Source organism: Micromonospora sp. NPDC048935 (assembly GCF_043197875.1).
In the GTDB taxonomy this organism is placed as follows: Bacteria; Actinomycetota; Actinomycetes; order Mycobacteriales; family Micromonosporaceae; genus Micromonospora.
The window spans coordinates 786,283-832,578 of record NZ_JBICTZ010000001.1 but is presented as its reverse complement, the minus strand read 5'-3'; the positions used below and the strand labels follow the sequence as shown (position 1 = coordinate 832,578).

At 70.5% G+C, this 46,296-nt stretch carries 44 protein-coding genes; 22 read left to right on the top strand and 22 right to left on the bottom strand.

The annotated features are described in order from the left end of the window. Positions 1-152 precede the first annotated feature (152 nt). Positions 153-1,307: an RNA polymerase sigma factor gene (locus ACGFIW_RS04285; protein ID WP_393311248.1), complete on the top strand. Its 1,155-nt coding sequence runs from the start codon at positions 153-155 to the stop codon at positions 1,305-1,307. Between the two features lie 32 nt (positions 1,308-1,339). Here the strand turns inward: ACGFIW_RS04285 and ACGFIW_RS04280 are convergent, their stop codons facing one another. Further along, complete coding sequence (locus ACGFIW_RS04280; protein ID WP_393310856.1) at positions 1,340-1,768, bottom strand: hypothetical protein; 429 nt, start codon at positions 1,766-1,768, stop codon at positions 1,340-1,342. A 420-nt stretch (positions 1,769-2,188) separates the two neighbouring features. Here ACGFIW_RS04280 and ACGFIW_RS04275 point away from each other — a divergent pair, with 420 nt between their 5' ends. After that, positions 2,189-3,487 (top strand): cellulose binding domain-containing protein, encoded by a 1,299-nt coding sequence (locus tag ACGFIW_RS04275; protein ID WP_393310855.1) that lies wholly within the window; start codon positions 2,189-2,191, stop codon positions 3,485-3,487. Between the two features lie 97 nt (positions 3,488-3,584). On the opposite strand, the gene ACGFIW_RS04270 is transcribed toward ACGFIW_RS04275, so the two are convergent. Next, positions 3,585-4,322: a TetR/AcrR family transcriptional regulator C-terminal domain-containing protein gene (locus tag ACGFIW_RS04270; RefSeq protein ID WP_393310854.1), complete on the bottom strand. Its 738-nt coding sequence runs from the start codon at positions 4,320-4,322 to the stop codon at positions 3,585-3,587. A 95-nt stretch (positions 4,323-4,417) separates the two neighbouring features. Here ACGFIW_RS04270 and ACGFIW_RS04265 point away from each other — a divergent pair, with 95 nt between their 5' ends. The 5 genes from ACGFIW_RS04265 (at position 4,418) to ACGFIW_RS04245 (ending at position 8,102) form a co-directional block, all read left to right on the top strand. After that, the gene (locus tag ACGFIW_RS04265; protein WP_393310853.1) at positions 4,418-4,648 is read left to right on the top strand and encodes a hypothetical protein; all 231 of its coding nucleotides are present in this window, start codon (positions 4,418-4,420) and stop codon (positions 4,646-4,648) included. Between the two features lie 169 nt (positions 4,649-4,817). After that, complete coding sequence (locus ACGFIW_RS04260; RefSeq protein ID WP_393310852.1) at positions 4,818-5,084, top strand: hypothetical protein; 267 nt, start codon at positions 4,818-4,820, stop codon at positions 5,082-5,084. Next, positions 5,081-6,052, top strand: a complete 972-nt coding sequence (locus ACGFIW_RS04255; RefSeq protein WP_393310851.1) for a PaaX family transcriptional regulator C-terminal domain-containing protein — start codon at positions 5,081-5,083, stop codon at positions 6,050-6,052. Before ACGFIW_RS04260 ends, ACGFIW_RS04255 begins: the two co-directional genes overlap by 4 nt. Positions 6,053-6,261: 209 nt before the next feature. Next, positions 6,262-7,485 carry a cellulose binding domain-containing protein gene (locus tag ACGFIW_RS04250; RefSeq protein ID WP_393310850.1) on the top strand — a complete coding sequence of 408 codons (1,224 nt, stop codon included), beginning with the start codon at positions 6,262-6,264 and terminating at the stop codon, positions 7,483-7,485. 173 nt (positions 7,486-7,658) lie between these two features. Then, complete coding sequence (locus tag ACGFIW_RS04245; protein WP_393310849.1) at positions 7,659-8,102, top strand: cupin domain-containing protein; 444 nt, start codon at positions 7,659-7,661, stop codon at positions 8,100-8,102. A 103-nt stretch (positions 8,103-8,205) separates the two neighbouring features. Here the strand turns inward: ACGFIW_RS04245 and ACGFIW_RS04240 are convergent, their stop codons facing one another. Beyond that, positions 8,206-9,432 carry a cellulose-binding domain-containing protein gene (locus ACGFIW_RS04240; protein ID WP_393310848.1) on the bottom strand — a complete coding sequence of 409 codons (1,227 nt, stop codon included), beginning with the start codon at positions 9,430-9,432 and terminating at the stop codon, positions 8,206-8,208. 420 nt (positions 9,433-9,852) lie between these two features. Here ACGFIW_RS04240 and ACGFIW_RS04235 point away from each other — a divergent pair, with 420 nt between their 5' ends. The 4 genes from ACGFIW_RS04235 (at position 9,853) to ACGFIW_RS04220 (ending at position 12,896) form a co-directional block, all read left to right on the top strand. Further along, positions 9,853-10,734: a fructosamine kinase family protein gene (locus ACGFIW_RS04235; RefSeq protein WP_393310847.1), complete on the top strand. Its 882-nt coding sequence runs from the start codon at positions 9,853-9,855 to the stop codon at positions 10,732-10,734. Between the two features lie 7 nt (positions 10,735-10,741). Beyond that, on the top strand, positions 10,742-11,989 hold the full coding sequence (locus ACGFIW_RS04230; RefSeq protein WP_393310846.1) for an MFS transporter: 1,248 nt from the start codon (positions 10,742-10,744) through the stop codon (positions 11,987-11,989). A 16-nt stretch (positions 11,990-12,005) separates the two neighbouring features. Next, entirely contained in the window at positions 12,006-12,257 is a 252-nt protein-coding gene (locus tag ACGFIW_RS04225) for a transcriptional regulator (protein ID WP_393310845.1), read from the top strand. 96 nt (positions 12,258-12,353) lie between these two features. Next, positions 12,354-12,896, top strand: a complete 543-nt coding sequence (locus ACGFIW_RS04220; protein WP_393310844.1) for a hypothetical protein — start codon at positions 12,354-12,356, stop codon at positions 12,894-12,896. Between the two features lie 96 nt (positions 12,897-12,992). On the opposite strand, the gene ACGFIW_RS04215 is transcribed toward ACGFIW_RS04220, so the two are convergent. After that, positions 12,993-14,261, bottom strand: a complete 1,269-nt coding sequence (locus tag ACGFIW_RS04215; RefSeq protein ID WP_393310843.1) for a hypothetical protein — start codon at positions 14,259-14,261, stop codon at positions 12,993-12,995. Then, complete coding sequence (locus ACGFIW_RS04210) at positions 14,258-14,779, bottom strand: SigE family RNA polymerase sigma factor (protein ID WP_393310842.1); 522 nt, start codon at positions 14,777-14,779, stop codon at positions 14,258-14,260. Before ACGFIW_RS04210 ends, ACGFIW_RS04215 begins: the two co-directional genes overlap by 4 nt. Positions 14,780-14,978: 199 nt before the next feature. Here ACGFIW_RS04210 and ACGFIW_RS04205 point away from each other — a divergent pair, with 199 nt between their 5' ends. Continuing rightward, positions 14,979-15,503, top strand: a complete 525-nt coding sequence (locus tag ACGFIW_RS04205) for a hypothetical protein (protein ID WP_393310841.1) — start codon at positions 14,979-14,981, stop codon at positions 15,501-15,503. Between the two features lie 31 nt (positions 15,504-15,534). On the opposite strand, the gene ACGFIW_RS04200 is transcribed toward ACGFIW_RS04205, so the two are convergent. From ACGFIW_RS04200 to ACGFIW_RS04190, 3 genes are all read right to left on the bottom strand, one after another. After that, a complete protein-coding gene (locus ACGFIW_RS04200) occupies positions 15,535-17,034 on the bottom strand; it encodes an FAD-dependent oxidoreductase (RefSeq protein ID WP_393310840.1) in 1,500 nt (499 codons plus the stop codon). Between the two features lie 107 nt (positions 17,035-17,141). Then, complete coding sequence (locus tag ACGFIW_RS04195) at positions 17,142-17,762, bottom strand: TetR family transcriptional regulator (RefSeq protein WP_393310839.1); 621 nt, start codon at positions 17,760-17,762, stop codon at positions 17,142-17,144. Between the two features lie 194 nt (positions 17,763-17,956). Beyond that, complete coding sequence (locus tag ACGFIW_RS04190; RefSeq protein WP_393310838.1) at positions 17,957-18,880, bottom strand: oxidoreductase; 924 nt, start codon at positions 18,878-18,880, stop codon at positions 17,957-17,959. Between the two features lie 55 nt (positions 18,881-18,935). On the opposite strand from ACGFIW_RS04190, the gene ACGFIW_RS04185 reads away from it, so the two are divergent. Then, positions 18,936-19,367: a MerR family transcriptional regulator gene (locus ACGFIW_RS04185; RefSeq protein WP_393310837.1), complete on the top strand. Its 432-nt coding sequence runs from the start codon at positions 18,936-18,938 to the stop codon at positions 19,365-19,367. Between the two features lie 30 nt (positions 19,368-19,397). Here ACGFIW_RS04185 and ACGFIW_RS04180 read toward each other — a convergent pair whose 3' ends face one another. Beyond that, a complete protein-coding gene (locus tag ACGFIW_RS04180; RefSeq protein ID WP_393310836.1) occupies positions 19,398-19,946 on the bottom strand; it encodes a hypothetical protein in 549 nt (182 codons plus the stop codon). A 430-nt stretch (positions 19,947-20,376) separates the two neighbouring features. Between ACGFIW_RS04180 and ACGFIW_RS04175 the strand changes: the two genes are divergently transcribed. After that, on the top strand, positions 20,377-22,845 hold the full coding sequence (locus ACGFIW_RS04175) for an NACHT domain-containing protein (RefSeq protein WP_393310835.1): 2,469 nt from the start codon (positions 20,377-20,379) through the stop codon (positions 22,843-22,845). Further along, positions 22,836-23,027 (top strand): hypothetical protein, encoded by a 192-nt coding sequence (locus ACGFIW_RS04170; protein WP_393310834.1) that lies wholly within the window; start codon positions 22,836-22,838, stop codon positions 23,025-23,027. Before ACGFIW_RS04175 ends, ACGFIW_RS04170 begins: the two co-directional genes overlap by 10 nt. A 44-nt stretch (positions 23,028-23,071) precedes the next feature. Here ACGFIW_RS04170 and ACGFIW_RS04165 read toward each other — a convergent pair whose 3' ends face one another. From ACGFIW_RS04165 to ACGFIW_RS04150, 4 genes are read right to left on the bottom strand one after another with little or no spacing between them, the layout of a single operon-like run. Beyond that, on the bottom strand, positions 23,072-23,992 hold the full coding sequence (locus ACGFIW_RS04165; protein WP_393310833.1) for a hypothetical protein: 921 nt from the start codon (positions 23,990-23,992) through the stop codon (positions 23,072-23,074). After that, positions 23,989-25,089, bottom strand: coding sequence for a hypothetical protein (locus tag ACGFIW_RS04160; protein WP_393310832.1), 1,101 nt, complete (start codon positions 25,087-25,089; stop codon positions 23,989-23,991). The genes ACGFIW_RS04165 and ACGFIW_RS04160 overlap by 4 nt, the downstream gene beginning before the upstream one ends. Further along, the gene (locus ACGFIW_RS04155; RefSeq protein WP_393310831.1) at positions 25,086-25,532 is read right to left on the bottom strand and encodes a DUF4188 domain-containing protein; all 447 of its coding nucleotides are present in this window, start codon (positions 25,530-25,532) and stop codon (positions 25,086-25,088) included. The genes ACGFIW_RS04160 and ACGFIW_RS04155 overlap by 4 nt, the downstream gene beginning before the upstream one ends. Next, positions 25,529-27,070, bottom strand: coding sequence for a phenylacetate--CoA ligase family protein (locus tag ACGFIW_RS04150; RefSeq protein WP_393310830.1), 1,542 nt, complete (start codon positions 27,068-27,070; stop codon positions 25,529-25,531). The genes ACGFIW_RS04155 and ACGFIW_RS04150 overlap by 4 nt, the downstream gene beginning before the upstream one ends. Positions 27,071-27,422: 352 nt before the next feature. Between ACGFIW_RS04150 and ACGFIW_RS04145 the strand changes: the two genes are divergently transcribed. Then, positions 27,423-27,623: a hypothetical protein gene (locus tag ACGFIW_RS04145; RefSeq protein ID WP_393310829.1), complete on the top strand. Its 201-nt coding sequence runs from the start codon at positions 27,423-27,425 to the stop codon at positions 27,621-27,623. A gap of 93 nt (positions 27,624-27,716) precedes the next feature. Here the strand turns inward: ACGFIW_RS04145 and ACGFIW_RS04140 are convergent, their stop codons facing one another. Together ACGFIW_RS04140 and ACGFIW_RS04135 are read right to left on the bottom strand one after the other, a co-directional pair. Further along, entirely contained in the window at positions 27,717-28,844 is a 1,128-nt protein-coding gene (locus ACGFIW_RS04140) for an arabinogalactan endo-beta-1,4-galactanase (protein WP_393310828.1), read from the bottom strand. 24 nt (positions 28,845-28,868) lie between these two features. After that, a complete protein-coding gene (locus ACGFIW_RS04135) occupies positions 28,869-30,050 on the bottom strand; it encodes a cellulose binding domain-containing protein (RefSeq protein WP_393310827.1) in 1,182 nt (393 codons plus the stop codon). A gap of 216 nt (positions 30,051-30,266) precedes the next feature. Between ACGFIW_RS04135 and ACGFIW_RS04130 the strand changes: the two genes are divergently transcribed. Both ACGFIW_RS04130 and ACGFIW_RS04125 read left to right on the top strand, forming a co-directional pair. Further along, positions 30,267-32,027 carry a DUF1996 domain-containing protein gene (locus ACGFIW_RS04130; RefSeq protein ID WP_393310826.1) on the top strand — a complete coding sequence of 587 codons (1,761 nt, stop codon included), beginning with the start codon at positions 30,267-30,269 and terminating at the stop codon, positions 32,025-32,027. A 280-nt stretch (positions 32,028-32,307) separates the two neighbouring features. Continuing rightward, positions 32,308-33,135 carry an SAM-dependent methyltransferase gene (locus tag ACGFIW_RS04125; RefSeq protein ID WP_393310825.1) on the top strand — a complete coding sequence of 276 codons (828 nt, stop codon included), beginning with the start codon at positions 32,308-32,310 and terminating at the stop codon, positions 33,133-33,135. Positions 33,136-33,282: 147 nt separating this feature from the next. Here the strand turns inward: ACGFIW_RS04125 and ACGFIW_RS04120 are convergent, their stop codons facing one another. From ACGFIW_RS04120 to ACGFIW_RS04110, 3 genes are all read right to left on the bottom strand, one after another. Next, on the bottom strand, positions 33,283-34,011 hold the full coding sequence (locus ACGFIW_RS04120) for an alpha/beta hydrolase (RefSeq protein ID WP_393310824.1): 729 nt from the start codon (positions 34,009-34,011) through the stop codon (positions 33,283-33,285). Positions 34,012-34,281: 270 nt separating this feature from the next. Beyond that, positions 34,282-35,703: a dihydrolipoyl dehydrogenase family protein gene (locus ACGFIW_RS04115; protein WP_393310823.1), complete on the bottom strand. Its 1,422-nt coding sequence runs from the start codon at positions 35,701-35,703 to the stop codon at positions 34,282-34,284. 1 nt (position 35,704) lies between these two features. Beyond that, entirely contained in the window at positions 35,705-36,166 is a 462-nt protein-coding gene (locus ACGFIW_RS04110) for a hypothetical protein (RefSeq protein ID WP_393310822.1), read from the bottom strand. 439 nt (positions 36,167-36,605) lie between these two features. Here ACGFIW_RS04110 and ACGFIW_RS04105 point away from each other — a divergent pair, with 439 nt between their 5' ends. Next, positions 36,606-37,214 (top strand): TetR/AcrR family transcriptional regulator, encoded by a 609-nt coding sequence (locus ACGFIW_RS04105; protein WP_393310821.1) that lies wholly within the window; start codon positions 36,606-36,608, stop codon positions 37,212-37,214. A gap of 225 nt (positions 37,215-37,439) precedes the next feature. Here ACGFIW_RS04105 and ACGFIW_RS04100 read toward each other — a convergent pair whose 3' ends face one another. After that, on the bottom strand, positions 37,440-38,675 hold the full coding sequence (locus ACGFIW_RS04100; RefSeq protein WP_393310820.1) for a low temperature requirement protein A: 1,236 nt from the start codon (positions 38,673-38,675) through the stop codon (positions 37,440-37,442). A 257-nt stretch (positions 38,676-38,932) separates the two neighbouring features. Here ACGFIW_RS04100 and ACGFIW_RS04095 point away from each other — a divergent pair, with 257 nt between their 5' ends. Continuing rightward, on the top strand, positions 38,933-39,388 hold the full coding sequence (locus tag ACGFIW_RS04095) for an NUDIX domain-containing protein (protein ID WP_393310819.1): 456 nt from the start codon (positions 38,933-38,935) through the stop codon (positions 39,386-39,388). 62 nt (positions 39,389-39,450) lie between these two features. On the opposite strand, the gene ACGFIW_RS04090 is transcribed toward ACGFIW_RS04095, so the two are convergent. The 3 genes from ACGFIW_RS04090 to ACGFIW_RS04080 form a co-directional block, all read right to left on the bottom strand. Beyond that, the gene (locus ACGFIW_RS04090) at positions 39,451-39,678 is read right to left on the bottom strand and encodes a ferredoxin (protein WP_393310818.1); all 228 of its coding nucleotides are present in this window, start codon (positions 39,676-39,678) and stop codon (positions 39,451-39,453) included. Beyond that, the gene (locus ACGFIW_RS04085; protein WP_393310817.1) at positions 39,675-40,904 is read right to left on the bottom strand and encodes a cytochrome P450; all 1,230 of its coding nucleotides are present in this window, start codon (positions 40,902-40,904) and stop codon (positions 39,675-39,677) included. Before ACGFIW_RS04085 ends, ACGFIW_RS04090 begins: the two co-directional genes overlap by 4 nt. Positions 40,905-41,231: 327 nt before the next feature. Beyond that, the gene (locus ACGFIW_RS04080; protein WP_393310816.1) at positions 41,232-42,689 is read right to left on the bottom strand and encodes an endo-1,4-beta-xylanase; all 1,458 of its coding nucleotides are present in this window, start codon (positions 42,687-42,689) and stop codon (positions 41,232-41,234) included. Positions 42,690-43,089: 400 nt separating this feature from the next. Between ACGFIW_RS04080 and ACGFIW_RS04075 the strand changes: the two genes are divergently transcribed. Together ACGFIW_RS04075 and ACGFIW_RS04070 are read left to right on the top strand one after the other, a co-directional pair. After that, positions 43,090-43,665, top strand: coding sequence for an NADAR family protein (locus tag ACGFIW_RS04075; RefSeq protein WP_393310815.1), 576 nt, complete (start codon positions 43,090-43,092; stop codon positions 43,663-43,665). Between the two features lie 194 nt (positions 43,666-43,859). Then, positions 43,860-46,130, top strand: coding sequence for a glycoside hydrolase family 44 protein (locus ACGFIW_RS04070; RefSeq protein WP_393310814.1), 2,271 nt, complete (start codon positions 43,860-43,862; stop codon positions 46,128-46,130). Positions 46,131-46,296: the final 166 nt, after the last annotated feature.

The following is a 46,296-nucleotide window of genomic DNA, read 5'->3' as shown; positions in this document are numbered from 1 at the left end:
CCCCGGGGGGCAGGGCTGCCGGGGGGGGGCGGGCCACCCGGGGGTGGGGAGATCCGGCGGGGGGGCGACCAGGTAGGAACGACCCGGGGGGGGGGGGGGGCCCCCCGCCCCCCCCCCGCGACTGGGCCCAGGTCTTCAGCACCACCGCCCAGCTGACCCGCGACCTCGATCTCGCCGAGGAGTGCACCCAGGACGCGTTCGCGCAGGCCCTGGAGACCTGGGCCGAGAGTGGCATTCCCGACCGGCCGGGGGCCTGGCTCACCACCATCGCTCGCAACCGGGCCCGGGATGTCCTGCGCCGTGAGTCGGTGTTCCGCCGCAAGATGCCACTGCTCGTCGCCGACGAGACGGTGCCGGGCCCCGATGATGGCCTGGTCGACGACCGGCTGCGCCTCATCTTCACCTGCGTGCACCCCGCGCTGTCCCGGCCGGCGCGGGTCGCGCTGACCCTGCGCCTGGTGTGCGGGCTGTCCACCCCGGAGGTGGCGCGTGCGTTCCTGGTGCCGCCGAGCACCATGGCCGCCCGGATCACCCGGGCCAAGAGGAAGATCGCCGCGGCCCGCATCCCGTACCGGGTACCGGGCCCGGACCAGCTCGGTGAGCGGGTCGACGCCGTACTCGATGTCGTCCATCTCATCTTCACCACCGGCCACACCGCACCGCTGGGCGCGCACCTGGTGCGGCAGGACCTGGTGGACTGCGCGATCGGTCTGGCCCGCATGCTGCACCTGCTCATGCCGACCGACGCGGAGATCAGCGCCCTGCTGGCACTGCTGCTGCTCACCACGGCACGCCAGGACACCCGCATGTCCGCCGACGGGCGGCTGGTGCTGCTGTCCGAGCAGGACCGCACCCGCTGGGACCGGCAGCTCATCGGCGAGGGCCTGTCCCTGTTGACCGAGTCGCTGCGCCGACGGCCACCGACCCGGTACGCCCTGGAGGCCGCGATAGCCGCCGTACACGCCGAGGCGCCAACCTGGCAGGACACCGACTGGAACCAGATCGTCGGGCTCTACGACACCCTGCTCCGGATGTGGCCGTCGCCAGTGGTCGGCCTCAACCGCGCCGTCGCGATCGGGCTGCGCGACGGCCCCGCGGCCGGCCTCGACGCGCTCACGCCGATGCTCGCCGATCCGGCCCTGGCCACCTACGGATATCTCAGCGCCTCGCGCGCCGACTTCCTCCGCCAGTTGCAGCAGTGGCCCCAGGCCGTGACGGCCTACGAGGAGGCGCTGACCCTCACCGACAACGACGTGGAGCGCGCCTTCCTCGTGCAGCGGCTGGCGGACGTGCGGCGGCAGCTCTGATCGTCCGCACCACCTCGGGCCGGCAGGCGGTCTCAGGCATCCTGCTCTTCCCGCACCGCCGCGCCTCGGCCCGGCACGGTGGCGATCGCGGCCATCCCCAGCAGCAGCGCCGGGAGGACGAACCAGAGACCGACGCCCAGGCCCAGGAGGAGTGCCCACAGCAGCAGCACCACCGCCGAGACCGTCGTGGTGATGCCGACCGCACGGTGGGTCAGGTCGGCGACGAGGGGACACACGGCCGCGACCACCGGCACACCCAGCAGATAGCTGATCGCGCCGCCACTGTCCTCGATGGTGAAGGGCAGCAGCGCGATGACGATCCAGGCGGTGGCCGCGATCGCGAGGAGTCTCAGCAGCAGACCAACGGACCCGGATGCCGCACCGCGCCTGCGTATTCTCACGAGCGCTGTCGCGACGATGAAGAGTGCGACAAGGCCGCCGACCAGGGTAGCCACGTTCATTGCGACTCCTCGCTCCATGGCCTTCTGCGGCCTGCTTGCGGGTGTGCCCTCGAACGGTTGAGCACGACATCGATGACATGCTATCTTTCGGCGCGGGAGCGCAGGGCACGCTTCCCATCACCCCAGCCGATCGACATCGGCACGCCGAGGGCGACGCCCTCCGGCCGCCCCTGCCGGTCGGTGACCAGTCCGGGCCGCTCCGCCGATGCCAGGCGACCGCGGGCGGTTGCCGGACCACCTCGGTCCGGCCGCATACCCCAGCTTCCCACGCCCGTCGCGGCGGACACCAGGCAGCGACGGTACGGCCTCGCACGCCACACCGGCCGGCAACCGTCATCCACCTCCCCGGTGTCACCACGGGCGCGGCCGGCGGTCGCCGGAACCGGTCCCGCACCACCACCAGTGGCAAGGAGTCAAGCAATGGCGAAGCATAGACAGCGCTTCTCGTTCATCGCGGGCGCGGCGGTTCTCCTCGCGGCGGCCGCCGGTGGCGTGCTGAACGCCGGCTTTCGCGGAGAAGCGGTGGCCGCGACGAACGGCACCCTCGCGGCCACCGCCGGCTGCGGCAAGGCCCCCACGCTCACCAACGGCACACGCACCATCCAGAGCAGCGGCCAGAGTCGCACCTACATCCTGCGGATCCCGGACGGGTACGACAGAAACAAGCCCTACCGGCTGATCTTCGGATTCCACTGGCTGAACGGCTCGGCCAACAACGTCGCCTCGGCCGGCTACTACGGGCTCGCGCCGCTGTCGAACAACACCACGATCTTCGTCGCGCCCCAGGGCATCAACGCCGGCTGGGCCAACACCAACGGTCGGGACCTGACCCTCTTCGACGACATCTCCCGGCAGGTCGAGAACGATCTCTGCGTTGACACGACCCAACGCTTCGCCCTGGGCTGGAGCTACGGCGGCGCGATGAGCTACGCCGTGGCCTGTGCCCGGCCAACAGTCATCCGCGCGGTCGCCGTCCTGTCCGGCGCCAACCTCAGCGGCTGCAACGGTGGCACCCAACCCGTTCCCTACTTCGGCATCCACGGCATCTACGACAGCGTGCTGAACATCTCGCAGGGCCGGGCGCTGCGCGACACGTTCGTCAGGAACAACGGGTGCACCGCACAGAGCCCCCGCGAACCGAGCCGGGGCAGCGGCACCCACATCACCACCACCTACACGGGCTGCCGAGCCGGCTATCCCGTGCAGTGGGCCGCGTTCGACGGAGACCACACCCCGAGCCCGGTCGACGGGTCCGGCCCGAACGACTCCAGGACCTGGACCTCGGGCGAGATCTGGAGATTCTTCAGCCAGTTCCAATCCACCACTCCCCCCACCACCCCTCCGCCGACCACGCCCCCACCGACCACGCCGCCCCCGACCACGCCGCCGCCGACCACGCCGCCGCCGACCGGGGAGCCGGGAAGCTGCGCCGCCACCTACCGCATGGTCAACAACTGGCCCGGCGGCTTCCAGGGTGAGCTCACGGTCACCAACAACACCGCCGCCACCGTCAACGGCTGGACCGTCGGTCTGACCCTGGCCAGTGGCCAGGCCATCAGCAGCCTCTGGGGCGGCATCAACACGGGCACCACCGGCAGCGTCACCGTTCGAAACGCCGCCTACAACGGCACGCTGGCCCCGAACGCGTCGACCACCTTCGGGTTCACCGCCACCGGCGACAGCGCCACCCCGCCCACCACCACCTGCACCAGTCCCTGAGCAGAGGGCGAAACCGAAAGGCCCGGAGCCAGTCCGCTCCGGGCCTTTCGGCTCGCCTGGCGACCCCGCCCCCACGGTCACGCCAACGGCGCGCCGGTCATTGCGGCAGCCCGGTCCGTGCCGCTGCCCGGAGGATGCCGTCGAGGCCCTCCTCGAACAGCAGGTCGTCGTCCCATCGGGTGTCGTCGAGATGGCCGGAGGCGTCGAGGGTCGGGTAGGCGGCGGCCCTCGCGGCGATGTGGTCGCGGGCCGCGGCCCGCGCGTGCGGGTCCGCGCTCTGGTGCCACGTGGCTTCGGTGAGCGCGGACCCGATGACGTAGTTGGCCAGCATTCGCGTGGCCACCGCGAGGGGAAGTCCGTGGCAGCCGCCGCGCACCAGCGCCGACTGGAGGAATTCGGTACGGGCGAGGACGTTGGGCCCGAGCATCGGACGGCCGACCAGGTTCGGCGCCCAGGGATGGCGCAGCATGCTGGCGCGCCAGGCTCGGGCGAGCAGGCGGGCGTCCTCCAGCCAGTCGTCGCTCACGTCCGGGATGGGCACGTCGCCGAAGATCTCGTCGACGGCCAGGTCCAGAACGTCGTCCTTGGTCTTCACGTGCCAGTACAGGGCGGTAGCCGTCACGTCGAGCCGCTGGGCGAGGCCGCGCATGGTCAGACCCTCGACGCCCCGCTCGTCCAGCAGCGTCACCGCCGCGTCCACGATGCGCCCGAGGGTCAGCGGCGCCCGTCGTCGCGTGCGCGGTGACTCCCCGCGTAGCCATACCGGCGACGACGTGCGGCTGTCTCGTCGCCCGGCCGTGGGCATCGACGGTAGGCCCGGCTCTGCGGTGGTCATGATGCCACCCTAGTCCACTGGACAGGCGACTTAACATCGGTAAGCTAGCTGAACAAGCGAAGGTTGGCCGTTCCGGTCGGCAGGGAGGTCGGCGAATGCCGCTGCTACGTGTGCACCTCGACAGCGACCGGATCACCGCCCGTCGCGTTCTCCAGCTGCACCAGGAGGGCAGGACCCATCACGAGTCGCGGGAGGCGGCGCGCGCGGAGGTGTGGCGCCAGGGCCGCACCCCGGCCGGCGACCCGACCTTCGTCGGCATCACGAACGGCCGCCGGCACGTGCAACTGCTCTACGACGTGGAGGTCTACGCCGACACGGCCCATTGAGCGCCCGCCGACACGGCTCTAGACCGTCACGCGCGAACCCGGTGATCCAGATCCAGTCGTTGTACGGGTCGGTCTCACCAACCGACACCACCCGCACGACCAGCGCCCGATCCCCCGAGACCGGCCTTCATGCCAGCCACCCGCGGAACCTGCGATACACGGTCGACGGGTGCCCCGGCTGCTGGCGGTGATTCCGGCCGGGATGGTGGCGCTCACACTTGTCGCCTACGGCGTGCTCAGCGCCGCGGTGGTCGTCGACCGACTCGTCACGGGCGAGCTGCGGTGGTCGGAGGTGTGGGACGGCTGGGCGGTCACCGCCACACTGCTCGTCTTCCTCAGCTGGGGTGTGGCGCTGGGCGTCACGACCGCCGGCTACGCCCTCACCGCCCGCCCGACGACGACGCGCACCCCGTGGTGGGGCAACCTGAGGAGGTGAGTGCCCACGAGCCCGCCGACGACGTCCGAATCCCCCGAGCCCAGATCGGGTCCAGCCCGCAACATCTGCTGACCACGGTGCTGGGCGAGTATCTCGACTCCGCGGATGCCCAACTGCCGTCCACGGCGGTCATCGCGATCCTGCGGGAGTTCAGCGTCAGCGAGTCCAGTGCCCGTGCGGCGCTGTCCCGGCTGGTGAAGCGCGGCCTCATCGCGGCGCGGGGTAACCGGCGGCCACCGGTCTACCACCTCACGGCCGCGGCGATCGCCAGGCATCGCTCCCGGATGCGGCACTTCCTGACCTTCGGCGCGCACCCGCCGCACTGGACCGGTGACTGGGTGATGGCCTCCTTCTCGGTTCCGAGCGCCGGCCAGGCGTCCCGGCACGCCGTGCGCAGGGCGTTGAGCGCGCTGAGGTTCGTGGGCCTGTACGACAGCGTGTGGATCCGGCCCGGATCTGATGCCGCACCGGTGCGGGAGGCGCTGCGCGAGCTGCTGCACGAGGTCGACGGTGCGCGGTGGTCGGTCCTGCACGTCCGGTTCGACGACGAGTCCGGACCGCACGGCCCGGCGTCCGCGTACGACCTGGAAACCCTCGCGTCGGCGTACTCGGATTTCATCGAGCGGTACGCCGGGTTGCGGGTGGCGGCCCGCAACGGGGAGGTGGCCCCGGCCCGGGCGCTTGTCGCCCGGACGTCCGCCATGGACTCCTGGCGGCGGTTCGCGGACCTCGACCCGGATCTGCCCCAGCACCTGCTGCCGACGCCCTGGCCACGCCCGGAGGCCAGGGAGATCTTCCTGGACATCCACCGCACGCTCGGCTCCCTCGCGCAGGCGCGTCTCGTCGAGGTGGCGACGCCGCACTGGCCGGACGCCTCGTCGTGGATCACCCACTTCCAGGCTTCGAGGGATCCCTCGCGACCGGAACCGACAGGTGGCACAGGTGGCGGCCCACCCCACGCGGGCTGACGACACCGCGAAGACATTGACACTCTTCGTTACGACAGTGATAGTAACTGCATACCGCTCCCCTCGGACCGCCTGCGGGAAACCGCGGCCGGGTGGTCGACCCGCCCACGTCGACCTGGCCCGTGACCAGCGCTGACGACCATGGTCGAGGCGCGCCTGCCCAACCGCCGCCGCAGGGAGCGCCGTCGCGACTTCCGCTGGAGGGGTACATGAGAATGAGATCCAAGATCTGTGTGGGCTTGGCGGCCGCCGCCGTCGTCCCCATCACATCCGCGCTCATGGCGCTCGGCGCGACACCCGCTGATGCCGCGGTCGGCGGTTCCGGCCCCTATCCAGCGGACTACGAAACCTCGGCCAGCCTGGCCAACCACACCATCTTCCGGCCGCAGACACTCCCGTCCGAACGCCTCCCCATCGTCGTCTGGGGCAACGGCGGCTGCTCGGCCAACGGCCTCTCCCAGGGCAACTTCCTCCGCGAGATCGCCTCACACGGCTTCCTCGCCATCGCCAACGGGGCCCCGAACGGATCCGGCTCCACCACCTCCCAGATGCTCACCCAGTCCATCGACTGGGCGGTCGCGGAGAACTCCCGACCGGGCAGCAAGTACTTCAACAGGATCGACACCACGAAGGTCGCCGTCGCGGGCTTCTCCTGCGGAGGTCTGGAGGCCTACGCCGTCTCGAACGACCCGCGCGTCACCACGACCGGCATCTTCAGCAGCGGCCTGTTGAACGATGCCGACGACTACCAACTCCGGCGACTGACCAAGCCGATCGCCTACTTCGTCGGCGGGCCCAGCGACATCGCCTACCCGAACGCCATCGACGACTGGGGCAAGCTGCCGGCCGGGCTGCCCGCCTTCATGGGCAACCTGAACGTCGGCCACGGCGGCACGTACGACCAGCCCAACGGCGGCGAGTTCGGCCGGGTGGCAGTGCTCTACCTCAAGTGGCGGCTGAAGGGCGACACCACCGCCGGCGGCACCTTCGTCGGCCCCGACTGCGGCCTGTGCCGCACCCAGTGGAGCGTCCAACAGAAAAACCTGACGCTCGACGACGGCACGCCACCCACCACACCGCCGCCCACCACGCCCCCGTCCACCACGCCGCCACCCACCACACCCCCACCCAGCGGCACCCCCGCGTGCACCGCCGTCTATTCCGTGCAGGACCAGTGGAACGGCGGGTTCGTCGCCACCGTCACCGTCACCGCGGGGACGACCGCGCTCACCGGCTGGCGGGTCACCCTCAACCTGCCCAGCGGAGCGTCGGTCAGCTCGCTGTGGAACGGCGTCGCCAGCGGTACCAGTGGCACCATCACCGTCGCGAACCAGAGCTACAACGGCCGACTGGGCACGGGTCAGAGCACCAGCTTCGGCTTCCAGGGCACCGGAAGCGGCAGCGGCACCACCGCCACCTGCGCCGGGAGCTGAAGCCCACCCGATCCGAATCCCGGCCCGGATCAGGGCCTGTAGCTGCTTGTCCAGGTGGGCCGGGGCAGCTCGTAGAACGCGGCGAGGGTGCCCGTTGGCACCGGAACGTCGGGCCAACTCAGGGTTGTCCTTTGCTCTGCACCCGCGGGTGCGACGGCTACTGTCTGCGACCGGTGCCTATTGGGGTGCAGAGCAAAGGACAATCAGCGATCGTCGAAGGAGTCGACAATGACACTGGTACGCGCGGCCCAGGCCGAGGTTCTCGACAGCGACCCGGCACCGACGGCGCGCCACCACACCTGCACACGCACTCCGGCGAGCTGTTCTTCGTGCTCGACGGCGCCCTGGAGATGCTCGTCGGCGACGAGTTGCACACCCTGCACCGGGGAGACACGCTCTTCGTCCCGCCGAACACCCCGCACGCCTTCGCCCCCGCCGACGGACAGGACGCCGACTTCCTGGTGGTGATCACCCCCGGGAAGCCCCGGTTCGACTACTACCGACTCCTGGACAGGGTGCACCGGGGCGACGCCACCTGGCAGGACGTCGGCGAGACCCAGGACCGCTACGACAACCACTACGTGGACAGCGCGCTGTGGGCAGGCCGCCGCGGCTGACCCGAGCCGTGTGGGTGGTTCGTCGCCCCCGGAGCGGCGAAGAGAGGGTGCGGAGATCGGTCGTGGCGACGATCCCCGCACCCTCCTCTCCGATGGCGAGGGGTCAGCAGCCGATCCGGCTGGACCCCATCGCGACGTCGTCGTACCAGAGGGTGTCGGCCCCGCCGCCGTAGCTCTCCCAGCCCAGCTTGAGGTCGGTGAGCTGCGGCCGCCAGGTGCGGTTGTACCACTGGCCGTCGATGTCGTGCGTCGGTACGCCGTCCGCGGTCAGGCCGGCGATGGCGCTGCCGTCCAGCCAGGTACGGAGTTGACCGGCCGAGCCGTCCACCATGAACTCCAGGCAGGTCCACCGGTTGGTGGGTAGCGGAACGCTCTGCGCCACCCCGGCCGGGCTCTGCTCGGGCAGGGTCGCGTCGTCAGAGGCGCGATTCCACTGCAGGGCGCCGTTCTGACCGCCGATCCGCAGGTCCTTGTTGCCGTCGGCGGCGTCGGTCATCGCCATCATCGTGGTGTGCTCGGTGGGCTGGGCGGTGGTGTGGCGGACCCAGATCCGGCCGTACCTGACGCTGCCCACGCTGCCGAGATTCTTGGTGGAGCGGATGAAGACGTGGTTGCAGTAGCCGGCCGCGCCGTTGATCCGGACCGCCCGGCTGCCGCTGTGCGTGGTGGTCGTGTCGATGGTGGCCGTACCGGCGCCGGAACAGTCCGGGCTCACCACGGTCCAGTCGCCGGACGGCGTCGAACCGGTCTGGCTCTCGAAGCCGTCGCAGAGCACCGCCCCGGCGCACCCGACCGGCGGCGGCGTGGTCGGCGGCGGCGTCGTGGGCGGGGGCGTGGTCGGCGGAGGTGTCGTCGGCGGCGGGGTGGTCGGCGGGGGCGTCGTCGGCGACGCGGTGGTGGGGGTCGGCCCGACGCCATTGCACGGTACGCCGTTCAGGCTGAACCCGGTCGGCGCGCCGCCGCTGGACCCGGACGTGCCCTGCACACCGAACTCGGTGGCGCCGCCGGCCGGGATGCTGCCGTTGTACGACATGTTGCGGGCGGTCACCGTCGCGCCGGACTGGCTGACTGTGGCGTTCCAGCCGTTCGTGACGCGTTCGTCTCCGGCGTACGTCCAGGTGACAGTCCAACTGGAGACGGCGGTGTCGCCCGGGGAGACCTTGATGTTGGCGGTGAATCCGCTGGACCACTGGTTGGGCGTGTAGTCGACACGGCAGCCCTGCGCCGCAGCGGCGGGGCTGGTGAGCAGGGCCGTTCCGGTCGCGGTCACGGCGGCCAGCGCGGCGACGACCGCCAGTGTCGAAGCGGGGCGGGCGCGGAGAATCGTCATGGGAGGTCCTTCTGCCATCGAGCTGAACGGAGGCGGCACGGCGACGCGCGTCCTGGAGGACGCGGCGCGACAGTGCGCCCTGGATGCGGCGCGGCGGTGCGCCACAGCGGCTGGTCGGTGCGTACGACCGCGATGCCCGGCTCGGGGTGGACCTGTCAGTCGCCGACGGCCCGGTCACCCGGACCTCGGCGGCGCCCACCCCCAATCTATTGACGAAAGACGATCTAATCAAGCGCCACCCTTGCGGGTGAATGACGGCCGGCTGACAGCGGCGGGGGGCTGTGGTCGTCGACGCCCGGCGGCGACCGCCATCGCCTGCCGTGGCGTCGATCCATGATGGACCAGTAGGCGAGTGAGGGCGGGTGACCCGGACCCTAGGATGGGGCGACCGAGCACGCCGACGGTGAGGGGTGCGTTCTGATGCGCTCGACGACGATCCTGCTGGAACGCCTCCTCGAAGCCGGGATGCACGAGGTCGTCACGGTGCAGCCGGTGGCCGGCGGGGTCGCGGCGCTCGCGGGCATGGCCACCCGCCGGGACGCGCCGTCGGTGTTCGTCAAGGCGTTCGCCGACGAGCCGGACGACGGGGTCTTCCTCGCGGAGGCGGAAGGGCTGGCCGCCCTGCGCGAGCTCGGCGGCGTGGCCACACCCGAGGTGCTCCTGGCTGACCGTCGACTGCTCGTGTTGTCGGTGTTGTGGGAGAGGCCACACAGCGAGACCTTCTGGGAGCGGCTCGCACACCTCCTCGCGGACATGCACCTGGGCACGACCCATCCTCGCTTCGGGTGGCACCAGGACAACTGGCTGGGCCGTCGCCGCCAGGTCAACACGTGGCAGGACGACGGCCACGCGTTCTTCGCCGAGCACCGGCTGCTTCGGTGGCTCGGGGAGCCCCGCGTGGAGGCGGCACTCGACGCCAGCGACCGGGCGGCACTGGCACGACTGTGTGACCGGCTGCCCGACCTGCTGCCGGTCCGGCCCGCCTGCCTGACGCACGGCGACCTGTGGGTCCAGAACATCCTGGCCACCCCGGACGGGCAACCCGCGCTGATCGACCCGGCGGTGTCCTACATGTGGGCCGAGGTCGACCTCGCCCACCTGTGGTCGACCTCGCCCCCGCCCGAGGCGCGACGGTTCTTCGACGTCTACGCGGACCTGACCTCGCTCGACGACGACTGGCGGGCCCGCATGCCGATCGTCCAGCTGCGACAGCACCTCGCCGTGCTGGCCCAGTTCGACGACGACTGGGGTGCGGCCGACCAGATCCGTACCGTGCTCGCCCCGTTCCGGCCACGATCCTGACGCTGCCATGGCCAGGGACGAGGGTGGGCGACGGGCACCGGAGGTGTCGCCGCGCAGGGCCAGGGCCGTGCTCGTCGCGCTCTCCCTCGCCGCGTTCGCGTTCATCACGACCGAGTTGCTGCCCGTCGGCCTGCTGACCCACATCGCACCCGATCTCGACCGGTCCCGCTCCGAGGTGGGTCTGCTGGTCAGCGGGTACGCCGTCGTGGTCGTGCTGGCGTCCGTGCCGCTGGCCCGGCTGACCCGGCGAATCCCCCGACGGCACCTGCTCGGCGGCACGATGCTCCTGTTCGCCGCCGCGAACGGCACCGCCGCGCTCGCGCCGACGTACACCGTGCTGGCCGGGTCCCGGCTCGCCACCGCCCTCGCGCAGGCCCTGTTCTGGTCCGTCGCCACGGCGACCGTGACCGGGCCCTTTCCGGTGGCGGTACGCGGCCGGGTGGTGGCGCTGTTCGCCACCGGTGCGACGCTCGCCCCGGTGCTCGGCGTACCCCTCGGCACCTGGCTCGGACAGCACGCCGGCTGGCGGGTGGCGTTCGCGGCGCTGGCCGGGGTCGGTCTGGCCGTCGCCGCCGCGGTGCTCGTCTTCCTGCCCTCCTATCCCCCGGCCGCTGGTGGCGCCGCCCGTGGCAGCGCACCGGACGGGCGGCGCTTCATCCTGTTGCTTGTCGCGACAGCCCTCGGCATCGGCGGTTTCATGGCCCTGCAGACCTACGTCGCACCGTTCCTGCTCGATGTCAGCGGCTTCGCCGACGCGTCGCTGGCGCCGTTGCTGTTCACCGCCGGCGCCGCTGGCGTCGTCGGCACCCTGGCGGCAGCGCGGACCCTGGACACCCGGCCGGTCGCCTCCCTGCTGACGCCGCTGGGCATCGGCACGGCCGCGCTGTTCGGCCTGTACGCGTTCGGCGCGCTCCGGCCCGGCGCGGTCGCGCTCCTCGCCGGGATCGGCCTCGCCTACGCGGCGTTCGGCTCCGCCGTGCAGAACCGGATGCTGCATCTGGCCCCGGGCAGCACCGACATCGCGTCGGCCGGCGTCAGCACCGCCTTCAACGTCGGCATCGCGGGTGGTTCACTGCTCGGCGGTGCCCTCCTGTCCACCTCGGGGGCACGCATGTTGGCCCTCGCCGGTGGGCTGCTGACGCTGCTCGCGCTCCTGCTGCTCGCCGTGGACGCGCGCCGGGGCTCCACCGGGCCGGTGCGGAGCCACGCCCGCTCCTCCACCAACCCCGCGGCCGCCCGGCCGCCGTGCCGGTAGCCCCTATCGTCGAGGCATGCCTCAGGAGACCATCGAATCCGTCGCTCGCCACCGCGTCGTCACCGCGGCGGCGGTCCTGCAGCAACGGGTCGATCTGCGTGCCTACCCGCACCGGCACCTCGCCGTGGCCGCCTACGCCGTCGGCGGGGACAGCATCACCCAGGCGCTCGCCGCCGCCGACCAGCTCAGTCACCTCGGGTGGGAGCTTGTCAACGTGACGCCGGTGGGCAGCGGCAACACACTTCATGCGTTCCTGCGCCGCAGGTGAGTCATCTCGATGGGCGGCTACCGCGCCCAGCTGCGATCTCGGAGTGTCCGATGTGTAGCCCGCTGGCGACGACTGCCACGCACAGCCAGGCCAGTCGTGGGCGAGCCCGGCGGGAATCGTCACGAGCCCGAGCAGGCCGAGCAGCAGCCAGGTGGGCAGCGGCCGGGTCAGCGCGCCGTAGATCAGTCCACCGACGACTGCCGACAGGCCGAACACCACGATGACCACTGCGGCCCGGGACACCTGACCGGCTTCCCGGAGCGTGGCGACGATGGGGAGGTCAACGCCACCGAGCAGCGTCGTTGTGCGAACGCCACCGTCAGCGCGGCGATCATCTTGGCGCCCAGCCACTGCCTGCGTGGAGGGCGTTCCGCGGCGACGCCCTCGTCCTCGGCGCGCATCGGTGGATTGAGCACGGCGATACCAACGCCGCGCCTGGTCAGGGTGCTCGCCGCGGTACGGGCCGGGCTCGGCGTCGCGGCGCTCATGCCCGCGAACCTCGAACCGGTCATGATCTGCCGCGACACGAATGCCCTGCCCGTCCTGCCGGACGTCGGGTTCGGTCTCGCCCGGCACCCGCGGACCGCGGGTGACCCTCTGATCGACGCCGTGGAGACCGTGCTCCGTCGCATCGTCTGAGCACTCGCCCGCCCCCGCGGTCCTCGGTGACGGACGGATTCGGCGCGGGAACGCCACCGCCGGCCGCCGGCCGGGGCTGGCGGCCGGTCGCCTGGATCAGGGCCCGACGGGGACGCTCGTGGCGGTTCCATTGGCGTCGGTGACACGGACGTCGGTGGCGCCGGCAGGTAGGAGTGCCGCGTCACGGCCGGCGTCCTGCCACTGCCCGTCGCCGATCCGGTAGCTCAGCGCGGACCCCTCGGCGGCGACGAAGACGCCCTGGTCGTCGGGCAGTCGTAGCCGTACCGGCAGGGGTGCCAGCCAGTCCGTGGTCGTGCTGGCCACCGCTTCGAAGGGACGGTTCCTGCCGGCGAGCAGGACGATGACGCAGGAGGGGTAGTCGTCGTACTGGATGCTCTCCACGAGGAGCCGCCGGCCGTCCGGGGTTGCCCCGTAGACCGACAGACGGGGGGACCCGTTGTGCGTGTGCGAGCCCACCGGGTCGATGTAGTCGGCGATGGCCTCGACGGGCGCGCTCACGTCTTCGGCTGCCGGATCGCTGCCCCACACCTGTTCGGTGCCGGGCAACGTGTGACGGAGGAGCGGCGACGCCGGCCGGTCCTTTCCGTCGGGAAAGAGGACAAGCGACGTGTTGCTGATGTGGATCACGTTCATCCGGTCGACTGGCGTCCTGGCGAGCGCGACGGTGAGCTTCGTGCGCTGTGGGGGCACCGACAGCACAGCCGCACCGTCGCGGAACGCCACAGGCGTGAACGTCCGCTCGACCTTGCCATCGGGCAGGAAGCGCAGTTCCGGGGAGAACTCCACAGGTTGTCCGAAGTCGAGGACGAGGAGCACGTCGCGCTGGGATCCGAGCAGTGTGGCCTGCTCGAGGCCGTCCGTCCCCGAGTCGTCCACCTGCGTCAGGGTGCCGACGCGCGGCCCGTCCGCGGTGGGTTCGACGAACCCCACGGTCGTGGGGCGCAGGGTGCCGTCGGCGACGTAGGCGGCCGGCCCAGCAGGTGTCATGCCGGCCCAGACAACGTGCGGCGGGCCGCTCGTGGGTTCGCCGATCTGCTTCAGATGACGATCCCACGTCGTGCGGACCTGCCGCAGGTAGCCTTCGTCGGCGGCCAGGTCACCGCGCGTGGGCTCGTCGAACAGCGGTGCGGCGACCTGGGTCTCTCCGGCGTCGCCGGCCAGCCGAAGTCCGCCCGCCACCGGGAGGGCCACCACGGCCGCGCACACAGCCGCCAACACCGCCCGGCGGCGCACCACCCGGCGCCGCCCACCCCGGCGCACCGCGCCGAGCAGACCCGCCGGGGCGACCAGGTCATCCGTCGCGCGCTGCAAGATCTCGCGCACGTCACTGTCGTTCCTCGTCATCGCGCACTCCCCGTTTCCGTGATGGGCATGGCCAGACTCGAATCCGCCAGCACCTCCCGCAGCCGCGCCAACCCACGCGAGGCGTGACTCTTCACCGCACCCTCGGAGCAGGCCATCGCCGCCGCGACATCGGCGACCGGCAGATCCTCCAGGTAACGGAGCACGACCACGGCCCGCTGCCGAGCCGGCAACGCCCGCAGCGCCCCGACGACCAGTTCGCGAACCGCGACGGAGTCGGCATGGTCCCGGGCAACCCCGTCGTGGTCACCCAACGCCCGCTCCGGACGCCGGGCACGCCAACGCCACCGATTGATCGACCGGTTGACCAGCGCACGTCGCGCGTACGCCTCGGGGCTGCTCTGCACCCGACGCCAGCGCACGTACACCTGCTCCAGCACCTCCTGAAGCAGGTCCTCCGCCGCGTGCCGGTCCCCGGTCAGCAGAAAGGCAACCCGCAACAGCACCACCGATCGGGTGCGCACGAAGTCGTCGAACTCCGCCCCACGCGAATCACGCATCCGCCCTCCCGAGCCTCGTCAACCTGCAAGACACCGGATCGGCTCGCACGGTTTACCGGCCGACGCGACTTTCCTCGACGAACCCCTGTCGTCGGCTGACGCCTCGGTCCCCACGGGCACTCGAGAAGTGTCCGACGCGGCCCGCGATCGGGCAGGCCGCGGGTTTCGCCGGCCGTCGCTTTCGGGTAGCGGATGGTTCATGAACCGTAATCTCGTCAAGGCTTTGCAGGTTGCCTGGGGGCTGCCGGAGTTCCGCAGCGGGTTGCGCCACCTCATCGACCTCGACGAGGTGGCGGTGCTGCTGGCCACGCTGTCCGCCGCGGATCACGACCGCGAGGTGGAGCGCAGCCTGTTGAGCCTGCTGCGGTCCGCCCTGGACACGGTCGAGATTCGGGAAGCCGTGTTGCTGCTGCTGGAGCAGGACGAGGTACGCCGTCCACTCGTCGCGGCGGCACTGGAGCCGCTGGCGGACAGGCCGGGTCAGGTCGCCGCCTTCGCTTCCGCCGCCGAGGATCCCGCGGTGCGGCGTGAGCTGCGGGCGGTGCTGGACAGCGCCAAGGTGCGCGAGCTGATCTGGCAGGCTGTCGACAACCAGGCGCGCGACAACCGTCTCGGCCTGATCCGCCAGGTGGCGGTGCTGTTCGTCCGGCACCCGAGCGTCCGACGCCTCGCCTGGGCCGCGCGCCGGCACGGGGTGCTACGCGAACTACGCCGCAGGCCCTGATCCGCGTCCACGCGCGATCGTGGTTGCCCCCTCATCGCGGGACGCCGAAGTGGTGGGTGAGCGAGGCGCACAGCGTACCGGCGTCCCCGGCGGACCAGGCGACGAAGCAGTCGGGGCGTACGAGCATCGCGGTCGCGGTCGTGCCCTCCAGTGGGCCGGTGACCACGTCGACCCGGTCTCGCCACGGCGCGGCAACCCCGGCGTAGGCGCCCGTGGAGTCCAGCAGCAGCGGTCGGGCGGCGCGGGTCAACTCGGCGAGACGGATCGGGCCGTGGTCGCGGCGCACGATCACGTCGGGGGCGAAGCGGCCGGCCAACGGGTCGGCGGGGTCGGCGGGATAGCGGATGTCCGCGCCGGACATCAACGCCGCGATGTGCCCGGTCACCTCCGGCTTGCGCAGCAGTTCGGCGAAGAGCTCCCGCAGGCCGGTGATCTCGTCGCCGGGGCCGATGAGCGCCGACTGGGCCTGGGTCGACATGACGACCCGTTCGGCGACGGGGCGACGCTCGGTCTCGTACGTGTCGAGCAGGCCCTGCGGCGCCCAGCCGTGTACCGTGCCGGCGAGCTTCCAGCCCAGGTTGACCGCGTCCTGTAGGCCCAGGTTGAGGCCGGGGCCGCCGATCGCGGGGTGCACGTGCGCGGCGTCGCCGACCAGCAGCACCCGGCCGGCGCGGTAGCGGGCGGCGATGCGGGTGTTGCCGCCGGTCAGCCGCCGCAGCAGGCCGGGGCCCTCCGGCGCGTCGACGGGTATCTCGGCGCCGAGCACCCGGGCGACGCTGGCGCGTAGCTCCGCCAGGTCCATCGGGGTCTCGTCGCTTGTTGGCGCGTCGGGCCACTCCGTCGTGCTCAGGATCGCCGGGCGGCCGGGGAACGGGGCCCAGGCGATCAGACCGCGGGCGGTGCGGGTGTGCTGGAACGGAGGGACGACCCCGTGGCCGGGAACGCGCAGACCGCCGGTCTCCGGATCGAGGGCGGACGCGGGGACGGTCACGGTGGCGGTGCGGGATATCGACCGGTCGACGGTGTGGCCGGGGAATTCGATGCCGGCGAGGCGGCGCACCGCGCTGCGGCCACCGTCGGCACCGACGAGGAAACGGGAGGTGAGCCGCGTACCGTCGGCGAGGTGGACCTCGACCGCGTCGGGGCGTTGGCGGAGGTCGACGACCTCGTGGCCGCGGCGCAGGTCGACGCCGAGTTCGGCGGCCCGGGCGGCGAGGGCGGCCTCGAGCTGGGCCTGCGGCACGCCGAGCACGTAGTGCGGGTTCTCCGCGAGCACCGTGAGATCCAGCGGGAACGCGCCGAAGACGAAGGCTGGTTGGGGGGCTGGTGGCGTGCTCTCGCCGCTGAGCCGCGCGTGGAGGCCGCGGCGGTCGAGCAGGCGGACGACCTGGCCGACGAGGCCGTTGGCGCGGGGCTCGGCGGTGGGCGCGGCGTGGCGTTCGAGGACGACGGGGCGGACGCCGGCGAGGGCCAACTCGCAGGCGAGCATGAGGCCGTTGGGGCCGGCGCCAACGATGAGGACATCGATCATTTTCGTGATCCGTTCTGGGCGTGCGTCATCGCCACGGCGGGCGCGGCGCGCGGCCGGCCCGCCGCGGTGTGCCGCGGCTGGAGACGTTGGTGAGGTGGTGCCGGGGCTCAGCGGGGCGGCGCAGGGAGGCCGGCGGCGACCTGGGTGAAAGCGTCGGTGACCAGGTGCTCGATCGGGGCGGGCGGGTCGGCGCTGTCGAGATAGTGCTGCATGGCGACGGCGACGGCCGCGCTGGCGGCTGCGGCGACGAGCCGCGGATACATGTCGGTGGCGAGGTCGGTGCCGGTGCGCTCGGCGACCGCGGCGGCCAACTCTGCCTCGGCGATCGCGACGGCCCGCAGTCGTTCACCCTGCAACGCGGGCTCGGCGAGCATGGTGCGGACGCCGGCTGCCCACTGGTCGTGTGGCGGGGACGGCATCGCCTCGACCTCGGGGCCGCGCGTGAACTGCTCCAGCGCGGCCTGGGTCAGCGCCGCCCAGAGGGGCTCGTCGGCGGGGCGTTCGCGCAGCGCGGCGGCGGTGCGGCGGCTGCGGTCGAGATGGCGGGAGGCGATCGCCTCGGCCTTGCTGGAGAAGTAGTTGTTGAAGGTACGCGGGGACACACCGACCGCCTCGGCGATGTCCTCGACGCGGACGTTGTCGAAGCCGCGCTCCACGGTGAGGTGGATAGCCGCCCAGCCGAGCGCCGCCCGCGTCTCGGCCTTCTTGCGCTCCCGCAGCCCCGTCATGCCATCACGGTAGCACTAATTGCGTGCCGCGCAAATATGCGTGCCACGCACAGATCGACCTGCCTCAGCGATCCAGGTCCGGCTGACCGGAGTCGCGGATCGCCGCGACGCACCTGGCCAGCAGGTCACGGACGGCCACCGCGCGTTCCGCAGCACGGTGGGCCGTGAACGCACGCGGGAGCAGGCAAGCTGGGTCAGGCTCGGTCAGTGAGATCGAGACCGGTCAGGTCGGCCGAGAGCGCCCAGAGCCGGGCCGCCGCACTGCCGTCGGTGGGGTTGCCGTCGGTGACCTGGCAGTCCACGCAGTAGTCGCCGCCGTACGCGTCGAGTTGAGGTGACGTGGCGGCCCAGACCTGGGTCGCCGCACCCTGCTCGACGGTCCTGAACAGGCCCGGCGCGGGAGTCCCGTCCGCGTCGATCCAGCCCGCGGCGACCATCTCCTCGACCGCGAGGTGTCGTTGCAACGGGGTCTGGATATAGCCGGGGCTGACGGAGAACGCGCGGACCCGGTGCGGTCTGCCGAGCAGGTCGAGATGGTGGGCGAACAGGATGTTCGCGAGCTTGGACTGGGCGTATGCCTCCCACTTGTCGTAGCCGCGCGCGAACTGCACGTCGTCCCACCGGATCCGCCACGAGGGATCGCGCCCGGAGGCGACCGAGACGACCCGAGCATTGCCCGCTGCGGTGAGGGCCGGCCACAGCAGGTTCGTCAGCGCGTAGTGGCCGAGGTGGTTGATCGCGAACTGCGCCTCCCAGCCGGGCCCCACCCGTGTCTCCGGGCAGGCCATGACCCCGGCACCCGCGATCAGGATGTCGAGGGTGGGATGACTGCCGAGGAACCGTTCGGCGAACGCACGGACGGAGGCAAGGTCGGCGAGGTCGAGCTGACTGATCTCGACCCCGGCTGCGCCGGCGAGCGCCTGCTGGGCCGCGTCCGGCCGGCGAGCGGGGACGACGACCCGAGCCCCGGCCCGGGTCAGCGCGAGGGTCGTGGCGAGACCGAGGCCGGAGTATCCGCCCGTGACGACAGCGGTCCTGCCGCTGAGGTCCATTCCGGCGAGGACGTCGCCGGTCGTGCTGTGGGCGCCGAACATTGCGTGGGTCGTGTCGCTGGTCATGCCGCCGACGCTAGGTGCTAGACCGCGGTCTAGGTCAACGGGTTACGGTCGATACGTGTCGGACAGGGACCTGAGCATCGGACAGGTGGCGCAGCGCACCGGGTTGAGCGTGCACGCCCTACGGCTCTACGAACGGGAGGGTCTGTTCGCCAGCGAGGTGCGGCGTGACAGTGCCGGCCGGCGCGTCTACAGCGCCTGGGACGTCGAGTGGTTGGCGAACTGCGTGAAGTTCCGCGCCTCCGGGATGCCACTTTCAACGATCAGCCGCCTGGCCCAGCTCGTCCGCGAGGGCAGCGGCAACGAGGCCGAACGGCTCGACCTGCTGCGCGAGCACCGGCGTCACATCACCGAGCAGCTCGCGCAACTGGGCGACTGCCTCGATCTGGTCAACGCCAAGGTGGCCAGCTACGAGGAACACCTCGCCGCCGGCGCGACCGGAGATCCCTGGCAACAGCAACCCCAGCCGACGGCGTCGGCAGAACGGTGACGATGCGGACACCGCTGCCGGCGACCCGTGTCAGTTCCGAATGGAGAACGTCGCGACGACACCGTTGTGGTCGGACCTGGTGCCGCCGACGATGTCGTAGCCGGTCATCCACATGACCTGGTACTCGGGCAACCGCTTCCAGAAGTAGACGTAGTCGATGTGTCGGTTGCCGTGCGTTCCGGTGCCCTTCTCCCCGTAGAGGTTGTAGTTGGAGCGCAGGTTCGGCAGTTCGTTGGCCTCGAAGACACGCCACGGGAATTTCGCGTACCCGTAGCTCCGGTCGGCGCTGAAGTCGACGTTGAGGTCACCGCTGACAATGACCTGACTCTCGCTCTGCTCACCGACGGCCAGGTCCTTGAGTCCCTGGAACTGCGCCTCGGCGCACCTGGTGCGCGGCAGGTCCTCGGGCCGGCCGGCGGTCTCGATGCTTGCCACCGCATGGGCGTTGATGTGCGTCACGTGGCGACCACTGGCTCTGTGCCGGTACATGACCCAGTTGTTGTACCGCGCGGGAGGCACCTCGCCCGGACCGTTGGTGTCACATACGAAAATCGAACCCTTGTCGAGTACGTCGAACATGGCTCCTCTTGGCGATCAGCGCCTCGCCGGCCTGGTTGGTCCCGCCCGGCGCGTACAACCACCAGCGCGACCGCGATAGCCCCCAGAACGTGCGCTGACCGGTGCGTTGTCTTGCGCATCGACTTCCCTTCGCAGAGACCGCCCTCGGCGGCCAACGCACCCTGTCGATGGGAGTCGACGCGACACCGAACATCGGGCAACGCCGAAGCGACAGCTCCGCGTTGACCAGCGAAGTCGGGTGACCAGTCAGCTCCGCGCCCCCGGTGGCGATGGTCGGGGTGGGCGTCGCGGCCGGACTGTTCCGCATGTCGGGCGCGGCCGTCCGGTCGGCCATGGTCCTTCGGGTGTCCGCACGATCCACCCGCTGGGCGCGGTCCTGCCGGCCGAGCCGCGGCGTGACGGTGTGGCCGCAATAGCCGATGATGCATGTGTGCGGCGGCTACAGGACATGCGGATCACGTACATCTTGGCCGGTGTCGGGCTGTTTGTGGTGGCCGTGGTGTTCCTGGCGAACTCCGGTGTCGCCGATACCCCGGAAGAGGTCCAGCGCTGGGGGACGTGGGTGGGAATTGTCCTGGCGCTGCTCCAGGGAGCCATCCTGCTCTTGGAGCGGATTCCTGGACGTGCGGATGCGCCGGTGGTGGACGAGGGCCAGACCAGGCGGGTGCTTACGGATCTCGCGACACAGATCGAGGCGGACTGGGCGGCGGAGGCGGCGCGGCAGGAGGTTACCCGGCCAGCGCCGATGCTGGTGCACTGGTCGTCGACGGGCCGGCCGGCCGCCGATCGACGATATGTGCTCGACGATCCCCTCGGGGGTGATTGGCAGAATTTTCCGCTGAGCGGGAAGACTACTGACGAGCCGAACAACGAGATCGTGGAGGCGTTTCGCAACCTGCCGCATCGGCAGTTGATGGTTCTCGGTCGCCCTGGTGCGGGCAAGACCGTCTTCGCGATGTTGCTGACCCTCGGCCTGATCAGCCGTCGTACCGCAGGCGAGCCGGTGCCGGTGCTTCTGCCGATCCACCTCTGGGACGGCGCCGAGCGGTTGGACGACTTCGTGGCCCGGCGGCTGGCCGAGGACTACGGTGACGTGCTGGCCGACCACGGCGACCCGCTGGTTCTCGCCCGACGTCTGGTGAAAGAAAAGCGGATCCTGCCGATCCTGGACGGCTTCGACGAGCTGCCCACGGATGCCGTCGCTCAGGCAATGGACAGGCTCGACCAGTTCGCCATGACAGGGTGGCCGCTGGTCGTCACCTGCCGCAGCCACGAGTACGAGATGGCCGTGGGGCGCAGCCGCGTGCTGTCCCGCGCGGCGGTTGTCGAGTTGGCGTCGGTGGATGTCGAGGATGCCATCGCCTATCTGTCCTCGCCGGTGCCGGATCCGCGCTGGGAGCCGGTCTTCGCCCATCTGCGGGCGCACCGGGACGGGCCGCTGGCCGGGGCGTTCTCCACCCCGCTGATGGTGGCCCTTGCCCGCAGCACCTACCAAGGGGCGTCCACGAGGGACCCGGTGGACCTGCTTGAGGCCGCGCAGACCGCCGACGGCCGGCGCTCGGTGGAGGCCCGGCTGGTGGCGGCCTTCGTCCCCGCGGTCTACTCGTCTCAGCCCCGCCGCCGCACGTCCGACCAGCCGCAGGCCGCCGACGTCAACTACCAACCGGAGAAGGCACAACGGTGGTTGATGTTCCTTGCCCGGCACATGAGCGAGCATGGTGTGCAGGACGTGGGTTGGTGGGAGCTGAACCCACTCATCCGTACCGGCTTTGTCACCATCGCCGGTGCCCTGGTCGCACTGCTGACGGTGCTGCTGTTCATACCCCTCTTCGGGCTCGCCATCGGGCTGGTCATGGCGGCCCTGGCGGGTGCCATCACGGCCCTGGTCGCGTTCGCCACGGGCGGGCCGCCGCAGAGCCTCCACGCGGAGGAGCCAACCCCCCGGTCGGCCCTGGCCAGGGAGCGCGCACGTGCGATCTCCCGAGGCGTCTGGGGTGGGGCGCTCATCGGTGTGGCGATCGGCTTGCTGCTGGCGAATGTCCTGGGCCTGAGAATCTGGTACGCAGGACTTTTTGTCGCGGTGTTCGGCGTGGCCTACGCCCTGGCAACCGCGCTCGACCACCCGTGGGGCTCGTTCCTCGTTGCCCGGGCCTGGTTGGGTGCCAGCGGCCGGTTGCCGTTCCGGCTGCCCCGATTTCTCGACGACGCGCATCAACGGGGAGTGCTCCGCCAGTCTGGTGCGCGCCACCAGTTCCGGCATCTGATACTGCAGGAGTATCTGGCCGGCGGGGCAAGTCCGCTCTCCGCCGCGCCGCCGGCGGCGACGTCCCAGCAGACGGCGGAGGAGCACCGGCCAATGCCGCACCAGTGGCGGATTCGCTCCTGCGTGGTGGTGGTAGGCGTAGTGTTCCTGATGCTGTCCCTGCTCTCCGTCACGCCGCGGGCCCCCAATTACCGATCCGGCGACCGACCCAGGGTCATCACGGAGGTGAGCTGCAGCTCCGGTGCCGGCAACGTGCACTGCTCCGAGCACGTTGTCGGCTACCAGTGGCAGGTCGGCCCGGGCGGCCGGGTCAGCACCACCTTCACCTTCCCGAACCGGCAGCGGGTGATCCAGTTCCGCGGCGTGGCCGGCGAGTTCAAGCTTCCGCCGTCGAACGAGTGCGCCAACGCCGCCTTCGAGTGGCAGTTGACAGTCGACGGGCGGCCGTGGCGATCGGGAGGGGTCTTCGCTGTCGGGAGTCGCCTCGATGCGGCGCAGGCGACCCCTCCACAGGCGAAAACCGTCGCGGTGTCGGTCCGCCGCACCGATTCCGCGCCGTGTACGGCGATCCTGCACTGGGACCGCCCGGGTGCGCTGTACCGGGGCGTCATCGCCGGATCTGGCCCGTGGGGCTGACGCCGATCGTCGAACCGGGAGAGAATTCAGACGTGGAACCCGCACCACCGCGCAATCTCCAGCAACGTAAGCAGGACACGCTCGCCCGCCTCAACCAGGATGTGGATGCGTGGGTCGCCTCACAGGAGGAGAACGAGCTCGCCGGTCGTGACCTGATGCGTGCTGGTCGCTGGCTCGTCTAACGAAAAAGACACCAGCCAGGAGCAGGTGCCCAGGTGAGATAGGGCTATTCCGGCTGGGTCGACGGCTGCTCGCCGCAGCGGGCCGAGCGGACCGGGGCGACGCGAGGCCGGCCGACCCGAAACACCGCGAGCGGGCGGCCGCCGACCCGCTCGGCGAGCCGGCCGGCGGTCGCCGGGCAGTCGATGAGCTGGCTGAGCGGATGGACCGCCAGGCCATGCCGGGCGAGGGCCAGCCACGTACGCAGCAGACGTCGGCCCGCGCTGATCTGGTCGTCGTCGGCGGCGGCGAGGACCAGGACGCTGCCGTCGTAGCGCAGCAGGCCGCGGCCGCTGGCGGCCAGCAGCGCCGGCAGGCCCAGTCGGCGGGTGACCGGGTACGCGCGCAGCGCGGCGGACAGGGCGCGCGCCTCGGTCCGGGACAGGCTGAGCGCCCGGTCGGTGAGTCCGTCGAGGTGGTATCGAGGATGGCGTGGGCTCAGGCGCAGCCAGTCCCGCAGCTCGACCGCCACGGCAGGTGTGCCGAACATCCACCGGTCGGCGACGGCCAGGTCCGATACGAGATCCCGGGTCGGGACGTGTGCGAGACCCGGTTCGAGGTCGGCGAGGACGGCGTCGTCGACGTACCCGGGTGTGTATGGGCCACGGGCGACCCGGCGGGCCTCGATGTCGGCGATCGTGAACGGAGTCGCGTACCGACGTGTCGCGGGGACCAGTCGTGGACCGGGCGCCACGGTGACGGTGAGGCCGAGTTCGGCGGAGACGATGAGGCAGGTCTCGACGAACGCGCCGATGCCGAGGGTCAGGTCGCGCCCGGTCGGGTCGGAGTCCGGCAGGCGGCGGGCGGGATCGACGGCGATGGTGATCTTGTCGGCGTGATACTCCGGTCGCCACGGCTGCGTGTTGTGTGCGCTTGGTGCCCGGCGGCAGATCGCCTCGGTGGCCCGCAACTGCTCGACCCAGCTCACACCGCGGCTCCTCGCTCGTAGAAGGTGTACCCGTGCAACGGCCGCCCGCCCGCGCGCCGGTACTGGGCGGCCGAGGCGACGTTCGTCCGCTCAACGAAGGTGCTGCGCAGCGTCCGGTAGCCGTTGCGGGCGAGGTTGCGGTGCAACTCCCGGGACAGCAGCGTCAGGTACCCGTTTCCCTGCTCGTCGGGCACGGTCCCCTTGATGATGAGGACCGCGTCCCGCCGGTACCGGCCGCGGGTGGCGAGAAGCCGGAGCTGGTTGAGTACGCCGAGCCGGCCGCCGACGCGCATGAGGTATTCGGAGATGTCCGGCACGGTGACGACGAACGCGACGGGTCGACCGGCCTTCTCCAGCCAGAGGAGCAGCGCCTCGTCGAGCAGGAACGCCAGGCCGTCGGTCTGCTCGGCCAGTTGCTCGGCGGAGATGTCGGTGTAGTAGCCCAACTGCGCGAAGCTCTCGTTGAGCATCCGGCGCAGGATCGGCAGTTGGCCGCGCAGGTGCCATCGGGAGCCGTGCCGGATGACGAGCCGTTCGCTGGCTGTTCGCGCATCGTCGAAGGCGAATCCATGGTCAGCGTCGACGGCCGGCGACGTACCCGTGGTCGTACCGTCGAGGTCGACGAGCCACGTGTCGGCCTCGAAACGACGGTGGAAGCCGTGCCGTTCGTACATTTTCGGGTAGTAGGCGGGGTTCCATGCCGAGTCCACGAAGCCACGGTCGGCGAAGCCGGAGGTGATCACCCCGCCGGTCTGGTTGGGCAGCAGGGCCACCGGCCCGAACAGTTGTCGACCGTCGGCCCGGGCCTCCACCGCGTCGATGATGGTGGTGAAGACGTCGTCGTCGTCGACGAACTCGGTGTGCCCGAACAGCTGTCGTGGGCCGATCTTGGCGTCGAAGGGCGCACTGCGGTGCATGCTGGTGCGTCCCACGACCTCGCCGCGTCGGTCGCGGACCACGAACAGCTCGGCGGCGCCGCGGTGGGCCGCGATGACCGATGACAACAGGGGTACGTAGCGGTCGGTCGGGTGGAGCCGGAGCGGGAAGTCGACGAATGCCCGCAGGTCGGCCCGCGACCGCACGGGTTCCAGTCTCATCCGCGGTGCACCGGCGGGCCGGACGTCTCACGGGAGAGCGGGGTGAAGGTCGGTATGTGCGCCATGCCGTCCCCTTCGGCGCGCCAGACGCCGTTGCTGTAGCCCTCGGGCTCGGCGTTGTAGAGGCGGATGTAGCCGCCCGTCGCGTTCTTCGTGCCGTGATCGGTCACCCAGCACATGAGGTCACGGTGGTGGCGGCTGCGGGCGAACGTCAGTAGCGCGTCACGGTCGCTGAAGAAGGCGATGGTGCCGAGCGTGAACGGGAACCGGTAATAGACGGTGTGCCACCGGTACCCGTCCATCCGTCTCATCTGCCGGACCATCCGGAACCAGGTCCGGGTGAGCGTGAGGATCGAGCGCGGCCCCCGGTAGCGGGTGGCGCCGACGAACATGGCTGTCGCCTGGCCCACCGCGGGCGCGGCGGAGAAGTCGGTGGTCCTCATGCCGGCACGCCCTTCACCAGGTAGACGTTCTTGATTTTCGATGCCGCGTCGGCGAACGGGCCGGTGCCGTACTCGTGGACCTCCACCCGCAGGTCCGCCGCGGACGGGTCCTCGGCGAGCGACTCGGCGAAGTCCCGGCTGACCTCGGCGAGGTGGCGCAACACCCCCGCGCGGCAGGTGTCGGTGAGGGTTCGCCGCTGCACCGGGTCGAGCGCCAGACCCTCGCGGAGTTGCAGGTTGACGACCGGTCGGCTCTCCAGGTCGGCCTGCTCGGTCAGCGCGAGGCAGAAGCTCTGCAGCAGGTGCGCCTGGGAATTGCCGGCATAGAGGCCGTACTCGACGTCCTGCGGGTAGATGTTGGCGCCCATGTACGAGATCGTGCTGTCCTTGCGGCCGTACAGGAACAGCAGTGGGAGACGCATCCGGTCGACCCGCCAGGCGCGGTCCGCGGCGGCCCGCGCCGCGGGGTCGGTGATCGCGGCCAGGACATCGGGGTACGAGATCAGCCGGCCCTCGTCGCCGATGTTGTAGCGGACCCGGGGATTGAGCACCGCCGTCGAGTTGATCGTGCAGAGCACCTCCTGGTCCGGGGTGGTCTCCAGGTACGTCTCCAGCGGGTTGTACTGGAAGACCATCGGCAGCCGGTGCTCGTCGGCGCCGAGCAGGGCGGTCCGTAGTGCGGCGTCGGTCCGCAGTCGGCGGCGGACCCAGACGCTGAAGTCGCTCTCCCCGGCGATGCCGATGGTGAGGTCGCTGGCCCCGTAGCCGGAGCGCACCTTGACGAAGCGCTCCTGGAGGTAGTCGCGCAGTGCCTCGGTCATCCCCTCACCGCCGACAAGTCCGCTGATGCGGTACTCGGCCCAGGGGAAGTCCTCGGCGTCGAGCTTGTCGCGCAGGTGTTTGAGGAACGGCGGGTAGGCGGTGACGATGTAGTCGAAGCCGGGGCCGAAGTACAACAGGGTGTCGACGATCTTCCGCAGGTCGGGCCCCGTGTTCTTGACCATCGCGATCGCCGACATGGCGATGCCGGTGTTGGTCCCGGTGGCCCAGGCGCCCATCGAGTACGCGTTGATGACGAACCGCCGCTTGGACGGGAACACCATTGTCGCGTAGCCGGCCAGGTTCTTGTGCACCGAGCGCAGCTCTCGGCGGCTGCGGATCCAGTTGAACGGCTGGCCGGACGAGCCCGACGACTCGTCGACCACGCTGCCGGCGATCTCCAGCTCGCCGTGCCAACAGCGCTGCGCCTCCGGGTACGCCTGCACGTAGGACCGCTTGTCCGTGGGCGGGTACGACGACAGATCGAACCAGCGGAACCGCCAGTGGTGGCGGCGGAGGAAGTCGCCGTACGCGGGCACGTCGATCGCGGCGAACTGGCAGGTCATCCAGGCGTGCAGCCGGGCGAAGCGCCCCAGGTGGGGCCGGTACTGACGGGCCGTGAGCCGCCACACCGCCGGATGGATCCGGTAGAGGGTGTAGAGCCAGGTCAGGGCGAAGCTCGCGGTCCGCAGGGTCCACCGACGCAGGAATGTCACCACGCGGCAACACTATTGGTCGGTCGGGCCGGCCACCTGATGGCGGGTACTCAGCCGTCCTGAGTATTCGAACCAGGCACGGCGGACCACCCCCGGTGATAGACCGTTCAACTTTCCACCGGCAACCTTCGAACTTATCCATTGATGTCTATCGAAGTGGGTGAACCGTGCTGTTGAAGTCCATCGCCCTCGCCGCGACCGTCGCCGGCGTGCTGGCCACCGCTCCCGCCGCCTCGGCGGCCACCTCCCACGCGTCAGCCGGAGCTGGTCCGCCGGAGACTGTCCGCAGGGGACGCTCTGTATCTGGCCCAACTGGGATCACCCGCCGGAGGGGCCGACCGCGACTCCGTCCCTGGTGACCAGCAGCGAGTGGTCCGGCAACGTCCCGGCGTTCAACTTCTACAACCACACCTCCCGCAACGCCGAGGTCACCTGGTCCTACAACTATCTCGGGACGATCCACACCGGCGAGATCTGCGTTCGCGCCAACGACGGAGAAAACCTGTATGTCCCCGCGTTCGTGACGAAGGTGACGTGGCAGACGCGCACCTGCTGACCCTGCTGGTCGTGCGGCCGGTGTCGTGGGTGGCCTCGCGTCGGCACGTCGCCGCGGACGTCGACCTCGGCTCGGCTTGCGTCCGGCGACGGGTCAGGGCGTCCAGCGTACGCCCGGGTTCACCCGCCCGGACCAGTCGAAGACGGCCATGTTGTCCCACTGGTTGCCGGTGCCGTTGATGTTGGCCGGGTCCCAGCCGTTGCCCCGGACGGCGTACCAGGTCGGTTCCCAGTAGAAGACGCCGATGGCTCCCGCGTTGCGGGCCGTGTTCTGGACCCAGTCGAACTCCTGGGCCTGCCCGGACCAGGTCGCACTGATGCCGTCACAGGTCGCGTCGCCGATGGCGTTCGGCTCGCCGTCGGCGTTGTCGCGGGTGAAGGGGTACGCGGTCTCCGCGATCACGACCGGCTTGCCGTAGCGACCGCGCAGGTCGACGATGTTGTTGTAGAGGTTCGACAGGGTGCCGTGCCACACGCAGTAGTACGACAGTCCCGTGATGTCCCACTGCACGCCCTGGGCGCGGATGCCGTCGTAGAACCATCGGGCGTTGGCGTTGCTGTCGCCGTTTGCGGTGTGGATCATCACCGGGATGCCGCTGCCGCACGCCTTCGTCGCGTTGTAGCCCTGCTTCAGCAGGCTGGCCAGCGGGGCGAAGTCGTTGTTGACGACCTTTCCCTCGTTCCACAGCATCCCGACGTTGATCTCGTTGCCGATCTGCACGCTGTCCGGTGGGGTGCCCTGCCCCCGGAGGCTGGCGCAGACGTCGTAGGTGAAGTTGTAGACGTCGGTCCGCAGTTGACTCAGGCCGTGGCCGGCCCAGGCGGCCGGCTTGTACTGCTTGCCGGGGTCGGCCCAGGTGTCGGAGTAGTGGAAGTCGATGAGCACCCGGAGGCCCTTCGCCCTGGCCGCCCTCGCCTGGCCCAACACCCTGTTCTTGTTGTTGTAGCCGCTGATCGGGTTGTTCCAGACGCGCAGTCGGACGTAGTTGACGCCGACGGACCTCAGGATGTCCAGTGGGTCGCGGGCGACGCCGCCGGCGTCGTAGTACCTGGCGCCCAGGTCCAGGCTGCGCTGCAACGAGGAGACGTCGGCGCCCCGCATACTCAGCGTGTTCGCGGCGGAGGCGGGCGCGGGCGTGCCGCTCAGCGTGGTGGAGACGGCGAGGATGCCGGCCGCGACAGCCCCGAGCAGTGTTCTGCGGCGGCGGTGGGGTGTGCTCACGAGAATCCTCCAATGGGGACGCGGTCAGCCCACCGTGCAGGGGGCGCCGTTCAGCGAGAAGCTGGTCGGCGGCGTGTCGCTGGTGCCCCACCGCCCCTGGACGCCGAAGCTCGCGGAGCCGCTTGGCGCGAGGACGCGGTTCCAGTCGACGTTACGGGCGGTCACGGTGGCGCCGGTCTGACCGACCGTGGCGTTCCACCCCGAGGTGACCTGCTGGTCTCCCGGGAAGCTGAAGGTGACGATCCAGCCGTCGACAGGTGCCGTCCCGGTGTTCTGGATCGTCACCGTGGCCACGAATCCGCCCTGCCACTCGGACTGGTTTCGGTAGGTCACCTGGCAGGTCGAGGGCGGCGGTGGCGTCGGCGTGGACGTCGTGGGCACGGTGACCGTGTTGGACGCGATCGACACGTTGCCCACCGCGTCCCGGGCCCGTACGTAGTAGAGGTCGCGCAGCGGCGTCGACGGGGGTAGCGACGTCGTGTACGTCGTCCCCGGCACGGTGGCGATCAGCGTCGAGGAGAACCAGCCGTCGAACCGGTAGACGTTGTACCCGAAAACACCGACGTTGTCCGTCGACGGTGACCAGGACAGCGCGGCGGTCGACGGGGTCGCCTCGCCGACGGTCAGGTTCTGCGGGGCGCTCGGCGGGGTGGTGTCCGGGCCGGTGTCGGTCACCGGGGTTACCACGGTCACCGCCTCGGTCGAGTTCGAGCGGTGTCCGAGGCTGTCCCTGGCGGCCACCCGGAACGAGTACTGCCGGCCCGGCCCGAGGTAACGGGTGATCGTGGTGGTGGTGACGGCCCCGACGCTGGCGCTGTAGATGACGTCGTCGAACGCCTGGTAGTACGTGATGTCGTAGCCGGTGACGACACAGCAGCCGGGCTTGGCGGCCGTCCAGGTGAGGGTGACCGAGCCGGTTCGTACCTCGCTGGCGGTCAGGTTCGTGGGCACACTCGGCGGAAAGGGCGAGGTGTTCGGCGTGCTGGGCGCCGTCGTCGGTGCCGGCGGCACGGTGCCGGTGGACACCGCGGCCCCACCGGGCCCCGGGGCGATCCCCGGGTACGCGGCGGGCGACGCGCCGCCGACGTCGGCCGCCGGTGCGGTGCGCAGAGCGGGCCCGCCGAGCACCGCCGCCGCCAGCACGACGGCGGCCAGCAGACCCGGCCACAGACGGCGGAGCAGCGAGGACGAACGAACGCCTGTCATACCCCGACGATGCCGCAACAAATCGATGATCGCCAACGTGTCTCACCCCTCGGCCAGCGCGGCGACGCCGCTGCCGTGCGTCACGGACCAACCGGTTCACCCCCACCCGTCGGGACTTCTTACCGAATCATGACGTGCCCCTCGCCAGTTGACCGTTGACCGTGCGCCGGCCCGTACCGACGGGAGACAGCCGCTTCCGGCGATGAGGAGATTCCGATGATCCGCAGAAAGAGCGGGACCCCACTGGCCCAGACCCGAGCGGCCAGGCTCGCCATGGCCGCGCTCGTGTTGGCCGCCAGCGGTGCGCTCACCGCCACCTTCGTCTCCAGTGGCGGCAAGGGCACCGCGGACGCCGCCACCACCCTGGACCAGTTCGTGGCGATCGAGAAAGTGCCGCCGAACGTGCAGAATCCGAAGCCGGCGGCCGGTGCGTCGACCGGCCGGTTCACCGTCGACTGCGGCACGAACGGCAACGGCAAGTTCAGCCCGGACAATCCGGTGGCCCAACCCGGCATCCGCAACGGCGCCGAACACGTCCACGACTTCGTCGGCAACCTGGCGATCACCGCGAACTCCTCCAACGCCGATCTGGACGCCTCCGGCACCACCTGCCGCAACGGTGACAGGTCGTCCTACTTCTGGCCGGTGGTGCGCATCGACAAGACCGTCCGCAGCGGCAGGCAGATCCAGCAGGCCCTCGCCCAGACCCAGCCGATGGTCGTCTGCCCCTCGGTCGGCAAACGGTTGCGGGCCGTCCCCACCGGGGCCCGCAGCACCGTCGACCGCCTGTTGGCGGAACTGGATCGCCAGCAGGCCGCCGCGAACCAGCGGATGACCGCCACCCGGGGCCGCATCGACGCCGCGTTCAACCGGGAGGTCATCGACTCGCTGCGGGCCCGCCGCGCCACCATGCTCAAGGAGATCAGCACCACGATCACCGCCGCCGGCGGCGACCAGCCCGGCCTGGTCTCGCTCGTCGACTGTGACGTCAGCTACGACGACATGCACGCCCGGATGCCCGACAGCGCCCACCGTGCGAGCGCCACGGCTGCCCAGGCCGCGAATCCGCGGATCCAGTGCCCCACCGTGCGGGACAAGGTGCCGGGCGTACCCGACCGGGCCCTCGCCGAGGTGAACCGCAACCTCGACGACCTCGACCGGCAGATCTCCGAGGCCAACGAACGTCTGGTCAGCAGCCGTGGCCAGGGCGGCCCGGCCTTCGTCGACAACGCCATCCTCGGCCCGCTGCGCGCCAAGCGGATCGCCGCGCTCGACCGGATCGCCACCGCGATCGGGCGGCAGGCCACCCGCCCGCAGGGTCTCGACGCGCTCGCCGCGTGCAGGCTGGACCAGGCCCCCAGCACCCCGGCGGCACCGAGCAGCACGCCCAGCACCGCCACCGCGCTCCCCGATCCGCAGGGACCCAACTTCGAACTGCCCGGCAACACCGGCGGCATCGTCCGCCCGGCGCAGGTGCTGATCGAGTACCGCGGCAACCCGGTCAGCAAGGTGGTGCCGATGCCGAAGTTCCTCCGGGCCCTCACCGGCGACGCCAAACCCACCAGCCGCGGGCCGGCCAACGCCCGTGCCACCTGGACCTGCTCGGGCTTCACCGACCGCCTCTCCGACAAGTACCCGATCTGCCCCGCCGGCAGCCAGGTGCAGCGCGTGCACGACTTCCCCGGCTGCTGGGACGGCAACAACATCGACAGCGACAACCACCGCAAGCACGTCGCGTTCGCCGACAAGGCCAGCGGCGCCTGCCCGCAGGGCTTCCAGGCCATCCCGCAACTGCGGATCACCGTGGGGTACGACATCGCCCGCAAGGTGCAGGTCAAGGGCCAGTACGCCCTCGACTCCTTCCCGGAGGAGAACCACAACCCCTTCTCCGACCACAACGACTTCGTCAACGTCAACTCCGCCCAGACCATGCAACGCATCGTCACCTGCATCAACAAGGGCAAGAACTGCGCCTGACGGCTTCCCCACGAGCAGGTCGGCCGACCGGCACACGCCGGACCCGCTCCCCCGACTCGGACACGACCGCCGAGAGGCCCGTCACCGGTTGCCCCGGTGACGGGCCTCTCGGCCGCGCGTTTCTGGACCTGACGCCGACCTGTGCTGGTGCCGAGCCGATTCACTGGGAGCGATACCAGTCGGGGGCGAAAATCGACTGTCCCGATCGCTACACTCGCCGCAAACGCCGGCACCGCCCGCAGATCTCTGCCTGCGCTCACCCCATCGAATGGAGACGCCTGTGACCCCCGACAAGGCGGCACCCCCCGGCATCGATCCCCGCATTCCCAGCGTGGCCCGGGTCTATGACTATTTCCTGGGCGGCAAGGACAACTTCGAGGTCGACCGGGAGGTCGCCCAGCACGCCCTGCGGATCACCCCGGACGGGCCGGCGGCCGGCCAGGCGAACCGGGCCTTCCTGCGTCGCGTGATTCGCTTCCTCGTCGCCGAGGCGGGCATCGACCAGTTCCTCGACATCGGGTCGGGGCTGCCCACCCAGGGCAACGTGCACGAGGTCGCCACCGAGCAGAACCCGAAGGCTCAGGTGGTGTATGTGGACAACGACCCGATAGTCCTGACCCACGGGCGGGCCCTGCTCGCCGCCGAGGGCACCGCGACGGTGATCCAGGCGGACGTTCGGGCACCGCAGGAGATCCTCGACCATCCGGATGTCCGTCGGTTCCTCGATTTCGACAGGCCGATCGGGTTGTTGCTCTTCGCGATCCTGCACCACCTTGGCGACGACGAGGACCCGCGAGCGGTGGCGGCGGCGTTGATCGACGCGCTGCCCTCCGGCAGCTACGTGGCGGTGTCGCACTTCCGCGACCCGGGCGAGCGCGACCCCGAGGGTTCCCGCAAGGCCCGCGAGGTCGAGCGGGTCTTCAACGAGTCGCTGGGCACCGGCCGCTGGCGCACCGACGAGGAGATCCTCTCGTTCGTCGACGGGCTGACGGTGCTTGAGCCAGGGCTGGTGCCGCTGGCCGAGTGGCGTCCGGAGCCGGGCGCGCCCGCTCCGAACCAGACCGACACCTACCACACATTCGTCGGGCTTCTCGCCCGCAAACCGTAGGCTCCGCTGCCGGTGCGGTCCGTCGGCGAGAGCACCTCCCGCCGACGGACACACCGCATCAACGCTGTGCTGCCGCTGCGACGGCAGATGGCCGTTCAACTCGGCCGGCGACCCCGCCGCGACAGGTAGCGGAAGGCGCGGTCCCGGTCAGGCGGTCGCGCGGGCGGCGGAGTCGATGAGGTCTGCGACCGGGCCGGGCTGAGAGACCGCCACCGCGTGGGACGCCTCGACCTCGACAGTCGTGGACCCGGCCCGCTTGGCCATGAAGCGCTGCAGGTCCGGCGGAATCCCCCGGTCCTGGGTGCTGACCAGGGTCCAGGAGGGGACCGTCTTCCAGGCGGCCTTGGTCACCCGCTCCGTCTGGGCAACTTCGGTCGGCGGCCGCTGCGTCACCGCCATCAGCGCGGCGACGTCGGGGTCGACGTCGGCGGCGAACACCTCCGGGAACTTCTCCTGATAGATGTACTGCTCCATGGCCGTGCCACCCCCGTCGAGGGCGTACGGCACCATCCTGATGGAGGTCAGCAGCGCGCTTCCCGGAAACTTGGTGGTCAATTCGGCCACGCTCTCGCCGACGTCCGGGCTCACGCTGGCGACGTACACCAGGGCCTTGACGTTGGAGGCGCCATCGGCGGCCTCGGTCATCACCGATCCGCCGTAGGAATGCGCGGCCATCACGACCGGGCCGGACACGCTGTCCACCACAGACCGTACGTAGGTGGCGTCCTTATGCACTCCGCGCAGCGGATTCGCGACGGCAATGACCGGGTAACCCCGACGCTTGAGGTGGGCGATCACCCCATTCCAACTCGACGAGTCGGCGAATGCGCCATGGACGAGCACGATGGTGGGCATCCCCGCGTCCTGGGCAGACATGTCAGAAGCAGCATTCATCTGGCATTCCCTTCGAGAGGCCCGCTATCGCTGGACGTGTTGGCGCAGACCGGACGACGAGGATGTCTCGACAGGGCGTTTCGTTGACGGCCGCCCACCGGCCCGCGTCCCCGGCGTGGGAGCGGTGCAGCATCCAGTATTCCGAGCGGGTCGGGCTTCTGTCCGCGAGATCTGAAAAGCCGGCTTACGGGACCCGGCGGCGTGTTCCTCCCGGCCGGAACCACGACGGCAGGAGCACACCTTCCCCCACCATCAGCGGCCGTATGTCTCCAGCAGCCGTAGCCACACCTCGCTGACGGTCGGGTACGCGGGAACCGCGTGCCACAGCCGGTCCAGCGGAATCTCGCCGACGATGGCAACCGTCGCGGCATGGATCAGCTCCGCGACGTCCGGACCCGCGAGGGTGACGCCGACGATCACCTTCCGGTCCTCGTCGACGACCATGCGGGCGTGCCCCCGGTAGCCATCGAGGTGCAGGGAGGATCCGGCGACGGCTCCGAGGTCGTAGTCCACCACCCGGATCCGCAGGCCGGCCGCCGTGGCGGAGGCAGCGGTCAGCCCGACCGACGCGATCTCCGGGTCGGTGAAGACCACCTGCGGCACCGCACGCTCGTCGGCCGTGGCCGCGTGCCGGCCCCACCGACCGTCGTCGACCTTCGCACCCTTCGCCCGGGCAACGATCACGTCGCCCACCGCGCGAGCCTGATACTTGCCCTGATGGGTGAGCAGCACCCGCCGGTTCACGTCACCCGCCGCGTACAGCCACTCGCCACCGCCGACGACGCGCAGGGTGTCGTCGACGGTCAGCCAGGCACCCGGCACCAGCCCGACGCTGTCCAGTCCGATGTCCTGGGTGTTCGGCGTACGGCCGATCGCCACCAGGACCTCGTCGGCCTCCAGGAGATCGCCGTCAGCGGTGCGGATGTGGACGGTCCCGCTGTCGTCGCGGCTCACGGAGAGAGCCTGCGCGCCGACAAGGACCGCCACACCGGCATCGCGCAACGACTCCTTGACCAGCTCCCCCGCGAACGGCTCCACCGACGGCAGCACACCGTCGCGGGCCAGCACCGTCACCGAAGACCCCAGAGCGGCGAACGCGGTCGCCATCTCGACCGCCACCACACCACCACCGATGATCGCGAGCCGACGGGGAACCGACCCGGCCGAGGCGGCCTCGCGGCTGGACCATGGTGCCGCCTCCCGCAGACCCGGGACGTCCGGCAGCAGAGCACTGCTTCCGGTCGCCACGACCACCGCGTGCCGCGCGGTCAACCGCGTCACCACACCGTCGACGCCTGTCACGTCGACGACCCGGGCGGAACGGATCCGCCCCTGGCCGCGGTGCAGCGCGATCCCCGCCGACGCGAGCCAGGAGACCTGCCCGTCGTCCTTCCAGTGCGACGCGAAGGAGTCCCGGCGTGCGAGCACCGCCGCGACGTCCAGGTCCTTCGTCACCGCCTCCCGCACGCCCGGCAGTTGGCGAACCGTCCGCATGAGGGAGACGCTGCGCAGCAACGCCTTGGTCGGCATGCAGGCCCAGTACGAGCACTCCCCGCCGACCAACTCCCGCTCGACGACGGCGGCGGTCAGGCCGCCCCGTACGACCCGGTCGGCGACGTTCTCCCCGACCGGACCCGCGCCAATCACGACGACGTCGTACTCCGTGGTGGTCATGTCAGTTGCCCTTCGCGCCGCGGCCGAGGCGGAGGGCAGCGATGAGGAAGAAGATGGCCCCGGGGATGGCGTAGCCGGCCGCGTTGGTCAGCGACGGGTCAGCCGCGGAGGCACCGGCGATGAAGGACCCACCGGCGAGCACCGAGATGCCTCCGCTGATGATCATCGGCCACTGCCCGCCCATCCTGCGTCGAGTGACCCCCACGATCAGCTGGACCAGACCAGCCACGACCGCCCAGGCGCCCCACACCCGCAGCACCGCCGGAATTCCGGACGCGCAGGCGACACCCACGCCAACGGCGGTGATCAGGCTGACCGCGATATTGACGTACAGCAGGGTCGACGTGCCGGTGGCCCGCGACGAGCGGAGGTCGTAGACGGCGGCGCCCACGTCGAACAGCGGGTAGAGCACGAACAGCACCGCCGTGAGCGGACCGATCTCCTTGGCGGTCGCGATCGTCACGAGTGCCCACACGATGGCGAACGCGAAACGGACCAAGTACAGCCGCCGCAGCGCGGAAGCGGTCCGGGCAATGCCGGGCGAAGCAACAACGGAACTCACGATGACCCTTTCCGGGGATGAATGGCGCACAGGTGCTGTCAGCGCGTCGGGACACCGGGCGCTGGACGGCAGGGGTTGTACGGACCGGGATTCGACAAGCCCCGACACGCCACGCTTAGCGAGAACGAACGTTCTACCTATGTGAGGTTGCCAGGTCCGTTACGAGGCGTCAAGACAGAACGTTCTACCCCTACAGTGATGAACGCCTCACGTCCGGCCGACCCAGCCGCCCGGCCGACCGGCAGGCGGAGGGAATGCACCGGGATTCGGCTACCGGTCAGGCGCTGGCGTCAACACGAGAGCGCTTCAGACCGAACGTTCTATCCGCTAGAATTGCCGCATGAAACGCGGCGCACCCGCTGATCGGCCCTCCGAGGCGCGACTCCGGCTCCTCAGCACGGCAACCAAGATCTTCTACGCCGAGGGCATCCACGCCGTCGGCGTTGACCGGATCATCGCCGAGGCGAAGGTGACCCGGGCCACCTTCTACCGGCACTTCCCCAGCAAGGAAGACCTCATCCTCGCGTACCTGCGGGAGGTTCACCGGATGGATCGCAGCGCGGTCGGCGCGGCCATCGCCGCCAACCCGCCGCCGGCCGATCCCCTCCTGGCGATTGCTGGCGCCATCGCCGAGGGCATCCGGTCCCCCGGGTTTCGCGGATGCGCCTTCCTGAACGCCGCGGCGGAGTATCCCGACGCCGACCATCCCGTGCACCGGGAGATCATCGCTCACCGGCAGTGGTTCCTGGACACGCTCACCACACTGATGGCGCAGGTCCACGAGGAGACGGCAGAGCCCGCCGCGCGTCACTTCGTCATGCTCCGCGACGGCGCCATGGCAGCCGGCTGCCTCTTCGACCCCGCGTTGGTCTCCGAGACCTTCCTCCGCGGGATCGAGGGTCTTCTCCGGATCAACGCCGAGCGCCGGTTGGCCGAATCCGCCCGCTAGGGCCTGTTTCACAAGGGCGGTCGAGCCGAGGCGGAATCCGGGCGACGATCCAGCAAGGCGCGGTTTCGTCCGGATACCGGTGTGGTAACCGGACGAGATCGCAACACCGCAGGTCGTCGTCCGGGCCCGCCGCAGGCCGGCCAGTCCTTGTGAAACAGGCCCTGGTGCTCCCCCGTCGCGCCCGTACGGTTGCCGGGGCCTGTCGCCGCGCACGGCCGCGTGCCGTCACGCCTCGGAGTCACGCTCGTGGGATGTCTCCCGCCCGATCGGCGACGCGGGAGCCTCCAGCGGCCGACCCCGGTTGCCCTGCGCGTCGCGCAGCGCGATCAGAGCCAGCACTCCGGCCACCACGCTGAGCCCGACCATCGGCGCCCAGCGGGCCAACGCCGGCGTGACAAGCAGCAGGGCCACCAGGCCGATCAGCAGGGACCGGGAAACCCGGCCGAAGATCTCGTACTCCAGCCGCATACGGGCGACGAGGAAGAGCATCGGGCCGCCCACCACGAACAGGAGCCAACCGGGCCGGGACAGTCCGTACGGGTGATCGATCACCAGCTCGTATCCGACCGAGGTGACGAGCACACTGAGCACGATCAGCAGATGTGTGCGTTCCGACGCCGCGCCCAGCCGACCGGGCATGCCCGCCCGCTCCAACGCATCGGTCAACAACAGGCCGGCGCGGTGGAAGTAGATCCGCCAGAGCAGCGCGCTGGTGACGAACGCGATCCCGAAGGCGGCTGCCCGCTCGGCGGAGTAGTCCGTGCCGCTGAAGACCACACCGATGACCAGGATGGACTCACCGAGCGCGATGAGAAACATCTGCTGGTAACGATCGGCGAGGTGCGTCCCGGCGATCCGCCATCGGCTGATCTTCGAGGCCCCGAGCCACGGTAACGGCCACCCCAGTGTCCAGGCGACGTAGTCGACGGCAAGGGCGGTAGCCCACAGCGGCAGGCGCAGTCGGTCCGGACCCAGCGCGCCGCCCAGCCAGAGCGGTGCGCTCGCCACCGCCCACACGGAGAGCCGGAACGGCACCAGCCGTCGCGGATGGCCACGCAGCGCGGCGGCGACCACCATGGGCCGCACCACCATCACCGTCAGGTACGCGATCGCGAACGGCAGCGCTCGTTCCTCCATGGCGCGGGGGAGCGCCACCGCCATGACCAGGCCGGCGAACATGGTGCCGACCACGACGGCCTGGATGATCGACCGTTCCGGTTCGTAGCGACTGGTGATCCAGGCGGTGTGTGACCAGATCAGCCAGAGCGCCAGGAAGAGCAGCAGCGTACGACCGAACCCGGTGACGAGCGCCCAGCCAGTGTCGTCGACCAGGCCGGCGAATCGTTGCGAGACCCGGGTGAGAGCCACGACGAAGGCCAGATCGAAGAAGAGCTCCAGGAACGTGGCGCGACCCGAACTCGTGGGAGGGCGCAGCAGGTCGGCGCCGTGCCCCGCCGCCATCGCCCGCCTCCGTCCGCCCCCTTGTCGCACCAACGAGTCGGTCGCCCGAGGGTTGCGTCGGGCCCGACGACGCCGCGCGTCCAACAACTCGCTGCCAGAGCGACGATCATCGTCGTCTTCGCTGCCACGAGTCCCGCTGGTGCGGTCGGGCTGCACGGGCGTGCCGTGACCGACGTCGAGGTGAAGGCGGGCTACCAGCGGCCGGCGCGCCCGCTGGCGGGAGCGAGCCTGTCCTACCCCTGTGTTCCAATCCCGTCATGCATGTCGTCGTCTGCGGCGCACTCGTCAGGAACGGCGCGGTCCTGCTGGCCCACCGCAGCCCGACCCGCCGGGCGTACCCGGACCTCTGGGACCTGCCCGGGGGGCACGTCGAAGCGGGTGAGTCGGAGCTACAGGCCCTCGCACGTGAGATGCACGAGGAGCTGGGGGTTCACATTGTGGCGGAGTCCTCGTCACGGTTGGGCGACCTGCACGCCGGCAGTGGCGAGGACGCCGTCCACGTGGCCGTCTGGCACATCGGAGACTGGGTCGGCTCCCCCACCAACCGTGCACCCGAGGAGCATGCCGACATCGCATGGGTCGGGATAGGCGAGTTGGGCGGCCTTCCCCTCGTCTTCGGCACCCTGCCGGCGTTGCTTCGTTCCCTGTCCGCACCGGACCGACTGCCTCGTCCCGACGAAACACGGACAACCGCACCGCCGAGCGGCCGATAGCTCAATCGCCGCTCGGCGCTTCCGCTCGAATCCCCTGCGCGCCGGCCGGGCTCGATCTCGGGTCACTCCTCCGGCGCGATCAACCGGTCGTCGGTGGTGTCGCGGACCATGATCGCCTCCACCGGGCACGAGTTGGCGGCGTCGACGATGACCTCGGCCGGGGCGACGACGTCGGCAAGCGGCGCGGACAGGCCGGCGACCAGATGGAAGTGCTCGGGTGCGGTCCCGGCGCAGATGCCCGTGCCCATGCAGCGGCGCTCGTCCACCTCGACCCGCCAGGTGGCGCTCACCAGGCCACCGGCATGCCGACCAGGCCCCGCACCAACATGCCCCGCTTCCACTCCAGCTCGGCCTCGGGAACGGCGAGCCGCAATCCGGGTAGGCGAGTCACGAGGGTGGCGACGGCGACCTGCAACTCCATGCGGGCCAGTTGCGCGCCGACGCAGTGGTGCACGCCGTGCCCGAAGCCCAGATGCGGGTTCTGCTCGCGGTCGAGATCCAGCCGGTCCGGGTCGGCGAAGATCGTAGCGTCCCGATTCGCCGACGACAGCGAGCCGAGAACCGGCTCACCTGCCCGGACCAGCACCCCGCCGACCTCGACGTCCTCCTTGGCGTACCGGGCGAAGGAGGAGCCGACGCCGAGCGGCACGTACCGCAACAGTTCCTCGACCGCGGCCGGCACCAGCGACGGGTCGGCCCGCAGCCGAGCGAGTTGGTCCGGATTGTGCAGCAGGACGTAGACGAAGTTGGGAATCTGGGTCACCGTGGTCTCGTGGCCGGCCGCGAGCAGCCCGCCGGCCAGCTCCACCAGCTCGGTCTCGCTGAGCCGATCCTGATTCTCGTCGCGGGCCCGCACCAACGCGCCGAGCAGGTCGTCGATCCCCGGCTCGCGGCGGCGCTCGGCGACCAGGTCACCCATGTAGGCCCAGAGACTGTTCAGGTACTCCTGGATCGTTTCCGGGGGCAGGCTGGTGGTCGAGACGATCGCCTCGGACCAGATGTGGAAGCGGTCGCGGTCGGCGTACGGGACGCCGAGCAGCTCGCAGATCACCTGGATCGGCAGCGGCGTGGCGACGTGCTCCACCAGGTCGGCCGGAGGACCGTGCCGGACCATGTCGTCGACGAGGGCGTCGGCGATCTCCTGGGTTCGGGGGCGCAGCGCCTCTACCCGTCGTGCCGTGAACGCCTTCGCCACCAGCCGGCGCAGCCGAGCGTGCTCGGGCGGGTCCATGGTCAGCATGCCGCTGTCCTGCTGGCGCTGGGTGAGCCTGGGCTCGTCGCGCTGGACGGCCGGGGCGCGGCCGAGCCGCACGTCGCCGAGGACCGTACGGACGTCCTCGTAGCGGGTGGCGAGCCACGCCTCCTCGCCGTAGGGGAGTTTTACCCGGGTCATCGGCTCGGTCTCGCGCAACTCGCCATAGGTCGGATCGACGACGAGGCGGTCGGGCACACTGAACGGGTACGACCGTGCGGGCGGGACGGTTCGGCTCTCGGTGGTCTGCGCGCTCTCCGTCATCCGGATGTCCTTCGTCGAGACGGCGTGATCCTCAGGCCGGCACCAGGTGCGTGGCGGCGCCGGATTGCCAACGGCCAGGGCTGACGAACAGCACACATCAACGCTCCGCGATTCATCGATATCGGATCGTAGCGGCAGGCGTCGATGATCGCCATGGAGGCTGGTCCGCGCCCGCGGGCCTCGTTCCCGACGACCGGCGACGCCGTCGGGAACGTCCGATGCCAGCAGTGGTGACCGCGTGTCGGATCGGGCTGGCACCCGGGCCCGGAGCCGGTGGCTCCGGGCCCGGTCAGCGTCCTGAGGCGGAGGGCCGGTCGGTGTCGCGGGTCAGGGGCTGGTGCAGGAGAGGCTGCCGGGCGCCGCGCTGCTGCCGTTGGCCAGGAAACCGAAGGTGGTCGAGGCGTTCGCGTCGAGAGACCCGTTGTATTCGGCGTTGCGGACGCTGACCGTTCCACTGGTGCCGGTGTTGATGCCGTTCCAGACATTGGCGATGGTCTGCCCACTGGCCAGCGTCAGCCGTACGGTCCAGCCGCTGAGGGTGGTGGAGCCGTTGTTGGCCACGGTGACCTCGCCCTGGAAGCCACCGCTCCAGTTGTTGACCATGCGGTACGTCGCACTACAGCCACCCGGCGGCGGCGTGGTCGGCGGAGCGGTCGTCGGTGGAGCGGTGGTCGGCGGGGCGCTCGTCGGCGGGGCGGTGGTCGGTGGGTCCGTGGTCGGCGGCGTGCCCGGCACGGTGGTGGAGGCGGCGTTGAGAGCGTTGAGGACTGCGGTGTACGCGGCCTTGGGGTTGCTGTTGCGGTCGAAGAGCAGCGGGTTCTCGCTGCCGCGCCAGGAGTCGCTGTCCCGAATGCCCCACGTCGTGATGCCGACGCAGCGGGGGACGTTCATGCAGGCCTGGGTCAGGCCCTGGTACTGGCTGGTCGAGGCGTTGGTGACGTCGGCCTCGGTCAACGCCACGTCGACCCCGAGGGCCGCGAAGCTGGACAGCGTCTGCTGGAAGTTGCTCGGCAGTGAGCTGCCGCCGGTGAAGTGGGTCTGCAGGCCCACGCAGTCGACCGGGACGCCCCGGGCCTTGAAGTCCTTGATCAGGTTGTAGACGCCCTGCGTCTTGGCGTACGTCCAGTTCTCGATGTTGTAGTCGTTGTAGCAGAGCTTCACGCTCGGGTCGGCGGCGCGCGCGGTCCGGAAGGCCACCTCGATCCAGTCGTTCCCGGTGGCCTGCAGGTTGGACGACCGCCGGCTGCCGTTCTCGGCGTAGGCCTCGTTCACCACGTCCCAGTAGGCGAATTTTCCCTTGTAGTGGGCCATGACGCCGTTGATGTGGCTGATCATCGCGGCCCGCAGGGCGCTGCCGCTGAGACTTCCCCAGAACCTGGGCTGCTGGCCGTGCCAGGCCAGGGTGTGACCGCGGAACCGCATACCGCGCTGGGTAGCCCAGTTGTAGATCGCGTCACCGCGACGGAAGTCGAACTGGCCAGGGTTGGGCTCGGTCGCGTCGGGCTTCATCTCGTTGACGGCCGTCATCATGTCGAACTCGCGGCTCGCGATGGTCAGGAAGCCCGAGTCGTTGAGGCGGTCCGACCCCATGGCGGCGCCGAAGTAGCGGCCGCTGCGCTCGGCGGCGGCTTTCAGGGTGGTCCCGGGCGGTCCGCTGAGATCGGCGCGGGCGAAGGTCGCCAGGGCCATCGAGGACACGGTGATCGCCAGGGCGCAGGCCCCACCCAGAAGCAGCCTGGTGGCGCCCCTGGTTCGGCGTCTCGGTCGAGCGGGTACGTCGTTCATCTGTGCCTTCTCCTCGGTGTGCTGTCTGGTCCGATGCCGATGCGAGGCACGGAACCGACGATCACCGCACGGCCGACGAACGGAGCAGCGCGCTCGCCGCTGGGACCAGCACGCCGCAGGTAACGCCGAGCCGGCGCCAACCCAGCCGCGCCCGAATCGGTGGCCACCGCCGGCTGCCCGGCCCGCCCGGTGGATGGCGAGCACTCCGCGCCGTACGCCCGTGCGGAGTGACACTGCCCTGCCGCGATAATATATCGAATCAATTCGATCCGCGCGGCCGGCGGTCGACGGTGTTGTCGAGCTGTTCGGCGAGCGACGAGCGGGACACCGACGGTGACGCGACGGGATCGCCGCGGTAATGGTGGTGCGGCGGGCATGCTGGTACCGCACACTCACCTGGATGGCGAGATCACTGAGCAGCGTCGCCGAGCTGACCGGCGAGATGCGGGCGGGCGCCCGGGTGAGGTTCCTGTTCTTCTGGGGCCACCAGCCGCAGCGCGACGACAGCGTCGGGGCCGGTTGCCTGAGTCAGTGGTGGCCGGCGCCGTTCACCGTCGACGGGCTGCGCTTCCCCACAACCGAGCACTACATGATGTGGCGCAAGGCCACCCTGTTCGGTGACCAGGCGACGGCCGACCAGATCCTGACGGTCCCGCACCCGCACGCGGCGAAGACCCTCGGCCGGCAGGTCACCGGCTTCGACCAGAGGGCATGGGAGCAGCACCGCTACGACATCGTGGTGACCGGCAACGCGGCGAAGTTCGGCCAGCATCCTGCCCTGTGCACCTACCTGCTGGGCACCGGCGAGCGGGTGCTTGTGGAGGCCAGCCCGCTCGACCGGGTCTGGGGCATCGGCCTGACCGCCGAGCACCCGCACGCCGCCGACCCCGCACGGTGGCGAGGGCTGAACCTGCTCGGCTTCGCCCTCATGCGAACCCGCGCGGTCCTGGGTGACCAGGCAGCAACCGAGGGGTAGAAGACAGTCGGCGGCGGTGTCCGATGCGCGGGTCCGGCCGGAAGACCCCGGGTGTGATCACGAGCAGGTGCGACTCGAATCGGATCGCCTTCGACATGATCCACAGTGGGTGTTCCGGCGTTGACTCGGAGCCGGGAAAGCGCAACCCTGTGGAAGCGCTCCCATCGTCGAGCTCCTATGCGAAAGGATTGCTCGTGCGTCCCACCACCGCTCTGCTCCCGGTCGTGCTCGCCACGGCTCTCGGCGGTCTGGCCCTGCCGGAGCCGGCCCTGGCCGCGGCCGGCCCGGCACTGACCGTGGACACCACCGTCGCCCGCCACCAGATCAGCCCCTACATCTACGGCATGAACTTCGCCGACCAGGCCCTCGCCCAGGACCTGCGGCTGCCGGTGCACCGCTACGGCGGCAACGCCACCACCCGCTACAACTTCCGTGCCGACACCACCAACCGTGCGGCGGACTGGTATTTCGAGAACATCCCCAACGACAACCCGAGTCCGGACGACCTCCCGGAGGGTTCGGAGACCGACCGGTTCGTGCAGCAGAACAAGGCCACCGGCGCCGCCACGGTGATGACCATGCCGATGCTCGGCTGGATCGCCAAGGACCGGTCGCGGGCGTGTGGCTTCAGCGTCGCCAAGTACGGCCCGCAGCAGTCCACCGACACCTGGGCACCGGACTGCGGCAACGGCATCAAGCCGGACGGGTCGCCGATCACCGGAAACGATCCGGAGGACACCAGCGTCGCCGTCGGTCCGGAGTACGCCACCGACTTCGTCAACCACCTCAAGGGGCGGTTCGGCGCCGCCGCCGACGGTGGGGTCCAGTTCTACAACCTGGACAACGAGCCGGACCTGTGGCACTCCACCCACCGCGACGTCCGCCCGGCCGGGCTGGGCTACGACGAGCTACGCGACCGCACCTACGAGTACGCTGCCGCGATCAAGGCGGCCGACCCCGGCGCGAAGACGCTCGGTCCCGTCGGCTGGGGTCTGAACTCCATCCTCTATTCGGGCCTCGACCAGGACACCTGCTCGCGCACGGGCTGTTGGTCGAACCCACCGGACAAGGCCGCGCACGGCGGCCAGGACCTCGGCCCGTGGTACCTGGACCGGATGCGTGAGTACGAGCAGCAGCACGGCACCCGCATCCTCGACTACTTCGACGTCCACCTCTACCCGCAGCAGGCCGGCGTGTTGGGCGACGCGGCCGGCGACGCCAACACCCAGGCGCTGCGACTGCGCTCGACCCGCCAACTCTGGGACCCGACCTACGTGGACGAGAGCTGGATCAACAGTCCGGTCCGATACATTCCGCGCCTGCGCGAGCTGGTCGACAAGCACTACCCGGGCACGAAGATCGCGATGACCGAGTACAACTGGGGCGCCTTCGGGTCGCTCAACGGCGCGCTCGCCCAGGCCGACGTCCTCGGCATCTTCGGCCGCGAGGGGCTCGACCTGGCCACCCTCTGGACCGCACCCACGGCCGACCAGCCGGTGGCCAACGCCTTCCGCATCTTCCGCAACTACGACGGCAAGGGCGGCGCGTTCGGCGAGACCTCCGTCCAGGCGACAAGCGCCGACCAGGGCAAGCTGGCCGTGTACGCGGCCGAGCGCAGCGCCGACAAGGCGCTCACCCTGGTCGTCGTCAACAAGACCGGCGACGACCTGACCAGCCCGGTCGCCCTCACCGGCGCCTCCGCCAGCACCGCGCAGGTCTACCGCTACAGCGGGGCGAACCTGGCCGGCGTCGTCCGGGAGGCCGACCTGCCGGTGACCGCCAGCGGCCTCACGGCCACGTTCCCGGCCAACTCGATCACCCACCTGGTGCTGCCGCGCGGCACCACGCCCGGCGACACCCAGGCGCCGACCGCCCCGGGCAAGCCGACCGCCGGCACGATCACCGGCGACAGCGTCGCGCTGGCCTGGACGCCGTCCACCGACGACACCGACGTCACCGGCTACGACGTGCATCGGGTCGACACCGCCGGTCCGGTGAAGGTGGGCAGCGCCACCGGCACCACGTACACCGTGACCGGTTTGACGCCGGACACCCCGTACACCTTCGTGGTGACCGCCCGCGACGCGGCGGGTAACGTCTCGGCGGCCTCGCCCGGCCTGGCCGTGCGGACCGCGCCCACCGCCCCGACCGCAAGTTGCACGGTCGGCTACACGGCTTACAGTTGGTCGGGCGGCTTCACCGCGGCCGTGACGATCAAGAACACCGGCACCACCGCGATCGACGGCTGGAAACTCGCCTTCGACTTTCCCACCACCACTCAGAAGGTCGACCAGGGCTGGTCGGCCACCTGGAAACAGAACGGAACGAGCGTCACCGCGGACAGCATGAGCTGGAACGGCAAACTCGCCCCCGGCGCGTCCACAAGCATTGGCTTCAACGGCACGCAGAGCGGCACCAATCCGGCACCAACCGCCTTCACCCTCAACGGTCAACGCTGCGGGTGACCTGAGAGAGCCTGCTCCGTGCCACACCGGCGGAGCAGGCACGAGGGGTGGGGGGGGGGGGGGCGCCCCCGCCCCCCCCCCCGGGCGCCGCCCCCGGCCCCCCCCCGGGGGGGCCCCCCCCAGACACCAGCCACAAAGCCCCCCCGCCCCACCACAACCCGCTGCG

Excerpts from the sequence above, each read along its gene's own strand:
- ACGFIW_RS04280 (WP_393310856.1), bottom strand. The coding sequence starts at position 1,768 with ATGAACGTGGCTACCCTGGTCGGCGGCCTTGTCGCACTCTTCATCGTC.
- ACGFIW_RS04275 (WP_393310855.1), top strand. The coding sequence starts at position 2,189 with ATGGCGAAGCATAGACAGCGCTTCTCGTTCATCGCGGGCGCGGCGGTT.
- ACGFIW_RS04270 (WP_393310854.1), bottom strand. The coding sequence starts at position 4,322 with ATGACCACCGCAGAGCCGGGCCTACCGTCGATGCCCACGGCCGGGCGA.
- ACGFIW_RS04265 (WP_393310853.1), top strand. The coding sequence starts at position 4,418 with ATGCCGCTGCTACGTGTGCACCTCGACAGCGACCGGATCACCGCCCGT.
- ACGFIW_RS04250 (WP_393310850.1), top strand. The coding sequence starts at position 6,262 with ATGAGAATGAGATCCAAGATCTGTGTGGGCTTGGCGGCCGCCGCCGTC.
- ACGFIW_RS04240 (WP_393310848.1), bottom strand. The coding sequence starts at position 9,432 with ATGACGATTCTCCGCGCCCGCCCCGCTTCGACACTGGCGGTCGTCGCC.
- ACGFIW_RS04235 (WP_393310847.1), top strand. The coding sequence starts at position 9,853 with ATGCGCTCGACGACGATCCTGCTGGAACGCCTCCTCGAAGCCGGGATG.
- ACGFIW_RS04230 (WP_393310846.1), top strand. The coding sequence starts at position 10,742 with ATGGCCAGGGACGAGGGTGGGCGACGGGCACCGGAGGTGTCGCCGCGC.
- ACGFIW_RS04225 (WP_393310845.1), top strand. The coding sequence starts at position 12,006 with ATGCCTCAGGAGACCATCGAATCCGTCGCTCGCCACCGCGTCGTCACC.
- ACGFIW_RS04215 (WP_393310843.1), bottom strand. The coding sequence starts at position 14,261 with ATGACGAGGAACGACAGTGACGTGCGCGAGATCTTGCAGCGCGCGACG.
- ACGFIW_RS04210 (WP_393310842.1), bottom strand. The coding sequence starts at position 14,779 with ATGCGTGATTCGCGTGGGGCGGAGTTCGACGACTTCGTGCGCACCCGA.
- ACGFIW_RS04205 (WP_393310841.1), top strand. The coding sequence starts at position 14,979 with ATGAACCGTAATCTCGTCAAGGCTTTGCAGGTTGCCTGGGGGCTGCCG.
- ACGFIW_RS04200 (WP_393310840.1), bottom strand. The coding sequence starts at position 17,034 with ATGATCGATGTCCTCATCGTTGGCGCCGGCCCCAACGGCCTCATGCTC.
- ACGFIW_RS04195 (WP_393310839.1), bottom strand. The coding sequence starts at position 17,762 with ATGACGGGGCTGCGGGAGCGCAAGAAGGCCGAGACGCGGGCGGCGCTC.
- ACGFIW_RS04190 (WP_393310838.1), bottom strand. The coding sequence starts at position 18,880 with ATGACCAGCGACACGACCCACGCAATGTTCGGCGCCCACAGCACGACC.
- ACGFIW_RS04180 (WP_393310836.1), bottom strand. The coding sequence starts at position 19,946 with ATGTTCGACGTACTCGACAAGGGTTCGATTTTCGTATGTGACACCAAC.
- ACGFIW_RS04160 (WP_393310832.1), bottom strand. The coding sequence starts at position 25,089 with ATGAGACTGGAACCCGTGCGGTCGCGGGCCGACCTGCGGGCATTCGTC.
- ACGFIW_RS04155 (WP_393310831.1), bottom strand. The coding sequence starts at position 25,532 with ATGAGGACCACCGACTTCTCCGCCGCGCCCGCGGTGGGCCAGGCGACA.
- ACGFIW_RS04135 (WP_393310827.1), bottom strand. The coding sequence starts at position 30,050 with ATGACAGGCGTTCGTTCGTCCTCGCTGCTCCGCCGTCTGTGGCCGGGT.
- ACGFIW_RS04130 (WP_393310826.1), top strand. The coding sequence starts at position 30,267 with ATGATCCGCAGAAAGAGCGGGACCCCACTGGCCCAGACCCGAGCGGCC.
- ACGFIW_RS04120 (WP_393310824.1), bottom strand. The coding sequence starts at position 34,011 with ATGTCTGCCCAGGACGCGGGGATGCCCACCATCGTGCTCGTCCATGGC.
- ACGFIW_RS04115 (WP_393310823.1), bottom strand. The coding sequence starts at position 35,703 with ATGACCACCACGGAGTACGACGTCGTCGTGATTGGCGCGGGTCCGGTC.
- ACGFIW_RS04105 (WP_393310821.1), top strand. The coding sequence starts at position 36,606 with ATGAAACGCGGCGCACCCGCTGATCGGCCCTCCGAGGCGCGACTCCGG.
- ACGFIW_RS04100 (WP_393310820.1), bottom strand. The coding sequence starts at position 38,675 with ATGGCGGCGGGGCACGGCGCCGACCTGCTGCGCCCTCCCACGAGTTCG.
- ACGFIW_RS04095 (WP_393310819.1), top strand. The coding sequence starts at position 38,933 with ATGCATGTCGTCGTCTGCGGCGCACTCGTCAGGAACGGCGCGGTCCTG.
- ACGFIW_RS04085 (WP_393310817.1), bottom strand. The coding sequence starts at position 40,904 with ATGACGGAGAGCGCGCAGACCACCGAGAGCCGAACCGTCCCGCCCGCA.
- ACGFIW_RS04080 (WP_393310816.1), bottom strand. The coding sequence starts at position 42,689 with ATGAACGACGTACCCGCTCGACCGAGACGCCGAACCAGGGGCGCCACC.
- ACGFIW_RS04075 (WP_393310815.1), top strand. The coding sequence starts at position 43,090 with ATGGCGAGATCACTGAGCAGCGTCGCCGAGCTGACCGGCGAGATGCGG.